At 38.5% G+C, this 57,671-nt stretch carries 54 protein-coding genes and 2 tRNA genes (2 of these 56 running past the window's edge); 33 read left to right on the forward strand and 23 right to left on the reverse strand.

What is annotated here, in order from left to right:
* The 3 genes in view from OQ267_RS18940 to OQ267_RS18950 are tightly spaced (at most 29 nt apart) and all read left to right on the forward strand, a layout consistent with a single transcriptional unit that may run on beyond the window.
* Positions 1-879, forward strand: the 3' portion of a protein-coding gene (locus OQ267_RS18940) for a N(4)-(beta-N-acetylglucosaminyl)-L-asparaginase (RefSeq protein ID WP_265837492.1). It extends 156 nt beyond the left edge of the window; only the last 879 of its 1,035 coding nucleotides appear in the window; its start codon lies off the left edge, out of view; its stop codon occupies positions 877-879.
* A 29-nt stretch (positions 880-908) separates the two neighbouring features.
* Positions 909-1,784 carry a YegJ family protein gene (locus OQ267_RS18945; protein WP_265837494.1) on the forward strand — a complete coding sequence of 292 codons (876 nt, stop codon included), beginning with the start codon at positions 909-911 and terminating at the stop codon, positions 1,782-1,784.
* Between the two features lie 10 nt (positions 1,785-1,794).
* On the forward strand, positions 1,795-2,541 hold the full coding sequence (locus OQ267_RS18950; protein ID WP_265837496.1) for a copper homeostasis protein CutC: 747 nt from the start codon (positions 1,795-1,797) through the stop codon (positions 2,539-2,541).
* A 26-nt stretch (positions 2,542-2,567) separates the two neighbouring features.
* On the opposite strand, the gene OQ267_RS18955 is transcribed toward OQ267_RS18950, so the two are convergent.
* From OQ267_RS18955 to OQ267_RS18965, 3 genes are all read right to left on the reverse strand, one after another.
* Positions 2,568-2,975 carry a DUF983 domain-containing protein gene (locus OQ267_RS18955; RefSeq protein ID WP_265837498.1) on the reverse strand — a complete coding sequence of 136 codons (408 nt, stop codon included), beginning with the start codon at positions 2,973-2,975 and terminating at the stop codon, positions 2,568-2,570.
* A gap of 90 nt (positions 2,976-3,065) precedes the next feature.
* The gene (locus OQ267_RS18960; protein ID WP_265837499.1) at positions 3,066-3,650 is read right to left on the reverse strand and encodes a Crp/Fnr family transcriptional regulator; all 585 of its coding nucleotides are present in this window, start codon (positions 3,648-3,650) and stop codon (positions 3,066-3,068) included.
* Between the two features lie 23 nt (positions 3,651-3,673).
* Positions 3,674-4,660: a D-alanine--D-alanine ligase gene (locus OQ267_RS18965; RefSeq protein ID WP_265837501.1), complete on the reverse strand. Its 987-nt coding sequence runs from the start codon at positions 4,658-4,660 to the stop codon at positions 3,674-3,676.
* 198 nt (positions 4,661-4,858) lie between these two features.
* On the opposite strand from OQ267_RS18965, the gene OQ267_RS18970 reads away from it, so the two are divergent.
* The 5 genes from OQ267_RS18970 (at position 4,859) to OQ267_RS18990 (ending at position 8,289) form a co-directional block, all read left to right on the forward strand.
* Positions 4,859-5,629, forward strand: a complete 771-nt coding sequence (locus OQ267_RS18970) for a PASTA domain-containing protein (protein ID WP_265837503.1) — start codon at positions 4,859-4,861, stop codon at positions 5,627-5,629.
* A gap of 17 nt (positions 5,630-5,646) precedes the next feature.
* Complete coding sequence (mltG, locus tag OQ267_RS18975) at positions 5,647-6,702, forward strand: endolytic transglycosylase MltG (protein WP_088301588.1); 1,056 nt, start codon at positions 5,647-5,649, stop codon at positions 6,700-6,702.
* Positions 6,702-7,115: an acyl-CoA thioesterase gene (locus OQ267_RS18980; RefSeq protein ID WP_088301587.1), complete on the forward strand. Its 414-nt coding sequence runs from the start codon at positions 6,702-6,704 to the stop codon at positions 7,113-7,115. The genes mltG and OQ267_RS18980 overlap by 1 nt, the downstream gene beginning before the upstream one ends.
* Positions 7,116-7,119: 4 nt before the next feature.
* A complete protein-coding gene (locus OQ267_RS18985) occupies positions 7,120-8,109 on the forward strand; it encodes a YihY/virulence factor BrkB family protein (RefSeq protein ID WP_088301586.1) in 990 nt (329 codons plus the stop codon).
* A 95-nt stretch (positions 8,110-8,204) separates the two neighbouring features.
* A tRNA-Ser gene (locus OQ267_RS18990) sits at positions 8,205-8,289 on the forward strand.
* Positions 8,290-8,581: 292 nt separating this feature from the next.
* On the opposite strand, the gene OQ267_RS18995 is transcribed toward OQ267_RS18990, so the two are convergent.
* Both OQ267_RS18995 and OQ267_RS19000 read right to left on the reverse strand, forming a co-directional pair.
* Complete coding sequence (locus OQ267_RS18995) at positions 8,582-8,749, reverse strand: hypothetical protein (protein WP_172406511.1); 168 nt, start codon at positions 8,747-8,749, stop codon at positions 8,582-8,584.
* A gap of 320 nt (positions 8,750-9,069) precedes the next feature.
* Positions 9,070-9,693 carry a hypothetical protein gene (locus OQ267_RS19000; protein ID WP_265817977.1) on the reverse strand — a complete coding sequence of 208 codons (624 nt, stop codon included), beginning with the start codon at positions 9,691-9,693 and terminating at the stop codon, positions 9,070-9,072.
* A gap of 526 nt (positions 9,694-10,219) precedes the next feature.
* Between OQ267_RS19000 and OQ267_RS19005 the strand changes: the two genes are divergently transcribed.
* Positions 10,220-12,097 (forward strand): patatin-like phospholipase family protein, encoded by a 1,878-nt coding sequence (locus tag OQ267_RS19005; protein WP_265837506.1) that lies wholly within the window; start codon positions 10,220-10,222, stop codon positions 12,095-12,097.
* Between the two features lie 147 nt (positions 12,098-12,244).
* Here OQ267_RS19005 and OQ267_RS19010 read toward each other — a convergent pair whose 3' ends face one another.
* Both OQ267_RS19010 and OQ267_RS19015 read right to left on the reverse strand, forming a co-directional pair.
* Positions 12,245-13,024, reverse strand: a complete 780-nt coding sequence (locus OQ267_RS19010; RefSeq protein ID WP_265837508.1) for an NIPSNAP family protein — start codon at positions 13,022-13,024, stop codon at positions 12,245-12,247.
* A gap of 205 nt (positions 13,025-13,229) precedes the next feature.
* The gene (locus tag OQ267_RS19015) at positions 13,230-14,069 is read right to left on the reverse strand and encodes a PRC-barrel domain-containing protein (RefSeq protein WP_265837509.1); all 840 of its coding nucleotides are present in this window, start codon (positions 14,067-14,069) and stop codon (positions 13,230-13,232) included.
* A 423-nt stretch (positions 14,070-14,492) separates the two neighbouring features.
* Between OQ267_RS19015 and OQ267_RS19020 the strand changes: the two genes are divergently transcribed.
* The 5 genes from OQ267_RS19020 (at position 14,493) to araA (ending at position 19,786) form a co-directional block, all read left to right on the forward strand.
* Positions 14,493-15,062: a Crp/Fnr family transcriptional regulator gene (locus OQ267_RS19020; protein WP_265837510.1), complete on the forward strand. Its 570-nt coding sequence runs from the start codon at positions 14,493-14,495 to the stop codon at positions 15,060-15,062.
* A gap of 62 nt (positions 15,063-15,124) precedes the next feature.
* Entirely contained in the window at positions 15,125-15,505 is a 381-nt protein-coding gene (locus OQ267_RS19025; protein WP_265837512.1) for a DUF4260 domain-containing protein, read from the forward strand.
* Positions 15,506-15,718: 213 nt separating this feature from the next.
* On the forward strand, positions 15,719-17,419 hold the full coding sequence (locus OQ267_RS19030) for a ribulokinase (protein ID WP_088301581.1): 1,701 nt from the start codon (positions 15,719-15,721) through the stop codon (positions 17,417-17,419).
* A complete protein-coding gene (locus OQ267_RS19035; RefSeq protein WP_088301580.1) occupies positions 17,416-18,117 on the forward strand; it encodes an L-ribulose-5-phosphate 4-epimerase in 702 nt (233 codons plus the stop codon). Before OQ267_RS19030 ends, OQ267_RS19035 begins: the two co-directional genes overlap by 4 nt.
* A 178-nt stretch (positions 18,118-18,295) precedes the next feature.
* The gene (gene araA, locus OQ267_RS19040; RefSeq protein ID WP_265837514.1) at positions 18,296-19,786 is read left to right on the forward strand and encodes an L-arabinose isomerase; all 1,491 of its coding nucleotides are present in this window, start codon (positions 18,296-18,298) and stop codon (positions 19,784-19,786) included.
* 83 nt (positions 19,787-19,869) lie between these two features.
* Here araA and OQ267_RS19045 read toward each other — a convergent pair whose 3' ends face one another.
* From OQ267_RS19045 to fucP, 3 genes are all read right to left on the reverse strand, one after another.
* On the reverse strand, positions 19,870-20,886 hold the full coding sequence (locus OQ267_RS19045) for a zinc-binding alcohol dehydrogenase family protein (protein WP_265837516.1): 1,017 nt from the start codon (positions 20,884-20,886) through the stop codon (positions 19,870-19,872).
* Positions 20,887-21,075: 189 nt separating this feature from the next.
* On the reverse strand, positions 21,076-21,864 hold the full coding sequence (locus OQ267_RS19050; protein WP_088301577.1) for an SDR family oxidoreductase: 789 nt from the start codon (positions 21,862-21,864) through the stop codon (positions 21,076-21,078).
* Positions 21,865-22,102: 238 nt separating this feature from the next.
* A complete protein-coding gene (gene fucP, locus OQ267_RS19055; RefSeq protein ID WP_265837518.1) occupies positions 22,103-23,395 on the reverse strand; it encodes an L-fucose:H+ symporter permease in 1,293 nt (430 codons plus the stop codon).
* Between the two features lie 779 nt (positions 23,396-24,174).
* On the opposite strand from fucP, the gene OQ267_RS19060 reads away from it, so the two are divergent.
* The 5 genes from OQ267_RS19060 to OQ267_RS19080 all read left to right on the forward strand — a co-directional run bounded on the left by OQ267_RS19060 (position 24,175) and on the right by OQ267_RS19080 (position 28,372).
* Positions 24,175-24,939 (forward strand): SDR family NAD(P)-dependent oxidoreductase, encoded by a 765-nt coding sequence (locus OQ267_RS19060; protein ID WP_265837520.1) that lies wholly within the window; start codon positions 24,175-24,177, stop codon positions 24,937-24,939.
* 107 nt (positions 24,940-25,046) lie between these two features.
* Positions 25,047-25,901, forward strand: a complete 855-nt coding sequence (locus tag OQ267_RS19065; protein ID WP_265837521.1) for a fumarylacetoacetate hydrolase family protein — start codon at positions 25,047-25,049, stop codon at positions 25,899-25,901.
* Complete coding sequence (locus OQ267_RS19070) at positions 25,901-26,230, forward strand: L-rhamnose mutarotase (RefSeq protein WP_265837522.1); 330 nt, start codon at positions 25,901-25,903, stop codon at positions 26,228-26,230. Before OQ267_RS19065 ends, OQ267_RS19070 begins: the two co-directional genes overlap by 1 nt.
* A 3-nt stretch (positions 26,231-26,233) precedes the next feature.
* A complete protein-coding gene (locus tag OQ267_RS19075; protein ID WP_265837524.1) occupies positions 26,234-27,055 on the forward strand; it encodes an amidohydrolase family protein in 822 nt (273 codons plus the stop codon).
* 147 nt (positions 27,056-27,202) lie between these two features.
* Positions 27,203-28,372, forward strand: a complete 1,170-nt coding sequence (locus OQ267_RS19080) for an alpha-hydroxy acid oxidase (protein ID WP_265837526.1) — start codon at positions 27,203-27,205, stop codon at positions 28,370-28,372.
* 160 nt (positions 28,373-28,532) lie between these two features.
* Here the strand turns inward: OQ267_RS19080 and OQ267_RS19085 are convergent, their stop codons facing one another.
* Positions 28,533-29,684, reverse strand: coding sequence for an aldose epimerase family protein (locus OQ267_RS19085; RefSeq protein WP_265837528.1), 1,152 nt, complete (start codon positions 29,682-29,684; stop codon positions 28,533-28,535).
* Between the two features lie 133 nt (positions 29,685-29,817).
* Between OQ267_RS19085 and OQ267_RS19090 the strand changes: the two genes are divergently transcribed.
* The 12 genes from OQ267_RS19090 to OQ267_RS19145 all read left to right on the forward strand — a co-directional run bounded on the left by OQ267_RS19090 (position 29,818) and on the right by OQ267_RS19145 (position 42,681).
* Positions 29,818-30,489, forward strand: coding sequence for an HAD family hydrolase (locus OQ267_RS19090; protein ID WP_265837530.1), 672 nt, complete (start codon positions 29,818-29,820; stop codon positions 30,487-30,489).
* Complete coding sequence (locus tag OQ267_RS19095; RefSeq protein ID WP_265837532.1) at positions 30,490-31,188, forward strand: NUDIX hydrolase; 699 nt, start codon at positions 30,490-30,492, stop codon at positions 31,186-31,188. It abuts the gene before it with no gap.
* 153 nt (positions 31,189-31,341) lie between these two features.
* Positions 31,342-31,414: transfer RNA gene (locus OQ267_RS19100), tRNA-Lys, on the forward strand.
* A 248-nt stretch (positions 31,415-31,662) separates the two neighbouring features.
* Positions 31,663-32,985 (forward strand): site-specific integrase, encoded by a 1,323-nt coding sequence (locus OQ267_RS19105; RefSeq protein WP_265837533.1) that lies wholly within the window; start codon positions 31,663-31,665, stop codon positions 32,983-32,985.
* Positions 32,986-33,675: 690 nt separating this feature from the next.
* Positions 33,676-35,481, forward strand: a complete 1,806-nt coding sequence (locus OQ267_RS19110) for an O-antigen ligase family protein (protein WP_265837534.1) — start codon at positions 33,676-33,678, stop codon at positions 35,479-35,481.
* 443 nt (positions 35,482-35,924) lie between these two features.
* Positions 35,925-36,710, forward strand: a complete 786-nt coding sequence (locus OQ267_RS19115) for a hypothetical protein (RefSeq protein ID WP_265837536.1) — start codon at positions 35,925-35,927, stop codon at positions 36,708-36,710.
* A 9-nt stretch (positions 36,711-36,719) separates the two neighbouring features.
* Entirely contained in the window at positions 36,720-37,241 is a 522-nt protein-coding gene (locus OQ267_RS19120; RefSeq protein ID WP_265837537.1) for a hypothetical protein, read from the forward strand.
* Positions 37,238-37,762, forward strand: a complete 525-nt coding sequence (locus tag OQ267_RS19125) for a hypothetical protein (RefSeq protein ID WP_265837539.1) — start codon at positions 37,238-37,240, stop codon at positions 37,760-37,762. Before OQ267_RS19120 ends, OQ267_RS19125 begins: the two co-directional genes overlap by 4 nt.
* 138 nt (positions 37,763-37,900) lie before the next feature.
* A complete protein-coding gene (locus OQ267_RS19130) occupies positions 37,901-38,074 on the forward strand; it encodes a hypothetical protein (RefSeq protein ID WP_265837541.1) in 174 nt (57 codons plus the stop codon).
* The gene (locus OQ267_RS19135; RefSeq protein WP_265837542.1) at positions 38,047-38,619 is read left to right on the forward strand and encodes a hypothetical protein; all 573 of its coding nucleotides are present in this window, start codon (positions 38,047-38,049) and stop codon (positions 38,617-38,619) included. The genes OQ267_RS19130 and OQ267_RS19135 overlap by 28 nt, the downstream gene beginning before the upstream one ends.
* A gap of 634 nt (positions 38,620-39,253) precedes the next feature.
* Positions 39,254-40,648 carry a hypothetical protein gene (locus OQ267_RS19140; protein WP_265837544.1) on the forward strand — a complete coding sequence of 465 codons (1,395 nt, stop codon included), beginning with the start codon at positions 39,254-39,256 and terminating at the stop codon, positions 40,646-40,648.
* 707 nt (positions 40,649-41,355) lie between these two features.
* The gene (locus tag OQ267_RS19145) at positions 41,356-42,681 is read left to right on the forward strand and encodes a hypothetical protein (protein ID WP_265837545.1); all 1,326 of its coding nucleotides are present in this window, start codon (positions 41,356-41,358) and stop codon (positions 42,679-42,681) included.
* A 633-nt stretch (positions 42,682-43,314) separates the two neighbouring features.
* On the opposite strand, the gene OQ267_RS19150 is transcribed toward OQ267_RS19145, so the two are convergent.
* The gene (locus OQ267_RS19150; protein ID WP_265837547.1) at positions 43,315-43,728 is read right to left on the reverse strand and encodes a helix-turn-helix domain-containing protein; all 414 of its coding nucleotides are present in this window, start codon (positions 43,726-43,728) and stop codon (positions 43,315-43,317) included.
* Between the two features lie 274 nt (positions 43,729-44,002).
* Here OQ267_RS19150 and OQ267_RS19155 point away from each other — a divergent pair, with 274 nt between their 5' ends.
* Positions 44,003-45,490, forward strand: coding sequence for a HEPN domain-containing protein (locus tag OQ267_RS19155; protein ID WP_265837548.1), 1,488 nt, complete (start codon positions 44,003-44,005; stop codon positions 45,488-45,490).
* Positions 45,483-48,896 carry a DEAD/DEAH box helicase gene (locus OQ267_RS19160; protein ID WP_265837550.1) on the forward strand — a complete coding sequence of 1,138 codons (3,414 nt, stop codon included), beginning with the start codon at positions 45,483-45,485 and terminating at the stop codon, positions 48,894-48,896. The genes OQ267_RS19155 and OQ267_RS19160 overlap by 8 nt, the downstream gene beginning before the upstream one ends.
* A gap of 85 nt (positions 48,897-48,981) precedes the next feature.
* Here OQ267_RS19160 and OQ267_RS19165 read toward each other — a convergent pair whose 3' ends face one another.
* The 11 genes from OQ267_RS19165 to OQ267_RS19215 all read right to left on the reverse strand — a co-directional run.
* Positions 48,982-49,404 (reverse strand): hypothetical protein, encoded by a 423-nt coding sequence (locus OQ267_RS19165; protein ID WP_265837551.1) that lies wholly within the window; start codon positions 49,402-49,404, stop codon positions 48,982-48,984.
* 45 nt (positions 49,405-49,449) lie between these two features.
* A complete protein-coding gene (locus OQ267_RS19170) occupies positions 49,450-50,472 on the reverse strand; it encodes a relaxase/mobilization nuclease domain-containing protein (RefSeq protein WP_265837553.1) in 1,023 nt (340 codons plus the stop codon).
* Positions 50,453-50,866: a plasmid mobilization protein gene (locus OQ267_RS19175; protein WP_265837555.1), complete on the reverse strand. Its 414-nt coding sequence runs from the start codon at positions 50,864-50,866 to the stop codon at positions 50,453-50,455. Before OQ267_RS19175 ends, OQ267_RS19170 begins: the two co-directional genes overlap by 20 nt.
* Before the next feature lie 283 nt (positions 50,867-51,149).
* Positions 51,150-51,398 (reverse strand): hypothetical protein, encoded by a 249-nt coding sequence (locus tag OQ267_RS19180; RefSeq protein WP_265837594.1) that lies wholly within the window; start codon positions 51,396-51,398, stop codon positions 51,150-51,152.
* Positions 51,399-51,451: 53 nt separating this feature from the next.
* Positions 51,452-51,715 carry a helix-turn-helix domain-containing protein gene (locus OQ267_RS19185; protein ID WP_265837557.1) on the reverse strand — a complete coding sequence of 88 codons (264 nt, stop codon included), beginning with the start codon at positions 51,713-51,715 and terminating at the stop codon, positions 51,452-51,454.
* 18 nt (positions 51,716-51,733) lie between these two features.
* Positions 51,734-52,006 (reverse strand): helix-turn-helix transcriptional regulator, encoded by a 273-nt coding sequence (locus tag OQ267_RS19190; RefSeq protein WP_265837559.1) that lies wholly within the window; start codon positions 52,004-52,006, stop codon positions 51,734-51,736.
* Positions 52,007-52,180: 174 nt separating this feature from the next.
* Positions 52,181-52,939, reverse strand: coding sequence for a hypothetical protein (locus tag OQ267_RS19195; RefSeq protein ID WP_265837561.1), 759 nt, complete (start codon positions 52,937-52,939; stop codon positions 52,181-52,183).
* Between the two features lie 125 nt (positions 52,940-53,064).
* Entirely contained in the window at positions 53,065-54,342 is a 1,278-nt protein-coding gene (locus OQ267_RS19200; protein ID WP_265837563.1) for an SMODS domain-containing nucleotidyltransferase, read from the reverse strand.
* Between the two features lie 27 nt (positions 54,343-54,369).
* On the reverse strand, positions 54,370-54,930 hold the full coding sequence (locus OQ267_RS19205; RefSeq protein WP_265837564.1) for an SLATT domain-containing protein: 561 nt from the start codon (positions 54,928-54,930) through the stop codon (positions 54,370-54,372).
* Positions 54,931-55,035: 105 nt separating this feature from the next.
* Positions 55,036-57,045: a hypothetical protein gene (locus OQ267_RS19210; RefSeq protein WP_265837565.1), complete on the reverse strand. Its 2,010-nt coding sequence runs from the start codon at positions 57,043-57,045 to the stop codon at positions 55,036-55,038.
* A 133-nt stretch (positions 57,046-57,178) separates the two neighbouring features.
* On the reverse strand, positions 57,179-57,671 hold the 3' portion of the coding sequence (locus OQ267_RS19215) for an abortive infection system antitoxin AbiGi family protein (RefSeq protein WP_265837567.1). The gene runs 260 nt beyond the window's last position; the window shows 493 of its 753 coding nt (coding positions 261-753); the start codon falls outside the window, past its right edge; its stop codon occupies positions 57,179-57,181.

Below are 57,671 nucleotides of genomic sequence, written 5' to 3' on the forward strand. Positions count from 1 at the left end.
AACGCTGATGCCTGGAAAGTATTGTCAAATGGAGGAAGATCTCTGGATGCGGTTGAGCAAGGCGTTTGGGTTCCGGAAGCCGATGAAAAAAACCAAACCGTTGGTTATGGTGGTTTGCCCGACAGGGATGGCAAGGTTACATTGGATGCCTGTATCATGGATGAATTGGGGAACTGTGGTGCTGTGCTGGCTTTAGAGCACATCAAGCATCCTATTTCTGTTGCCCGTAAGGTAATGGAAAAAACGCCGCACGTGATGCTGGCTGGCGATGGTGCCCTGCAGTTTGCACTTGAACAAGGCTTCAAGAAAGAAAACCTGCTCACGCCATCCAGTGAAAAAGCCTGGAAAGAATGGTTAAAAACTGCTAAATATGAGCCGGTAATGAATATTGAGAACAAGTTCTATGATAAAGCTGCACCTCAAAAATTACCTGGAAACCAATATAATCACGATACCATTGGTATGCTGGCTATTGATGCAAAAGGAAACATTTCGGGGGCATGTACCACCAGCGGTATGGCTTATAAACTGCATGGCAGAATTGGAGACAGTCCGATTATCGGTGCAGGTTTATTTGTAGATAATGAGGTAGGTGGAGCAACATCAACAGGTGTTGGAGAAGAGGTTATCCGGAATGTAGGTTCCTTTTTAGTGGTTGAACTCATGCGTCAGGGTTATACTCCGGAAGCGGCCTGTAAAGAAGCCGTGATGCGCATCATTAAAAAGAAACCCGAAACAGCTAAAAATATTCAGGTAGGTTTCTTAGCGATCAATAAAAAAGGTGAATATGGAGCTTATGCCATTCAGAAAGGATTCAGCTACGCCGTATGTAATACTGAAAAACAAGATTTATTAATTAAGGGCAAGAGTTATTATTAATACCATAAACCATTAAAATACCTATCAGAATGGGGTTCCTATCTAAAATTTTCGGCAAAAAAAACGTGGCAGAACGAAAAGGTGAGCCTGGCATGGTTTATATTCCTGATGCTGATGAAGGCATGAAATGGGCCATTGAAAAAGCGAACCTTACACTTTGGTATTTTGAAGAGAGTCTGAATCAGCCAAAAAGTGATCAATCCAGTTTTTCCATTAAAGTGCAGATTCTGGATGGCGAAATAAGCGAGCATATCTGGCTTACTGATCCCAGTTTCGATGAATCGGGTAATTTGTTTGGCGTGGTAGGTAATGTACCTGTTGATGTGAAAACTGTAAAGGCTGACCAGAAAATAGGCGTTGATCGAAATTATATTTCAGACTGGATGATTATCGAACAGGGCAGGCTGATTGGTGGTTATACCATCCGGGCCATCAGAGATTCTATCCCAGATGTGGATAAAGCACAGTTTGACGAAAGCATTGGTTTGTATATAGATGAAGGTGTTGACCATTTCAGAACTGATTTTAATACCCCGGAAGGCGCTATTCTTTCGCTCGAAAAAGCTTATAACGATCAGAATCTGGATGCCGCACTTGCCTGTAAAGATTTTTACGAAGAAGCTAAAATGATGCTGTCCAAATTATCTATGGAAACTGATAAAGAAATGATTGCCAATACCGCCGAGGTACTGGAGCTTTCGTTCATCAATCATATTCAGGAGCATGGCTTCCCGAATTTCTCAGATTTGCAACATGCATTTCCAATAAGAGAAAAAATTGATGATACCCATTATACCATTACAGAGGTTTGCTGGTTTCCGGATGGAGGTGTATCAGTTGAAAAATTAAATACCTATAAATCTGCTTCCGGATGGAAGGTTCTTGGTCCGGTAAATGAAGCATAATCTTAAAAACATGCCTGGTACTTTAGAAGTTTGTGCAAACTCTTATGCCTCTGCCCTGGCTGCACAGTTAGGTGGTGCCAAACGGGTAGAGCTTTGCGATAATTTAGCTGAAGGTGGTACTACACCAAGTTATGGACAGATTAAACTGGCAAAACAGCAACTAAATATTGCCATATGGCCAATTATCCGTCCGCGGGGTGGTGATTTTCTGTATACCGAAACAGAGTTTAATTTGATGAAGGAGGATATCCTAATCTTTAAATCATTAAACTGTGAGGGGATCGTAATCGGAATACTAAAAGAAGATGGCAGTATAGACCTATCCAGGTGCCGGGAGTTAATTGAACTGGCCAAACCGATGCAGGTAGCCTTTCACAGGGCTTTTGATATGTGTAATGATATGGAGAAGGCCCTGGAAGATCTGATTGAAATGGGCATTGTGAGGGTACTATCGTCCGGAGGTGCCGCATCTGCTTTTTCCGGTATGGATCAATTGGCCAGATTGGTTAAACAGGCAAATGGAAGGATTACCATCATGCCTGGTGCGGGTATTCATGCTGCCAATATTCAGGAGCTTTATGCCAGAACAGGTGCTACCGAATTTCATGCTTCAGCCAAAGTATGGGTAAAAAGTAAGATGGCATACCTTAATACAACAGCTAAAATGGGCAGTATTGAAGATGAATATCAATATGAATTAACGGCTGAAGAAAAAGTAAGAGAACTGGTTACACAACTTGAAAATTTAAATCCATAAGTAAATTCAATATAACCAGACTTGGTTTATACCTTTTGGATTAAATCACCGCTTCCGGGAACGTAATGCAAACCGGGAGTCAGGTAGTGAAGTAAAATCACCCTCGAATACCGGTAATTAATCGGTGAACAAAGCAATACCCCAAAAAGGATCAATCCCACGTAATACCACAGGTTTTCATAAATTAGGGGAAGGCCTAATACATAAGACGCTACGCCAATGGTAATAATTTCAGCAACATTCATCGCATAACTCACAAACATCGCCACATAAAAAAAGCCTGGTTCACGTTCAAATTTGAGATTGCAATGCGGGCAATAAATATTGGTTTTCTGTAGTTTGTACGAATAAGCACTGCCTGTGAAGATATCTCCTTTGCGGCAACGTGGACACTTACATTGTATAAAAGCCTGGAAACTTGTTAAATCAGCCATATTGTATTTATTAATTATACAAATTTAAAGCTAATATCGGCCCCGATTTATGATCTGCATCATATTCATAAAGCGACCTGATAAAAAATGTTACTCTAATCGTATGATCTTCCCGCGAGACAATGAAATTAATCCTTTTTTAGATAGCAGTTTAACACCTCTGATGACAGTTTCTACCCTTAGTCCGGTCATGTCTGCAAGTTCCTGCCTTGTAACCTTTAGCGGTGCGCCAACAACTACATCAGGTAGCAGGTAATTAATAATAGTCAACAATCGATGCTCTGCTTTTTCATTGGCCAGTTCTTCCAACATCATCGATTTATAGAATAAACGCCTGCTCAGTGTTTTAATTAGTGACATGCCGAAATCCGGTTCATTTTCAATTAAAGCAAAAAAATCCTGCCTGTTCACCTGGATGATCCGTGAAACCTTATTCACAATTGTAAAAGCCAGATAAGGCTTGTCAATCAGCAATGCAGGTTCTCCAAAATACTGACCGGCCTTAAATACACCCTGAATAAATTCCTTTCCATCATCGCTGATGGTCACCATCCGCACTTCGCCCGATTGAATGAAATAGACGTAGCGCGGTTGCATGCCGGGTTCATAAATGATGGCATCCTTCTGGAAGGTTTTTGTGGTAAAGCCTTTGTCTGTAAGCTTCTGGATTTCCATCAGATCATTCTTTTAAGATTAACCTAACCAATGGTTTCTTTTAACAGGCTGGTATAAAATTCTTTCAGGGATATACCCATTGCTGCAACCTGCTGTGGAATGAAACTGGTAGCCGTTTGTCCGGGAATGGTATTGATCTCAATAAAATAGAACTTACCGGTTTCATGTTCCAGGAAATAATCTATCCGAACCACTCCCCTGCAATTCAGTTTTTTATATATCGCTTTAATGATGCGGTGAACCCTCGAATATTCCTCTTCATTCATGTTTCCTGGGGTAATTTCTTCAGCAGCACCAGGCGTGTATTTGGCCTCGAAATCAAAAAACTCATTGGCCGGTATCACTTCGGTAGTAGGCAATACGGTTACCTCACCTTTGGCGCTGTATACCCCGATTGAAAATTCCCTGCCACTCACAAATTCTTCAATTAATACCTGGGGATCTTCTTTAAAGGCCTTTTCTACCGCATCTTCAAGATCTTCCGTACGTTTTACCTTACTCATCCCAATGCTGCTGCCTCCACTGTTTGGTTTTACAAAGTACGGTAATTTTAAATCCTGCCTGATTTGGCCAAGATCGTAATGACTGCCTTTAAAAATCTGAACAGATTTAGCGGTATACAAATCATCGATATCATGAACAACTGCTTTGGTATATCCTTTGTTCATGGTGATGGCAGACGTTAAAGCATCGCAGGTGGTATAAGGAATATGAAGCATATCAAAATAACCCTGTAATTTTCCATCCTCACCTGGTGAGCCATGAATGGCGATGAAAACACCATCAAATTTAATCTTCCTCCCTTCTATGCTAAGCGAAAAGTCATTCCGGTCAATTTCAATTTTAACAGAATCGGCCGGCTCATAAAACCAGCCATGGTCATTAAGCATAATTTTATAAACATCATATAAATCAGCATCAATATGATGCGAAATAGTGGCTGCACTTTTTACAGAAACAACCCATTCGCCTGTGGTACCGCCTGTTAACAAGGCAATCGTTTTTTTCATGAGAAAATTCTTAAGTATAAATTGAATTTGATTCTAAATATATCCCCAAAAATATAAATATCTTTGTGCAAAGTTTAATAATTGATGAATTGAATCAAGGATTAATGGTGTGATTATTGCTTTCAAAACGCCGGAAAGATTCATTCACTCTTTAATGATTACATTTGATTTTTACGCAAACACCAGAATTTAATATTCATGTCCAAATTTATAGCATATTTAAAAACCAAATCCTTCAGGACTAACATTATAGCTGCACTTTTAACCGTTGTGGGCCTCTTGCTCGTTGCTTTTTTCAGTTTGCGGTACTATACCAAACATGGCCAGGGCTTGAATGTTCCGCTGGTTAAAGGTCTATCTTTTGAACAGGCCGTACGTAAACTGGAAGATGCCGGGTTAAAATATGAGGTCGATTCTGTATTTATTATGGATCAGCCGGCCGGGATTGTGATTGACCAGGATCCTGATCCGAATACTTTTGTAAAAGACAACCGGACCATTTATTTAACCATCAATGCTGGCAAGATTCCAAACACCAAGTTTCCGGATATTGCCTTTAAAACCTTAAGGGAGGCACAAGCCGTTATTGAAAGTTCAAGACTTAAATTAGGTGATACCACCTATAAACCCGACGTGAGCCGGGATGTGGTATTGGAAGCAACTTTTGGCGGACAACCTATACAGCCTGGCGATATTGTTCCTGTTGGCTCCAGAATTAACCTGGTGCTGGGCGACGGCCGTGGTAATGAAGAGGTTGATATTCCACAACTAACAGGTTTAACCGTTGATGAAGCTAAGTTTAGTTTAAAAGGTTCTAACCTAACTTTAGGAAATATTCTTTATGAAGGCGACATTACCGACAGTGCTAACGCGGTTATTATCAAACAAGACCCAATACCGGTAGACTCTTTAACGAAAGTGGCCATCGGCACAAAAATTAATGTTACGCTATCCAATAAGCAACCATAAACACGCTTTATAAAAAAATGACTGAAATAGAAAAAAAGAAGATGAGTACCGGAAAAAAAATCATACTAGCCGTCGTTGCAGCCATCGTGCTGGTTGCTGCCTATTTTGCACTCAATTTTTACAAGATATACTTCTCTCCCAACATTACTGAGAATCAAAAATATTTATACATCAAAACCGGAAGCAATTATGACCAGCTGGTCGCTGAAATGCAAAAGAAGGACATCTTAAAGAGCGTTTCTTCTTTTACCGCTGCCGCAGAGAAAATGAACCTGGCTGCCAATTTAAAACCTGGCCGCTATCGCCTTAAAAAAGGCATGACCAACCGGACTTTAGTGAACCTGATTAAAGCGGGCAACCAGGAGCCGGTGAAACTGAAGTTTCAGAACATCAGGAAGAAAGAAAATTTCGCCGCTTATCTTGCCAGTAATTTAGAGGCAGATTCACTAAGTTTTATCAATGTTTTGGATTCTACAGATCTGATTACCAAATATGGCTTTAACCAGGACAATATTTATACGATGTTTATTCCGAACACCTATGAAATGTACTGGAATATAGCTCCGGTTGATTTTTTTGAGCGGATGCACAAGGAGTATGAAAAATTCTGGACACCTGAACGCAAGCAAAAGGCAGCAAGCCTGAACCTTACGCCCACTCAGGTTTATATCTTGGCATCTATTGTTGATGCCGAAGCGCTATACGACAAGGAAATGCCAATCATCGCTGGTCTTTATTTAAACCGGTTGAACAAAGGTATTTTGCTTCAGGCAGACCCAACTGTGATTTTTGCCAATAACGACTTTACCGTAAAAAGGGTAACCGGAAAGCTATTGCAGGTACAATCTTTATATAATACCTATAAGTATGCTGGTTTACCCCCGGGACCGATAATGATGCCCAGTATTAATGCCATTGATGCAGTATTGAACCGGGAACAGAACAATTACATTTACATGTGTGCAAAAGAAGACTTTTCAGGATACCATAATTTTGCGGAAACAAAGGCACAGCATGAAATCAACGCCAAAAAATACCGTGAGGCATTAAACAAAAAAAATATCTACAGGTAATGTTTGTACATGAAACAAAGGTGAAGGTCCGATATGCAGAGACCGATCAGATGGGTGTGGTTCACCACGGTAATTACGCCCTGTATTATGAAATTGCCCGTACGGAATGTTTCGAGGCTTCTTCAGGCATTACTTATGAGTCTATGGAAGCTGATGGCGTGATGCTTCCTTTACTGGAACTACAATCAAAATTCCTGAAACCTGCATTCTATAATCAGGTTTTAACCGTCAAATGCCTGGTAAAAGAATTGCCAACTGTACGTTTACATGTGGAATATGAAATTTACAATGAAGCTGAACAACTGATCAACATTGGCAAAACGACATTGGTGTTTGTAGATAAAGAAACGAGAAGGCCTTGTCATCCGCCAAAGAATTTTATGGATGGGATTCAACCTCATTTTACAACATAATTAAATGGAATGGTTACACCGGCAGTTATTACATTTAAACATCTACGCGAAGTTTATCGAGTGGACGAAGAACTGTGTTCTGCCTGGTTTCAGTCCCTTACCCTTATATACGGTAGCCACTTTCTTTTTTAAAGAGATAGGTAAAGATACGCTGGTGAATAAATCATCGTCACTTGCCTATAGTTTTATGCTGGCTATTTTCCCAGGTATTATTTTCCTGTTTACACTGATCCCATTTATTCCGATTAAAGGTTTCCAGGATCAGTTATTAAGTCTGATTGAGCTTGTTTTGCCGCATAATGCATATGAAGCCTTTGAATCTACGCTGAATGATATTGTTAAAAACCAGAATACGGGTTTACTCTCCTTTGGTTTTTTATCGGCTATCTTTTTTGCCACGAACGGCGTAAAAAACCTGATGAAGGCTTTTAATAAATCGTCACTGATTATCGAAACCCGGGGCTGGATTAAACAGCGGTTGATTGCGCTGGCACTAACCGTATTTATCTGCCTGTCTATTATCGCCTGTATCACAGCCATGGCTTTAAGTGAAGTACTTTTAAAGTACATTAAAGATGAGCTTCATTTAAAGGCTAGCCTGGCGGTTTATGCCATTCAGTTTACACGCTGGGCTTTACTGGCAGGTTTATATTTTATCACCATTTCGATTTTATACCGTTACGGCCCTTCTCATGCAAAAAAATGGAGATTGTTTAGTGCCGGTTCATGGCTGGCTACTATTTTAGCTTTTATTACCATCTGGGGATTTTCATTTTACATTAATCACTTCGGCTCTTATAACAAGGTTTATGGCTCCATTGGTACTTTAATTGTAGTGATGATCTGGCTATACCTCAATTCTTTTATTCTATTGATCGGGTTTGAGCTGAATGCCAGTGTTGATGTGAGTAAGCGCAGTGTTAAAATTATTCGCCCCACCTTTAATCTCTTTAAAAAAAGTGATCCCATTGATGAAAATTTCCAGAAAAAATAATTTTTTCTTCCTCTGTTTTAAGCAATTATCAATTTAATATAAAAAAAACAACATCATAGTTTGCAGATTTAGCTGGAGTTCGTACTTTTGCCTCCGGAAAGCTGGCAGAGTGGTCGAATGCGGCAGTCTTGAAAACTGTTGACTGTCATAGGTCCGGGGGTTCGAATCCCTCGCTTTCCGCCGGGAGGGTCTTTTATCAAAGACCCTCTTTTTTTTGTCTTGATTTTCCAAAATCTTCATCCCTCCCACTGGATCTAAAGAATTTCAAAAACGTCTGAACATACTTAAAAAACTAAAATGCAGTATACCTGCTATTTAAAAGCCTTATTAAATTAATCTCGAATCATTACATCAGTATTTACCTTAAAAAAGATATAAATATAATGGTCGCTTTTGAGAACGGGCTGCACATAAAAAAGCCGTTTCAAAATTAATTTTGAAACGGCTTTACTTTAAAAATTGATGCTATGCATTATTTTTTAACAGCAGCTTTTTTTGCTTTGTGGTGTTTTTTGGCAGATACTTTTTTAACCTGAGTTTTTTCGGTTTTAGCTTTAACAGGTTCCTTGGTTTGTGCATTTACTGCATTAAATGTAAATGTAGCTACCAGGGCGATCATTAAAATTTTAATTGCTTTCATGTTGATTTTTATTTATGGGTTTATAAATCTTGTTGATTGTTTAATAAAGTTCAACATATCAAATGAAGAATTAATGAATATTTATGAAGGGTATTTCTAATTTTTAAAGGCACAAAATAGTTATCAGAGAGATATTGAGAGCTGAATTATTAAAACGATTTTATTGGCCATCGGGGCAACCTGGTATTGGTAAGTTCTCAATCAAAAACTGGTCAGAAAATCTCAAGATGAAATATCTGAATCAATCCAAAACTATGAAAGCCTTTGGATGATCAGAATTACAGAAAGAGAAACGCTTCTTTAGCGAAATTTCAAATAGGTTAATGCAACCTTACTTTAACGATTTCTCCATTTTCTTTAACCTCTACAAACTCTTCAATCCTGTCCTGATGGTCAACTGTATATTTTTTTTGCTGATAATAATTGGTCTGTCCGCCATAACTGTTGTAACCCGAACCTGTATATTCATTGTAATAGCCGTTGGAGGTCCAGTCTAAAAATCCCTGTAAAAAGTATTTACCTGGTTTCATTTCCGGAAAAGTAAATTTACCATCGCTGTTCGTAATGGCTTCCAGCCTGTACATGTAAGCCGCTGTCGAGAGGTAAACATAACGCCTCTTTCTAAAATTCTCTTTGTCTTTCCTCAGTTGGTACCAGGCTTCAAAATAAGGGGTAACCGGTAATAATACGACCTTAATCTGATTGGCCAGAATTCTTGCACCGGCTCTGAAGCCCATATTGTTTTTTGCCTTTGTAAAAGCCACACCTTTTATGGTAGCAGTTCCTTTAGCCAGCATTTTTTTTGCCTGCAGGGAGTCAAAAACAACTTCAGGGTAGAAGATTTGCTTTTTATCTTTTTCTTCAGGCTCTTTATACTGTGCCAGAGAATGATAGGCAACACCACCAATGATTGCAATGGTTAAAACAAAACTTTTTAAATTCATAGGATTAATATTTATACATTTTGTAATCTTTATTTATAGGTTTTAAAGATGATGAAAACAAGCTTCAGCTTACGATCTCATAGCATCACCCGAGGTCTGATCTGTTAACATTCCGGATAGACAATCATTTTAAATGCAATTTAGATGGTACGATGAATTGGAGACAAAGCTAGATGAAGAAATCTCGTAAATAAATACCAATATTTGTTGTTTTTTTTCTACTTATTTTCTGGTATATAATGATATCAATAAAGCATATCTATGATCACTTGTACTCTATTCAAATGTCAATGGGCAATACATGCATCGACAATGTAAGCCTGCCTTATTCCGTTAATTTAAAGAACGGTTAAACAATCAGATAACCTGGCATTAGGTTACAGTAAAATTATAGCGGCACATGGGATATAAAATGTAAGCTATCGATGCAGCAAAAGAAACAACTTATTTTTTTATCTTAGGTCTAAGAATATCCATGTATTCTCAGTTATTTAAAAAATTTACGCTTACTCAATTTCTTATTAAAATGACGAATGACACGCTCATCACATTAAATCCATTCCAAAATATAGCCATGGCCTTTTCAGGCGGCGGATTCCGCGCTGCATCTTACGGCCTGGGTACTTTAAGCTACCTGAATCACCTCGAAAGCAATGGAAAATCATTGACAGAAAGAATCAGCTTCATTTCTTCAGCCTCCGGCGGAACAATTGCCTCCATGCTTTATGCTGCGGGTGTGCATCAGGATCAGCCATTTATCGATTTTTACAGGAAGCTTTATCATGATCTTAACGGCGAGGCCATAGTAGAACTTGCTTTGACTACCCTAAATGATGATAGCCGATGGCAGGCTGGTGCTGACTTCAAACAGCGAAACCTGATCAATTCTTTTGCAAAGGCCTATGATGAGATCTTTTTCAAACAACAAACCCTATCTGTTTTTTTTGAAAAAAGCTATAGGAAAAAGATGGAAGTTTGCTTCAATAGTACTGAATTTTACCGGGGGCTTAGTTTTCGTTTTCAGACGGATGGAACAGACAATCCACATCAGGTCATTGGAAATAATTACCTCTGGTTTGATCATAAGCAGCTGGAAACCTTTAAAAAGATCAAATTAGGTGACGTGCTGGCCGCTTCTTCCTGTTTTCCAATTGGCTTTGAACCCATTGTTTACCCGTCTGATTTCAGTTATGCTGATTCTCCGGAAAAAACATTAAATGCAGAAGCATTAAGATCAGCACTTTATTATGAAAATTATAATGAAAAAAGCTTCCCGCTGTCGTTTGTACCGGAAGGTGGACTAACTGCTCAAGAGGAAAAGGATAGTCATATCAACACTGTAGCATTGATGGATGGCGGAATCACGGATAACCAGGGACTTTCCAGCCTGATGCTGGCTGATAAAAAAAGACGTAACAGGGTAAAACCTGACCCATTCGACCTGATCATCGTTACCGATGTAGCCAGTTATTTTATGGACAGTTATGAGTCTCCGGCGATCGAACAAAAGCAGGGCTGGAGAAAAAACAGCCTGAATTACTATCTCACCAAATTTAAAAAGACGGCAAAAAACATTAACCGTTATCCCCTGCTGTTTGGCTTTACCTGTATCATTTTGGCCGCAATGGGATGGATTTTCAAACATTCAGAAATAAACTTACTGTTGATCATTTTAGCCAGTGCTACCGCTACTCTTACTGTTCTAAGTAGTATGATGGTATATTCATCTACAGGTAAAAAGCTGATCAATAGCCTCATTACTTTTGATTTAAGGGAATTGCTTTACATTAAACTCGGCCTTCAAAAGTTTTTCTCCGCCATTATTACCGATAAACTGGCTGGTTACCTGCAGTTCACCCGATTGAATGTACTTGAGCAAATGATCAAAGCCAGGTTAACTTCCGCAGTGACGATGGTATCAGACGTTAACTTAAAGCAGGTCAGGCGGCTGATTTACCAGATATTTTTCGAGGATTCGAGATGGGATAACAGGCGGGTGCCCAATTTTATTTACGAGTTAAGTACTTATAATATAGCCGCCAGGCACAACCGGTTTAACAACCAGAAGCGTTTAAAATGGCTGCCTACACCGGCTGATAAACAGCTCCTGCTGGAAGGTCTCGAAAAAATTAATCCCATAGCCGAAATCGCCCGTTCAGCTGATACCACCCTCTGGTTTGATGCCATTCAGGTGAAAGGTGAAGTGCTTAAAAAAATTGTCAGCACCGGGCAGTTTACCACCTGTGCAAATCTGCTCGAATATGTGATTTCGCTGGAAAGGAAAAATGTTGCCGTAGACCCTGCCCATCAGGCTGAACTTACACACTTAAAAAGCCTGCTGGAACGTGATTTTATTCATTTTAAAGAAAATCCGTATTTTCTTTTTGATCAACTTAAAGATTGAAGCACTTAACGACTTGCAATCAGCTAACTAAATTGTTCAAAAAAAGAATAGCCATTTGATATTAAAATTTATCTCCCTGATCGGTTTAAGTCAAATCCGGATGCTGTATCGCATTTTCCAGATTTTAGAAAATAAGTAGGTTATAAATTAGATATCGGAGTAATCTGTTGGATAAAGAAAGGTTGTTACATTTTTTGAGACATTGTTCTGATACTGTGGTAATCCGCTGATCTTTTTGTACTCCGGTCCGAATGCAGTCCAGTGATTATAGCGACCAGCCTTGTTGTTAAAGGTTGTCATATACATCAGGTTGGGCATTTTGCTTCCAGAGATGACCTGACCGTAGAATACCGCATTGAAATTAAGTTTATTAAAAATACTGATCTCCAATTCATTGAACATGGCAATTTTATTGAGTGAAAGTTTCTCGGTACTGGCTTCATAACTTCTGAGTTCGTACACCCTTTCTGCTTTGGGCGATGTTAATTTCGGTACCGCAGGAGAAGGCATACCTTCAAAAGCTTTTAAAATAATTGATTCCATACGCAAAAAAGGCGCCTGATTGAATGCTGCATTTAAATAGTCATTTCCTGCGCTGAGGTAAGTCTGGTCTTTTTGCAATGCCTGCTCCATTTTCAGGTAATTTTCAATTTTCCTGAACGGGATCAATACGTAAATCAGTAGCTCAGCAGAATCCTTTTGAATGGGTTTGAATACGCCGACACCTGAAATTCCTTGCCGGTGTAATGCAGGCAAATAAGCATTTTCCAGATAATGGTCGACTGTTTTTTCCTGTGCCGCATCTTTGAGATGATAAATCTTAATCTGATAATAATATGCAGGTTTAGCGGCAAAGGACAAATTGTACATAAATACAATAGCGGCACTGAAAATCAGCTTTATAAGTGAAGACTTAAATATTGTCATGATGAGAAATAATTTGAGATTAACGATATGAAGTCAGCAACAGAGGATTAATTTTAGATAAAGCTTTGAAAGTGGTAAAGTCGTAATTTAATGTATAATATGGATAAAAAAGCTTATCTAGTTAATTTATATGTAATACCTGTTATCATAATTTTGGTCATTATTTAATGGCAACTGTTTTTCTCAGCTGCCATTAAATCTAAGCCTATAAATTACCTTGTGAATCGTTATGTACTCTTATTGCCTCGCCAATCATCGTAACAAATCGGTCGCCTAACTGATCCATTGTGCGCCAGCGTAAACCCTGCTCACCTGGTTCCGCATATATTAAACCAATCTTCTTTTCCTTATCAAAGATTCGATAGGTGCCATTTTCCTGGGGCTCAATGCCAAAAGTTCCATCTTGAGTATCGATTGAAAACTCCTGAAGTGTAGTAGCTGAATGTATTTCATTGTCCACCTCCGAAATATTTGTCGTTTCAATTGTATCAGTAATTTCAGGAATAGTCTCTGCTTCTGGTGTAGGTTGCGTAAATAGTTCATTCATATTGGTATTTTCCGTAGCATTATGCATAGCGGTAACATTGCCTCTATCGAAATGATGATGCCGATAAAACTCAGCATGGACTGTCTCAACTGGTTCTTCTTCCATATCTAATACAGGCGAACCTGCTATTACTGATCTGATTTGCATTTCGGTATCTCTGGTTACCTCACCGATAATATAACGCGGCATAGCAATAAATTGGCTTTCCACCATTTCTGGTAAAATCACTTCTTTTTTATTATCTGCGAGGTTTGCGTAGCCAATGGGAATCAGTATTGCTTTTTCATCATCACCAGAAATTGACTGGTCAAGATCAATGATGATATATCGGATAGCATTTTGCACAGGGTCAAATAACATGTCTCTAACTTTACCAACCTGCCTATCATTTTCATCCTTTACCGACCAACCTGTAATATCCGTTTCACCATCAATCAACTTATAATCGCCCTTAGATAATTCCTCGAGGTTAACATATTCAATAATTCCTGAATTCATAATTTATTTATTTTGCGGGAATTCACTTTCCCTCTTCTCTCAAACAACAGCGTAAGGAAATGGTTTTGTTTGTGAAAGCTGAGGAATTTTGAAAAACGTCTGTTCGCACTAGTTTAATCATCATAAAATTACAGATAGATGAGTGCATTAAGTTTCTTAAGTTCTCTCCTAAGATAAAAAGAGCTACTATATTTTAAATATTTCAAAACCTATTTATCGTTAAGCGTAAAGAAAATAACAGATGATCAACCAACGCGTGTAAACATTGAACCGCCAAAGAATTATTATAAAAAGACTTAGCATACCCTTTATAAGGAAACTGGTTTTAGGAATTTCCATTTTTGGCATGTAACATATTTTACCTGATTAGCTGTTTAGTATCAGCCCATATTGTCGATCTTTATCATCACTTAAATGAAATAAATGAACGAACTTGAAAGTTATATCAATCACCATTTCGGCATTAGTGCTGATGAATGCCAAAAAGTGAGCGAATTATTTAAACCGGAAGTAGTGGAAAAGGGAAGCTATTTTTTACAAACCGGGAAGTCCTGCAATAAACTTAGTTTTATAGAAAGCGGCATTTTAAGGGTTTTTGTGAACCTATTAGACAAAGAAGTTACCCAGTGGATAGGCACAGCTGGATATTTTATGACCGATCTCCGGGGTTTCATGTTTCGCGAAACATCCCGCTTTGATATCCAGGCTTTAACAGAAACGCATTTATACACAATTGATTATGAAACATACCTTACTATCGGAAGACTGGTGCCCAAATGGCATGAATTTGAAAAACTGTTCATGGGTAAATGTTTTGTAATGATGGAGAATCGTATTTTAGACCTTATCTCCATGACTGCCGAGAAGCGTTATCAAAAATTCTTTAGTGAAAATCGTGAGCTTTTTAACCAGGTTCCGCTTCAATATCTGGCGTCCATGCTAGGCATGACACCTGAAACCTTTAGCCGTATACGCAGAAAAATGGTTTCTTGATTTTTGTCAAGCGCAGTGCCGAAGTTTCAGTTGTACATTTAAGGGAATCAAAAATCATTGTCATGAATCACGAAAAAGCGATGGCTGTCGTTATCAAAATTGAAGAAGCAGCTATAACCGCGGTTGCTATTTATTTCTTAACCAAATATCATCTGGGATTATCTGTTTGGCTCTGGGTATTGCTCTTTTTTGCACCTGACCTTTCAATGCTGGGTTATCTGGTAAATTCCCGCATAGGTGCTTTCACGTATAACTTGTTCCATCACCGTGCTGTAGCAATAGGATTGCTGGCGACAGGCTTTCTGATGCACATGGATATTCTAATTTCAATAGGCTTACTATTAGCCGCACATTCATCTTTTGACCGCATGTTGGGTTACGGACTAAAGTTTACAGATAATTTCAAACATACCAGTTCAGGCTGGATAGGAAAAGGGCAATAAAATTTTTCGGTCTAAATCAGCCATTTTTTAAAAGATTAATAGATGTAAGTAAACCATTTAATGGATGAAGATGTACTTGTTCCCTAAAATCCGGGTCGTTTTCAATAGTGTTATTTCCACCTGTTGAATGTTTACTTATATTTTTTTTAACAAATTTTCATAAAATTTTATAATCCGGATAAATAAACGTTAATTAGACGATTATTTATTGTTATGAGCACAGCAAACTATGTAATTGGGGTTGATTACGGGACCGATTCTGTTCGGTCTGTTTTAGTAGATACCGCTAATGGAAAAGAGATTTCGGCTTCCGTTTTTCTTTACCCACGATGGCAAAAAGGTTTATATTGTAAGCCGTCCATCAATCAATTCAGACAACATCCTTTAGATTATATTGAAGGCTTAACCCACACCATTAAAGATTGTTTGGCAAAAGCAGGAGGAGCTGAAATTGCACATTTAGTGAAAGGAATTTCCATTGATACAACTGGATCTAGCCCGGTTGCTGTTGATGCATCAGGAACTCCCTTAGCCTTAACACCGGGTTTTGAAGAAAATCCAAATGCCATGTTTGTGCTTTGGAAAGATCATACCGCAGTTAAAGAAGCGGCTGAAATTAATGATCACGCTAAAAATTTTCCGGTCAACTATCTAAAATATGTTGGTGGAATTTATTCATCAGAATGGTTTTGGTCTAAGTTACTGCGGATTTTCAGAATAGATGCTGCCGTTAAAAACAGTACCGAATCATGGGTAGAGCATTGTGATTGGATTCCTTTCTTACTAACCGGAGGGAATGACATCGCCACCATGAAACGCAGCCGCTGCGCTGCCGGACATAAAGCTTTATGGGCAGAAGAGTTTGATGGTCTACCTCCGGAAAGTTTTTTCAGCAGCCTGGATCCGCTTTTAGCTGACTTTAGAGAAAAACTTTTTGCGGATACTTATACCTCCGATGTTTCTGCAGGAACTTTGAGCCATGAATGGGCAGATAAGCTTGGCTTAAAAACGGATGTAGTCATCGGCGTTGGTGCTTTCGATGCACATATGGGTGCCGTAGGCGGTCAGATTGAACCTTATTACCTGAGTAAAGTGATGGGTACCAGTACCTGTGATATTTTGGTAGCACCAAATCAGGATTTAGATGGTAAATTGATTAGCGGAATCTGCGGACAGGTGAACGGTTCGGTAATTCCGGGTATGGCGGGTTTAGAAGCTGGTCAATCTGCTTTTGGCGATGTTTATGCCTGGTTTAAAAACTTAATCAGCTGGCCTTTAAATCATTTACTTACCGAATCTAATATAATTGATGAAGCTACGGCAATCGCTTTGAAAGATGAACTGGAAAGCAAAATCATTGCTAACCTGAGCAAACAGGCTGATGCGCTGGATGATGATGATTATGCTGAGTTAGCCATCGACTGGTTAAATGGAAGAAGAACACCAGATGCCAATCAGGAGCTTAAAGGTGCCATCACAGGGCTTGGTTTAGGTACCGATGCCCCCCGGTTTTTCCGTGCTTTGGCCGCTGCCACTTGTTTTGGTGCAAAAGCCATTGTAGATCGCTTTAAAGAACAAGGCGTTCCGGTGAAAGGAATTATTGGCATTGGCGGAGTAGCCAAAAAATCATCTTACATTATGCAAATGATGGCTGATGTTTTAGAAATGCCAATCAGAATCCACCGTTTTGAGCACACCTGCGCCTTAGGTGCAGCCATGTTCGCCGCAGTTGCTGCTGGTATCTACCCCAATATCGAAGCCGCAATGGCCGCTATGGGAACAGGATTTGAAAAAGAATATACCCCAGATATTAAAAAGCAGAAATTGTATCGCCAACACTATCAGGCTTACTTAGGCCTGGGTAGATACCTGGAAAAATATAATAAAAAGGATGTTAAACCTTATTTGTCATGAGCAACTATCAAGATATAAAAGAACAGGCTTATCTGGCTAATATGCAATTGCCAAAATTGGGTCTGGTGTTATTTACTTTTGGAAATGTGAGCGCAGCCGACCGTGCTAAAGGCGTTTTTGCCATCAAACCTAGTGGTGTTCCTTACGAGGATTTGTCAGCTGATAAGATGGTGATCGTGGATTTCGATGGGAATACCGTTGAAGGAAATTTACGTCCCTCATCAGATACTAAAACGCATGCTGTTTTATACAAGCATTGGGAAGATATTGGCGGCGTGGTACATACCCACTCTACTTACGGAACTGCCTGGGCACAGGCACAAAAGGCCATTCCGATTTATGGAACCACACATGCTGATCACTTAACTGTTGATATTCCTTGTGCACCGCCGATGGATGATGCCATGATTAAAGGCAATTATGAATACGAAACCGGCTTCCAGATTATGAACCATTTTGAAAGTTTAGGATTAAGTCACAAAGAGGTCGAAATGATCCTGGTAGGCAACCACGCGCCATTTACCTGGGGAAAAAATGCAGAGAAAGCTGTTTACAACAGCGCAGTACTGGAGGCCGTGGCACAAATGGCGATGTTAACACAGCAGATCAATCCACAGGCGCCGAAGTTAAAGGATTCATTAATTGAAAAACATTACGAGCGTAAGCATGGTGCGGGCGCTTATTACGGACAGGTTTGAGGGAGTTTGGAGTCTTGAGTCACCTCGTATTCGTTATTACGGGGAGGCACAACAGCCTGCCCCGACTTCAGGGTAAACAATATTTTGATAAACATTAATTGAATACTTAGTCTGAAGTTTTCAATCGATTAATCATATAACTAACAATAAAACTATTAGCATTTAAATAAAATAAATAATGATTGATTTAAAAAAATTACAAGTTTGGTTTATCACTGGTACACAACATTTGTACGGTGAAGAAACCTTAAAACAAGTAGCTGAGCATGCACAACAGGTAGCCGATTCATTAAACCAAAATGGAAATATCTCGGTTTCGGTAGTGTACAAACCCATTGTGAAAACTACTGAAGAAATTTTCGAAACACTGCAACAAGCCAATATTGATGAGAACTGTATTGGTGTAATGACCTGGATGCACACCTTTTCACCGGCTAAAATGTGGATCAGAGGCTTGAATGTTCTGCAAAAACCCTTGCTTCACTTGCATACCCAATTTAACCGCGATATTCCATGGAATACCATTGATATGGATTTCATGAACCTGAACCAAAGTGCACACGGAGACCGTGAATTTGGCTTCATGGTTTCGCGCATGCGTAAAGACCGTAAGGTAGTGGTAGGTCACTGGCAAGATGAAGAAGTAGCAAAACAAATTGATACCTGGTGCCGTGCTGCTGCCGGATGGAACGATTGGCAAGGTGCAAAGTTTGTTCGCTTTGGTGACAACATGCGTTTTGTAGCTGTAACTGATGGTGATAAAGTAGAGGCCGAAATGAAATTTGGTTTTTCAGTAAACACTTATGGCATAGGCGATTTAGTAGCTGTAATTAATGAAATAGGTGAAGATTCGATTCAGGCTTTGTTGACAGAATATGAAGAAACTTATGACATGGCTGACGACCTGAAGGCTGGTGGTGCCAGACATCAATCGGTTTATGATGCTGCAAAGATTGAGTTAGGTTTAAGAAAGTTCCTGGAAGATGGTGGTTTCAAGGGCTTCTCTGATACTTTCGAAGATTTACATGGTATGATTCAGCTTCCGGGAATTGCCGCTCAGCGTTTAATGGCCGATGGTTATGGATTTGCTGGTGAAGGCGACTGGAAAACAGCAGCTTTGGTCCGTGCCTGTAAAGTAATGGGTGCCGGACTAGCTGGTGGTAATGCTTTTATGGAGGATTATACATACCATTTTGACCCGGCTAACTCGATGGTGTTAGGCTCGCACATGCTCGAGGTTGATGCCAGTTTAGCTTCAGGCAAGGCAAGTTTAGAGGTTCATCCCTTAGGTATTGGTGGCAAAGCTGATCCGGCCCGTTTGGTTTTTAATGTTTCAGGTGGTGATGCTTTAAATGCATCTTTAATTGACATGGGCAATCGCTTCCGCTTGTTAGTGAACGAAGTAAAAGCAGTTGAAGCTGAAAATGATTTACCTAATTTGCCGGTAGCTCGTGTACTTTGGAAACCACTTCCTGATATGAAAACAGGTTGTGCTGCCTGGATTTATGCCGGTGGTGCACACCATACGGCTTATAGCCAGAATCTGACTACTGAACATTTATTAGACTTCGCCAATATTGCAGGTTTAGAATATGTAAATATTGGTGCAGATACTAAAATCAACCATTTCAGAAATGAATTGCACTGGAACGAGGTATTCTATAAATAGTTCTTTAAACTACTAAATATGAAAGCCGATAATTAAAAATTATCGGCTTTTTTCCATTTGCAAAGTGCAGAAATAAAAGAAATCTACTCGATACTTACCATCGCTTTAATCACCCCGTTTTTCGGATCCAGCCAACTTTTAAACTGCTCCTTAACTTCGCTAAAAGTAACCTGGTGGGTAATATAATTGGTCGGATTTATTAATCCAGCCTTCATAGATTTAATTACGTGTTCAAAATCTTCGATTGTGGCATTTCTGCTGCTCATTAGAGTGGATTCGCGTTTGTGAAATTCGGGGTGGTTGAATATGAGATCACCTTTCTGCAAGCCGATTAACACAAATCTTGCACCATGCGCCATGTAATTGATCGCATTGTTAATAGCCTTTTGATTTCCTGTTGCATCGATTACCACTGTAGGCATATCGCCATTGGTAATATTGCTAAGCCGCTGAACCACGTCGGCATCCAGTGCATTAATGACGTGCGCAACCCCTAATTTTTCTTTACAAAAAGCTAACCGGTCTTCATTAATATCCAAAGCGATCACGTTTGCACCGGCAATTCTCGCAAATTCCATTGTACCTAATCCAATGGGTCCGGCCCCTATTACCAATACAAACTCACCTTTTTGAACATCAGCCCGCCTAACACCATGTGCTCCGATAGCCAAAGGTTCTACTAAGGCCAGCTCATCATAACTCAAACCTTCGCCATGCAAAAGCGTTCGGGATGGTACCTGCAAATACTCTCGCATCCCACCATCTACATGCACACCGCAAACCTGCATTTTTACACAGCAGTTGGGTTTGTCCATCCGGCAGGCAATGCATTCGCCACAATTAAAATAAGGAATAAAAGTAACCTTCTCTCCTATTGTAAATCCTTCAGCACCATCTACTTCTACTAACTCCCCGGATAGTTCGTGACCTAAAACTCTTGGGTAATTGAAGAAGGGTTGAGTACCTTCAAAAGCATGCAAATCAGTTCCACAGATTCCGATTCGTTTGATTTTTATAATGGCATGGTCTTTCCTTAATTCAGGTTTTTCAGTTTCTGAATATTCAAAAGTGCCAGGTGTAGTGCAAGTAAGGGTTTTCATATACTTCAATGATTGAATAAATGAGTGAATTTTGAATGAATGAATTTTGAATGAGAAAATGATTGAATTAGTTAATTTTGAATGCAAGAATAATTGAGTTTTTGAATGAAAGAATGTGTAAAGCGATTTTATAGCCATTCATTCTATTATTCTATTATTCTCTAATTCTATCATTCTCTAATTATTTTTCTATGCGTTTGCCAAAGCCCTGTCTAAATGCACATAACCACCATCCACATGAATAATCTGTCCGGTGGTGTGACTGGATTTATCCGACATCAAAAACACTGTCATGTTGGCGATCTCTTCAGCCGTTGTCATCCTGTTTTCCAAAGGAATTTTAGAGGTGATCTCATCAAGCTTTGACTGCGCATCTGCCAAGGTCTCGATCCAGGTTTCGTAAGCCGGTGTCCAGCATTCGGCCACCACCACTGCATTAACACGGATTCCGTACTTTAATAATTCAACCGCCCATTCGCGGGTTAACGCATTTCTGCCACCGTTTGCTGCCGCATAGGCTGAAGTGTTTCCTTGTCCGGTTTCGGCCGTTTTAGATGTTATGTTGACTATCGCACCTTTACTTTTGATCAATTCAGGCAAAGCATGATGTGCCATCAGGTAATAATGAACCACATTCTTGTGCAATGAGGCCATAAAATCTTCATAATTTCCACTTTCTAAACCAACACCATCGTTAACGCCGGCGTTATTTACCAAACCATCAATTCTTCCGAATTTTTCAACAATTGAGCGAATCACATTTTTGCAGTCTTCCGGCCTGGATAGTTCCGCTACAAACTGCGCGGCCTGACCGCCATTCTGCACAATTGCATCCACTACTTGCTGATTATCCGCTGCTTTCCTGCCAACAATAACCGCAATTGCATTTTCTTTTGCAAAAACTTCTGCAATGCTCCGTCCAATGCCTTTTGCGGCACCAGTAATGATGATGACTTTTTCTTTTAAGTTTAAATTCATATTCTTTAATTAGAAATAATAGCAATGGTGAATGTAAATGCCATTTGCAATTCTTTTATTCAGAAATCCGTTCCAATTGCTTGAAATGTTTTCTTCTAAATTTTAGTAGTGTTTTGTTTTAAATTCCTCATTTTTTATTTTCCATGCCGATGCCGCTTTCGTTTTATATGGCAGTTAAAGTTAAAATACGAGATCATTAAGTTATTTGACCATCTCATTAATATAAAACTGGAATAGGTTAGCGATGCGCAATTTTATAGCCTCTTAATCCGAAAAACAGCACCACAACGAAACAAACCAATGGGATAATATAACCCACCTGAATATGATCTCCATACATATCAATTAATGTTCCCATTCCGAATGGTAAAATTGCACCACCTACAATGGACATGATGAGCCACGAAGAACCTGGTTTAGTATCATCCCCGATTCCTTCAATCCCTAAAGCAAAGATAGTGGGGAACATAATAGACATAAAAAAACCTAGTCCGCCAAGTGCATAAACCACGATTACACCACTTCCTGTAATGGCCAGTAAACACAATAAAACAGAAATAACAGCATAAATCGATAAAAGCTGATGAGAAGCAATAAATTGTAAAAGTGCAGTTCCTGCAAACCTGCCTGCGGTAAAGAGAAAACCGTAAATAGCCAGGTAAGATGCTGCTGTCTTTTCGTCAAAGCCACCACCTTGCTGAGCCATCCTGATAAAAAAACTCGTTACACATACCTGCGCGCCTACATAAAAAAACTGCGCAACCACTGCCCACCTGAGGTGCTGATGTCGCAATGCCCCGAAAAAGCTTCCTTTGGCTTCGCCATCAATACTTTTAGTTTTAATTTCAGGGAGGTGAATAAAATAAAATATCACAGCAATAACCAGTAAAATAACACCCAATGTGATGTAAGGCGTTTTAACAGAAGCAGCTTCTTCCAGAAAATAGTGGTTTCTGCTCACTTCTGACATTGCTGCGAGTTCTTCTTTCGTGTGCGATTTTCCTGACAGAATAAATAATCCGCCAATCATTGGAGCCACCATTGCGGCCAGGCCATTAAATGATGCAGCCAAATTTAACCTGCTCGTAGCCTTAGCCGGGTCGCCTAAAACTGCTGCATAAGGATTGGCTGATGTTTCAAGCATCGTTAATCCACAGCCAATGATAAAAAGAGCGACCAAAAATGTCACATAAGAAAGATTATTAGCAGCAGGAACAAATAAAAGTGCACCAAATGCAAAAGCAAGTAAGCCTGAAATCATAGTGGCTTTATACCCCCATTTTTTTAAGATGATTCCGGCCGGAATCGCCATTAAAAAATAGGCAAAGAAAACGGATGTGTCTATCAGCGTAGATTGCCTATTATTTAAGTTACATGCCTTTTTTAAATGCGGTATTAATATGGAATCCAGGTTGTGGGCCATTCCCCAAAGGAAAAATAAACTTACTACAAGTATAAATGGCAATACGTATTTCTTACCTGATGAGGGATCTCCTGTTGTTATAATTTCTGGTGCGGTGTTGTGGTTCATTATATTTGGTTTTATTTATTATGGTAATGTTGGCCTGAAAAAAGAACCAAATGGCCTCTTCTATGCTCATTGAAGATAAGCCATTGCGCCCATCAGTTCATCTGTTCTCAAAGCCAATGCAAGCTATAGATCATTATACGTTATCCAGTTGGCTTCAATCAATAGGTTTTAAATTTTGAAATTAGTAAAAAACATTTAGAATATACTATAATCGGCTCGATCCCCTTGAGGTTGCTGATTATGAGACCATAAAAGATAAAATGGTTTTAAAGTCATATACTGGATTAGCTTCTTTAAATCATTTGTGGATTATCAATCCGGTTTTTACGACATAAATTACCATTTAGAATGAAGTATCTAAGATAGATGGGTTCATCAAAAATATGGGCATTCATCATACCGTGATCTTTATAATTTATAAGTAATAAGCAATTTTCTCGTTTAAGTTGGCGTTAACAGTAAAATCCGTTGAACAGAAATACACACGGAATATTGGTTAATAAGAATCAAATATGGGGAAACGTAGCCATAAAAACGTGTAAAATTGGTTCAGAGAAAACTGTTTTTCAACTCATCACTAAGGCCTAAACATCTTGATGGATATTTAGATCAGCAGATGAAATTTTTATCAGCATTATTTATTTTATTTGTATTTCATTCTAATCAAAACAAATGCAGTATCAGATACCATAAAAATCAATGAAATTGAATATCATATTAACATTGGAATTAATTTTAATCCATATATTTCGACTCTCAATTATATATAAATAATAAGGATGTTTTCATTAACGAATAAAAAAGCAATAGTCACTGGCGGCGGAAGTGGTATCGGGAAAGCTATTGCGACCATTTTAGCACAGCAGGGTGCTGAAGTCCATATTTTAGAATTGGGCATCGGGCAGGCAGAAGCAACATTAGCAGAAATAAGCAATCAGGGCGGTAAAGCTTTTAGTTATGCCTGCGATGTGGCTAACCATCAAAATGTTAAAGCCATTTTTGATCAGATCGGGGAAATCAATATCCTGGTGAACAATGCCGGTATTGCACATATTGGCAAGGCAGATACCACAGAAGAAGCAGATTTTGACCGGGTAATGCGGGTAAATGTAAAAGGTGTTTACAATTGTTTGTATGCAGCAATTCCTCAACTGCGTGCTGCTGGCGGTGGAGTCATTATTAATATGGCCTCTATTGCATCGTTAGTGGGTTTACCTGATCGTTTTGCATACAGCACAGCAAAAGGTGCGGTAAAAGCCATGACGATGAGTGTGGCGAAAGATTATATTGGTGAAAACATCAGGTGTAATTCCATTTCGCCGGCCCGCGTACATACGCCATTCGTTGATGGATTTTTAAAAAATAACTATCCTGATGATATAGCGGAAATGTTTCAGAAATTATCTAAAACACAGCCCATTGGCAGAATGGCCAGACCCGAAGAAGTAGGTGCCCTAGCCCTTTATTTATGCAGTGATGAGGCTTCATTTATTACGGGCTGCGACTACCCTATTGATGGGGGTTTTACTACTTTGAATAATTAGGCGGAAGCAGAAAGCGAAAAGCTTAAAGCAGAAAGCGGAATGCGGAAAGTTTTTGATAATTAATAATCTACATCTTGTATTTGACATTTAATACTAAATAAAACAACATGAAATTAATACGTTTTGGAGCGGCAGGCGCAGAAAAACCCGGAGTTATTATAGATGATAAATACTATGATGTTTCTGGTTTGGTACAGGATTACAATGAAGCGTTCTTTGGCGGCAATGGCCTGGAAAAATTAAAGCAGGATCTTACATCAGCAAGCTTAACTGAAATAGATAAAGGTGTACGCCTCGGACCAGCTTTAGCACGTCCGTCTAAAATAGTTTGCGTAGGTTTAAATTATAAGGACCATGCAGCCGAAACCAATGCTGCCATTCCGACAGAACCCATTTTATTCTTTAAAGCCACATCGGCAATTGTTGGCCCTAATGATGACCTGATCCTTCCTAAAAACAGCAGGAAAACGGATTGGGAAGTTGAACTGGCAATTGTTATTGGCAAGAAAGCCAGTTATGTTTCAGAAGAGGATGCCTTAAACCACGTAGCGGGTTATGCCTTACACAATGATTACAGCGAACGTGAATTCCAGATTGAGCGCAACGGACAATGGGTAAAAGGCAAAAGCTGTGATACCTTTGCTCCTATCGGTCCCTTTATTGCTACGCCGGATGAAATTGAAGATGTGCACAAGCTTCGCCTGTGGCTAACCGTAAACGGAAAAACATTGCAGGATGGTAATACCGCTAATTTTATATTCAATGTGCCTTTTATCGTTTCATACATCAGCCAGTTTATGACACTTTTGCCTGGTGATGTAATCTCTACCGGTACACCTGCCGGCGTTGGATTAGGACAAAAACCAGAACCCTGGTATTTAAAAGCAGGAGATGTGGTGGAGTTGGGAATTGATGGTTTAGGCAGCAGTAAACAAGAAGTTAAAGCTTACACAGAAAAATAATGCAAAGATATTGCTTCACTCTTGATCTGATTGACAACCCATCTTTGATTGCTGAATATAAAAAATATCATGAAGCAATTTGGCCGGAGATACAGGAAAGCATCACATCGGCCAGCGTGCTTGATATGGAAATTTACTTAAGCGGAAACAGGCTGTTTATGATAATGGAAGTAAATGAAGATTTCTCTTTTGAGCAAAAAGCAAAAGCCGACCTTGAGAACCCCAGAGTACAGGAATGGGAAACCCTGATGTGGAAATACCAGCAGTCCCTTCCCGGCGCTCAGCCGGGAGAAAAATGGCGGTTGATGGATAAAATTTTCAAGCTATAACCCATGATAGATACCCACGTACACTTTTGGAACTTCGACCCTGATAGAGACAGCTGGATAACGGAAGACATGCGGGCGATCCGGAATGATTTCGCTCCTGAAAACTTAAGCCGGATATATCAAGATCTTCAGATTACAGGTTGCATAGCCGTTCAGGCCAATCAGTCTGAAGGAGAAAATGAATTTCTGCTGAACCTGGCTGATGATCATGATATGATCAAAGGTATTGTTGGATGGATCGATTTTAAAAATCCAAATTTAGAAAGCAGACTTGATTATTATAAAAACTTTAAAAAGATTAAGGGCTGGCGACATGTTCTTCAGGCTGAAACAGCCGCATTCATTCTTGATCCTATTTTTATCAATGGGATTAAACAGTTGAAAAAATTTGGTTACACTTATGATTTATTGTGCTACCATAACCAGCTGAAAAGCATTATACAAGTGGTTGATCAAATTCCTGATCAACCATTTGTTCTTGACCACTGCGGAAAACCGGATGTTAAAACACAGGATTTAAAAACCTGGAGCGAAAACATTAAACTGCTGGCTGAAAATCCAAGTGTTACCTGTAAAGTATCAGGACTGTTAGCAGAAGCAGATTGGAAAAACTGGAAAGAAGCAGAACTTTTTAATTGCTTTGATGTGGTATTTGAAAATTTTGGTGTAGAGCGGGTGATGTATGGCAGCGACTGGCCGGTTGTGTTGGTAAGTCGCCCTTATGAGGATTGGTTTAACCTTATTAATAAATACGCTTTAAGGTTTAGCGAAAAAGAAAGGAAATTAATTTTCGGAAATACTGCGAAAGCTTTTTATAAGCTTTAAAGCATAACTATCAAGCCTTTTTAAGGTTTCGCATCAGGTAAATGCTCAAATAAACCAAATATAACAGATAGTGCAGGATGGAGAAATTAATATATAGTATTAGTTTTCAATTTTAAAAGGCATCTGACAGAAACAATAGCTTAAATAATGAGTAAAAAAATTACCTTTCCTTATAATTCTCAATATCCCTCTGTTGCCGACTTAAGACGCAAAGCGAAAAGCAGAATCCCTAAGTTCGCATTTGATTATTTAGAAGGTGGTTGTAATGAAGGATTGAACTTAGCCCGTAACGAGAACGACTTTGATAATATTTACCTTAAACCAAATTATTTACGAGTTGGTGGAGATATTGATATGTCAGTAGAACTCTTCGGGCGTAAGTACAGTGCTCCGTTTGGCATCTCTCCGATAGGATTACAAGGTTTAATGTGGCCAAACGCACCGGAAATTTTAGCTAGGGCAGCTGCCAAACACGATATCCCTTACACTTTAAGTACTGTTTCTACCAGCAGCATCGAGCGCATTGCCGAGGTATCTGAAGGGAAGGCATGGTTTCAGCTTTATCATCCTACAGAGAACAGGCTGAGAGATGATATATTAAATCGTTTGAAGGCGGTTGAGTGCCCGGTTTTGGTCGTACTGGTTGATGTTCCGGCATTTGGTTTAAGGTACAAGGAAATCAAAAGCGGACTTTCCATTCCACCTAAAATGTCGATCAATAACATCCTGCAGGCTTTTGCCCGTCCGTTATGGGGTATTAAAACACTTCAGCATGGCATTCCATCTTTTGCTACATTAAAGCCATACATGGAAAAAGGTATGGATATGTCGCAATTAGGACAATTCATGAACAGGACTTTTACCGGCAAAGTAGATATCGAAAAGGTTTCTGCCATCCGCGAAATCTGGAAAGGGCCATTGGTATTGAAGGGTATTACAACCGATGAAGATATGCAGGCTGCTATACAGATTGGGGTAGACGGTGTAATGGTATCAAATCACGGTGGAAGGCAAATTGATGCAGGTGAATCATCCATCAATTCATTAATGAAGTTAGCGGCAAATCCGGCTTATAAATCAAAACTCAAAATCATGATGGATGGTGGTATTCGTTCAGGAGTCGATTTAGCCAGGGCGCATGCTGTTGGATCTGAATTCAATTTTATGGGTCGTCCGTTTATGTATGGCGTTGGTGCCCTGGGTGATGAAGGTGGTGAACATACCATTAACATGTTCAAAACGCATCTCTACCAGATCATGCAGCAATTAACCATTGAGAAGATATCGCAATTCCCTGACAGGCTGCTGAAAGTATAAATGAAGTCCGATGTCAGGAGACCAAATATCCCAAGTGTTGCGAATGATAAAATACATGCTGCTGTTTCCTTTCTTTCCGAGTTTCTGCGGCTAAGCCAAAAAAATTGTAAATCAACGGCAAAAGAAAAAGCGCTCCTGCAGTTGCAGGAGCGCTTTTTTATTATTTTGAAAACTTATACGTCGTACTCGTTTTATACGTCTCTCCGGGTTTCAATTCTGTAGAAGCAAAGTTCGGATGATTTGGTGCATCAGGAAAATGCTGTGTTTCCAAACAAATTGCTGAGCGGTGCGGATAAGATTTACCCCCCTTACCATCTTGATCAGCTCCTGTTAAAAAGTTCCCGCTGTAAAACTGTAAGCCAGGCTCAGTGGTATATACTTCCATTTTAATTCCTGTTGAAGTACTTTTCACCGTAGCCACAGGTGTTTTCGCATCATGTTTATTCAGTGCGAAGTTATGGTCGTAGCCTTTTCCAAACTTCAGTTGCTCATTGCTTTCTTCAATAGATTTCCCAATGGTTTTAGCTTTGGTAAAATCAAATGCAGTTCCGGTTACAGCTAATAATTTACCTGTCGGAATTAAAGTAGAATCAACTGGGGTAATCGAATCTGCCGCGATGGTAAGTTCATGATCCAGGATACTTTTATTTCCCTCACCGTTCAGATTGAAATAAGCATGATTGGTCAGGTTTACCACTGTAGCCTTATCAGTAGTGGCTGTATAATCAATCTGTAAAGCATTATCATCTGTTAAAGTATACAGCACCTTTACATCCAGCTTACCTGGATATCCGGCTTCGCCATCTTTAGCGGTATAGGTTAATTCTAACTTTTGCCCATCTACCTGTTTTGCATCCCATACTTTCGAATAAAAACCATCGGTTCCACCGTGTAAGGTATTTCGCCCGTCGTTCAGCTGTAACGTATATTGTTCTCCATTTAAGGTAAATTTGCCTTTGCCAATCCGGTTGCCGTATCTGCCGATTAAAGCTCCGAAAAACGGCTCTCCTTTTTTGCGGTAAGCACCAATACTGTCGTAGCCCAACACCACATCTGTTAATTTATCATCCTTATTAGGCACTAAAAGTGAAACAATCCGCCCACCATAATTGGTAATGGTAACGGTGGCACCCTTTGCATTTTTCAAGGTGTAAAGACTTACCTTTTTACCGTCAATGGTGGTATTGTATTTTAAGGAATCTGTTTGCGCAATGGTTTCTGTAGCTTTATCAGCCTTTGGATTACAGGAAGAAAGCGCCACAGCTAAACAAAATGTTGCCAATGGTACCGCGCTAAGCATTATTTTTTTCATAAAGATCTATTTTGGTTAGGGCTAAATTAAGAAAATATATTATCCTTGCCATGACGATTATAATTATAATTGTAAGATTATTGATGTGCCTCTTGATACATCTGCAAAATAAATCATATAATTTAACGGCGATATGCAAGATTTTCATTTTAAGCCCAACGCTTTTCTTTTCGACTTAAACGGCACTATGATCAATGATATGGAATACCACACCAAGGCCTGGCATGCCGTGATGAATGAAGATCTGGGTGCCAATCTGGATTACGATGTCGTTAAAAAAGAGATGTATGGAAAAAACCATGAGGTTTTAGCGCGTGTTTTCGGTAAAAATAAATTTAGTGATGAGGAGGTGAAAAAACTTTCCTTCGATAAAGAAAAACGATATCAGGAAGGATATCTCCCCCATTTAGCCTTAATTGACGGATTAGCTGATTTTCTGGATAGGGCCAGAGACAAAAACATCAAAATGGCGATTGGTTCTGCAGCCATTCCTTTCAATATCGACTTTGTGGTGGATGGATTGAATATCCGTCATTATCTTTCCGCGATCGTCAGTGCCGATGATGTCGCAGTTAGCAAGCCTGACCCGGAAACTTTTCTGAAAGCTGCTGCAGCACTTCAGATTCAACCTAAAGATTGCCTGGTTTTTGAAGATGCACCGAAAGGTGTAGAATCGGCCCTGCTCGCAGGAATGAAATGCATCGTGTTAACGACTACGCATACCCTAGCAGAATTTGAAGATTATTCCAATATCCTTACTTTTATCAGTAATTACAACGACCCTAAATTAAATACGCTTTTTTAAATGGCAAAATATATCAATCAAAAACCTGTATTGGTGGCGGTAGATTGCATCATCTTCGGCTATGATGGTGAACAGCTTAAGCTGCTGGTGATTAAAAGAGCCATCGAACCGGTTAAAGATCAATGGAGCTTAATGGGTGGTTTTATCGGTGAAGCAGAAGATTTAAATGGCGCAGCCAAGCGAATCTTACTGGAATTGACCGGCTTACATGATGTTTACCTGGAACAGCTTCATGCCTATGGCCGCCCCGACCGTGACCCTATTGAGCGTACCGTTTCAGTGGTTTATTTTGCTTTAATTGACATCAATAAGTACAGTACCCAAATCAACGATCAGTACCATGCAGAATGGTTTAATGTGACAGAAGTACCGCAATTAATCTTCGATCATAACACAATGGTACAGGCGGCTATGGATAAAATCCGTTATCAGGCAGCCCTGCACCCCATCCTTTTTGAACTTTTGCCCAAAAAATTCACCATCCCACAATTGCAGGCTTTGTATGAACAGGTATATGATGCCCCGATTGACAATCGGAACTTCATCCGGAAAATTACCGCCAGTGGTTTATTGATCAAGCAGACTGAGAAAGATAAATCAAACTCCAGACGCGGCGCATTTTATTTTAAACTGGATAAAAACAAACATAAGGCGCAATTTCAGTCTTTTTTAAATTTTATTCCGAAGACTGTGAAATAATTTTTGGGTGCTCTGATTTGCTATAAAATTAGAAATCAACCATTTATAGTTATGATTTTTTATCATAAATGTATAACTAAAAATTAATTTCAAAAAACACTTGCGCGATTAATTATTATCTCTATATTTGCACCTCCTTAAACAAAAGGAAATGATTCCGTAGCTCAGCTGGTAGAGCATTACACTTTTAATGTAGTGGTCCTGGGTTCGAATCCCAGCGGGATCACAAGAAACAATACCAAAGAGAACTAAGACCCTGCAAATCAAATGATTGCAGGGTTTTTGCCTTTACGGGTTATACCAAAATATGCACGATATCGCGTATAAAATGTGCGTCATTCGGTGCGTCGTTCTTTATAATACTAAACTCCCCTAATTTGAAATAACCAACTGATATTCAACTACTTTAAGTATTGAACATCTTGTAGGATCTAAGTTGCAAAGCTAAATTTGTTTCACCTTAATGTTATTGTTATGAAAACTAATTTTAGTGTGCTTTTCTTTTTGAAGAAGCCAAAAAACTACACAAAAGGGGCCGTTTACTTTATCTTTTTAAGAGTTACGGTGGACGGGATTCGTGCGGAAATGTCAACAAGCAGAAATTGCGAACCAGAGCGATGGAATGCAAAAGCCGGAAAAGTCATCGGCACGAAGGAGGATGTTAAAACTTTAAATGCCTATTTGGAAAATATGAAATCAGAAGTTTATGCAGCCCATAGCCAGTTAAGCATGGATGGAGCCGAAATAACTGCCGATGCCGTTAAATGCAAATTCTTAGGAAAAGAAGAAAAAGCACACACTATATTGGAGGCCATTAAAACCCACAATGATAAAATGAAAGCATTGGTGGAGAAAGAAGAATATGCACCTGGAACACTTAGACGATTTGAAGTATTGGAAAGGCATGTAGAAGAGTTCATTGTCGCCAAATACAACAGAATCGATTTTAATGTAAAACGTATAGACCATGAGTTTATCGACAGTTTTGACTTCTTTCTGCATACGGTAAAGAAAAACGATACCAATACCGCAAACAAGCATATTAAAAATCTCAAAAAAATAGTTAGCATTTGTCGGAAATATAAATGGATCAATACTGACCCCTTCTTTGGCCATACGCTAAAATCCAAGCCAGTTCACAGGGAATTTTTAACGGCTGATGAATTGGAAAATATTACCCAAAAACAGTTTAATACTGACAGGTTATCGCAGGTACGGGACTTCTTTCTGTTCAGTTGCTATACAGGGCTTTCCTATGCGGATGTTCAAAAGCTAAGACTTTCAGACATAAGTATTGGTGTTGACGGGGAAAGATGGATATTTACCTACCGAAAAAAAACTGATACGAGAGCGGCAATACCGTTACTGCCAATAGCCGCAAGCATTCTGGATAAATACAAAAATCACCCCTATTGCCTTAGCAACAACAGAGCTTTGCCAGTTTCCAGTAATCAAAAGATGAACGAATATTTGGTTGAAATTGCGGCACTTTCAGGAGTTAACAAAATATTAGGCAATCGTGTAGCGAAACGGACTTTCGGCACTACTGTAACTTTATTGAACGGTGTCCCGATCGAAAGTGTATCTAAAATGCTTGGACACACTAATATACGAACCACACAACTGTATGCTAAAGTATTGGATACCAAAGTAAGTGAAGATATGGCTCCGTTAATGGGGAAATTTGTCGCCCAACATATCAAAGCTAATGAAGTAACAGAATTGAAAATAAGTGCTGATATTGCATCAATCCGGGAAAAATACACGTTAACACACCACATGGAAGAAGCATCGTAGTACAGGCTAAAACAACTATTTATATACTAACCACGCATTGCTATTGAAATGCGTGGTTTTTTTATTTCCTCTGCAATGGTACCGATCATATATTAAAAGACCAATGTAAAATGGCAGGAAACTCAGGTGCACTACGTCGTAAATGTCCATAGCGAGAACAGTGGGCTAGCCTATGAGCGAAGGGGTTTCGCAGGCCGCATCGTGCGTGAGGATTAAATATCGTACTTACAAGGTTACAGAAGATTAGATGAGATATATGAATTAAAAATAATTATGTGGAATATAATATTTAGTATTTATGCTCAATATGAATGTATTATTAGTTATATTTGTAGTCGTTTATAATATGTAATAAAATTTATTTTAATTATAATGTTATTTAGTGAAAAAACTACAAGATTTATGTGTTTAAATTTATAATACCTTTATTTTAAATCAATTAGACAATTAATAGAGCCAATAAGTATAGTTAAAGCCAATCTAATACTTTCAAAACTCAATTTTATATGATACATGTAATTAATTAATTTCATATTAGACCGAGAAAAAAAATACATCTTCATATAAAGACTATTACTACATAACTATAGTATTATTTACTTAAATGATCAATAAAAATTATATAATTTGCTCTTATCAAAAGGGAGCTATGTATATGCGAAATAAAATTAAGCTGTCCCACTTACTAACATGAGTTTTATTAATGATTACGTTTGCGGACGTAAAGAAAGAACATTCCTTCGCCTATATCATGTTAATTATTTTCAACTACTTATTTTTCTAATTTTCGTATCTTCATTTTATATACACAGTTCAAAAAATAGCTTCTGGAACCAGCAATATCATCCATTAATTTTTCAGGGAATTATTTTTTCTGGGGCTTTTTTTGCGTTGATAAAAGGTATCTCTCCTGTATATAAAATTGATATCTCAAAAATTGATATTATTGTTTTGGCATTTTTATGCTACAGCATACTTTCTGGCGTGATAACCCGCTCAGGTCTCGCATACGACAGCACAACATTTAGCTACCTTGCGTACTTAGTCTTGTTTCTATTGATTCGAATGCACGGATATTTAAATAACATAAACGATATTGTTTTAAATGTTATGATGATCGTGTTCGGAATAAACGTATTTGTTTCGTTATTACAAATTGGGAAATTTATAGAAATAGACGATCCTAGTTTCCTAGTTACCGGACTTTTCGCAAATCCAGGGCCTTTCGGATGTTACATTGCTGCTATGATACCCTTACTTATTTATGTCTATAGAGATAATAAAAATAATCGTAGGGCATTTGCAATAGTTCTACTGATTTGTGCAGTTTTATTGCAGGTTGCTAGCGGATCGAGAACAGCAATACTTACTTCCATTGTTGCTTCAGGCGGCATGCTTTTAATTCCTTATCTGAATAAATTAAAAAAATCAAAAGCTATTGTTATCGCAGTATTTTCTTTTCTATGCCTATTCATTATATTAATTTTTCTGCACCGATTTAATAGTATGTCTGTAGATGGAAGGATTCTCATTTGGAAAGTAGGTTATAATATGTTTAAAGAAGCTCCAGTTTTTGGTAATGGAATTGGTTTTGTAAATTCAAATTATAATTTATTTCAATCAACTTACTTTTCTAATGGATTTGGAAGCCCTTTGGAGAAAGCCCTAGCCGGAACAACTTATAGTCTCTTTAATGAGTATTTCGAAATATTGATCGAGTTAGGGGTTATTGGACTAATAATATTTGCCACCTTGATATTCTTTATTACTAAAGCAAAAAGTGGAACTAATACCCAGATGACTGAGATTAAAACTTCTTTATTATCAATACTGATATGCTCTTTCTTTTCGTATCCCTTTTCCTTAGCAAGTATAAGTTCAATGTTTTATATTTTAATTGCTCTGCTAGTTAACACGCAAGTATTTAAATCACTATTTCATATTAATTTGAAGGGAAGTAAACGTGTTGCTCTTCAGGTTGTTATGGTAGGATTTATTTTGTTAATCGTAACTGTAGGAATTGCTATAAGAGAATGGAAATTTTCTATCGATCGCTTTGATTACGATGAATACGGCTCCATAAAAAAGCTCGATGAAAATTATTTAATATTAAGTAACAATGGTGCTTTTTTATTCAATTATGGAGCCGAAATGTGCAAGCGTGGATACTTTAAAGAGGCTATAGATATACTTGAGAACGGAAAAAAGAAAATGAACAATGTCTTTATATACAACCAGCTTGGACAGGCATACACCCATGTTGGATCGTACCGTGAAGCGGAAGCCAATTATATATGTTCGATGAATATGGTCCCCCATATGCTTTCTTCGAAATACGCTTTATTCAAGCTCTATAGTCAAACTGGTAAGTATTCTAAACGTAATCAGATTGCATTAGACATAAGTCGCTCAGCTATTAAAATCCCAACAGCAGAAGCAATCTTAATTAAAAAAGAAATCGAACAATTTTTAATCTTAAAACCTATAAAAAAATGAAAAAAACGCTTAAACTGACCATTCTTCTGGTCTTGGGTACCTTAGGTATCGCAACATTTAATGGATGTAAAAAGGACAGGGAACAAACCGAACAGAATATTACGACAAATCAAGATCTCCTATCTGTTGCCAAGAAATGGTATAATAACCAGCTCACTCTTTCCCGGCCTTCTCAAGAAGGCGATTTGAATATCTCAGCTCTCCAGCCAGACTGGGCAGCTGCAAAGATAAAAACTAATTCCGGCAAACAGGAGGTTATTGGGGTTCCAATGGCACAATCAAATAATGAATATATAGAGCTGAATGTTGTGGTGTCAAATGGGGAAGCGCAAGGAATATTTAAAAGGTATAGAAGAGTAGGTTATAAACAATCTAAGCTATTACTCTACTCTAGTTCAGGGCGTTTGATGAACTCTGGCGCATATGATGCAAGACGACATGTAATGAGGCAGCCTAAACTTAAACTGGAACTCTTACAAAGCCTTACACCAATGACCAAGACAATGAGCGGTGATGGAGGTATAGATTTAGAGGAAGTAACAATTCATGGTACCGCTCCCGGAAATGGCGGAGACCCAGGAGGCTACAACCCAGTGAATCCATCCTTTCCAACGTTCCCGGTTGGAGGAGGTTCTGGCGGTTCTGGTTCGGGTGGTTCAGGAAACGCTGGTGGCGGAGCTGGAGGCTCAGGTAGTAACGGTGATGATGACGAAGCTGGTGGTGGCGGTGGTGGCGGTGGACCAATCGAGTGGGAACAACCGGGGATAATGCCAGGAGATCTGTCTTGTAGATCATTCAAATTTCAGCAGGTAGGAACTTCAAACTCTCAATCAGCTATCGTAACTGGCCTGCCTTCGCCTACGTTTTCGGTGGCTGGCGGTGGTAACAGCTCACGCTCGTTTCCTTTAGGGGATATTATCGTCGATGCACCGCTAACACTCGCTAATGGTACGACAATATCAGCTGGAACCGCGGCAGCAGCAGCGGCAGAGGCAGCTAATGATGCAGTCAAGATTCTTGGCACAATATACGGTCTGGGGAATAAATGGAGGACCGCGACAGATGCAACTTATGAACGTGACTTTATTACAACTATGGAAACATTCCTAAAAGTCGCTGTACCAGGTGCTAGGGTTCAAAAACGTGGCACTGATGGTAGAACAGGCGTATCTCCATCAAAAGCCGAATATGATGGATATTTAGACTGGCTATTTGGCACAGGTTGTTAACTTAGTAGAATGAAACATTTAGAATTAATAAATAGTCTATATCCTTACTTTCCAAAGGATATAGACTACTATAGCGATAAATACCAAGTTAGCGAAGAATATCAGTTTTTAGCTAAAGTATGTGATTCTGCTGACGCAGATAAACAGGCCTATCTCGATCTATTAGAAGAATTGAATGGAATCGCCCATACGGTAGACTTTACCCAGCTGTTTGCGAGGGATAGATGTTTTCGTTTACTAACTGATGTATCACAAGACTTTTCCCTGTTAACAAGCGTATCTATAATTGCCCCGTATTTTATTTTCCAAACCTTTTACAACACAGGTGGGCGTAGGGAATCTTTCGATGTCTCTCAGGTTCCGAATTTATTAATGGAAAAAGTATCGATTACGATTCAAAATTTTTTTCCTTCCTATTTGCTTTTACCAAATGAACTTAGAGATATTCCTGTTAAGGAAATATCATTGCCAAGAACCCCTTTGGGAGAAGTTACCATTGCACAAGCGATTTTTACTGATGCGAGCATATGAAAGAAAAATTTTGGTTGTTGATTTTAGCGTTGTTTCTCACAAAACATTCCTCTGCGCAATCCAGTAATAGGCTGATTGATAATCTGATGAGTGCGACGAAGCTTAAAATAGGCAATGAATTTGAACGTGTTGGACTTAGCAGTTCTATAGACCTAACCAAGCTGGAAAAAATCGATTCAATCCCAATGTCTGGAATTTTAAAGCTTTTCGATTACAGTTATGCTTATACCAGCTTAGTGAAAGAAGAAATACCCATTGATATTATTCTAGTTGGTACGGCAAACAGAAGGATCAAAAGCTTGATTTACATACTTTCGCCAGTTCGAATAGAAACATTACTTAGTAAGATAGGCAAGTTTACGACTAAAATAGATCTGCCATCAATAGGCTCAGGAACGACAGTACTGTATTCTTGGGAATTTCCTTCATATAGTACGTTGCTCTACGCCGGTATTGATGGTTCTTCTCAAAATATTATAGTTATATATTCAGGAAAAATTGAGAGTATATTTAGGAACTGATATGCTAAAAATTATAGGTAATGGATCATATCTCTGGATAGATTATCTATAACACAATTTATTTTAAATTCTTATAATTTATTACAAATTAAGTTTAGAAAAACAAACTTAAATCAACAAAATTCTTTATGGTTGGCTATGGAACAAAAAGAAGACATAAGATCTTTGATTATTTTGAAAAATTTAGATAGCCAATTATTGCAACGTATGATCACAACTATTGGCTTGGCTCGTGCAACCAATATATATATGGCTTTTGAACTATTATCAAATAACCAGACTTTATGGATGCAGAATTTGTATTTATTTTAGTAAAAAGACGAAAACAAAAGACCATGGAACAAAAATTAGCACCCCTACAAGAAGCCAGCATGATCCACTCAATGAAGACCAATGATGCAACTAGGCGCCGAAGCAATATTTCCCTAATCATTTCTTTTCTTGCACTTTTATATTCTGTTTTTAAGGATAAGCCTATTAACAGCTTGTTCAACTCGGGAATTGTCACTGCATCAAAACGAGGTTATTACTTCAGTTATTTAGCCTCCCATCCCTTGGAATTCGTAGGGTATTTATTTTTGGTATTCTTTTCAGTCGTCAGCTTTATAATTATCTATGCAATGCTCTTTGAGGATTTACCGCTATCAAACGCTATATTTCAGATTTGGCCCTTCGTTGCCATGTTGATGGTAACAAGCTTTGCTTTTGCATTTCTTAAGGTTCCTTCTCCGCTAACCGTCTTCTTTATTATTGTGATAAGCTATGTGCTTGCTATCTCCTATTTCGTCAATATTTTTTTTAGGATGATTAAACATGACAAGTACGAGCATCTTAAAGAAAAAAGAGTAAGGAGTTAACAGTTTGGTGCTTTTGGGGTGACTGTAATTATTTAGAGACAGTAAAACAATCCCAGGAAAGGCAATTTCCCGACCACTCCTTTAAAACTGATTCTAATTGCTGAAAAAGTAATCACGTTATAGCCGAAGGGGCTGTAAAATTGGGAGTTTCTAAGAAGTGAAGCATTAAATTCAATATCAAGAGTTAGTGTTAGCATTTTTCAATTTCATCAATGTTTCTGCGAATTTAGCTGCAAAGTTCGCTCTATGAATTACGGTAACCGTTTCAGCTTTGTACTGCGCTTTTACTGTAATGTTATAGAAACCGCGTAGAGGAAATGACTATTCATCACCTATTATGAGGGTCTTCAATCTATCGAAAGTTAATGGTTAGAGTTTCACCTTAATTTACAAATTTCCGCTAAATAAACGTTTCAAAAGGCAATATGGCAATGTCTTTAAGCAAAAAAAACATTTCATGCTTATACGCTTTAGGATACCACTCAAAAGCTAAAATTATCATTTCCAAATAATATAATTTTCAATCATCTGCTTTGCAATGGGAAGTGGCTTAGGTTGGAATCTTGTCTATAACTTTTCGAAAATTTAGCCTCTTGGATCTTTATATTTGATTATTAACGCAAATGCTCAAAGAATGGAAAAATACGGATTGCCTTCTACGGAAGATTTTGGATTGACGCTTGCCAGAGTTGCAGACTATGCTTTCTCATACTGTGAAAATTTCGTTCCCGAACAAAAGGAAAAACCTAGCGATAAGTGGACGGCATCAGAAATGACGGAGTTTATGGCTGAATGTCGCGTTGGGTTTAAACTAGCCCAAAAGCAGATTATCGAACAGGTACTCTACTATCAACAAAAGCTTAAGGAAAATAAGGATTTAATAAAGGCATCCAGATCTAACCACGACAAGAAAAAGACGCAGGAGTACCTGTCAGTGATTAAATTGATAGAAAGAAGACTGAATAACCTATCTCATATAGCAGACGGCATTGTCATTGAGTTATTGGGCCATCAAGTACATATTGCTAAGCGTTTGCACATTGGCGAAAAGTCGAACAAACAACTGGAGCATTCCAACCTTTCCCACGCAATCAAAGTAACAGACCAACTTAATGAAAACCCAGGAACATTTGCTCTGCTCTCAGACCTTACCAGCTATGTACAGATTGGAGATTTGCTTGTGAGTGATGAGGAAAAAGGCCTCTATATTTCTGAGTTAAAAGAAGGAAAATCTAATAAAAGGATAAGAGAGTTTATTGATACCACACTTCAGAACGGATTTCCCTGTGCGGGGTTCCAGAGTGATTTCAGTGAAAAGGATATGGAACAGATGAAACGAATGCTTCGACAGGATGTGCGGATGCAACAGGCGGTTGAAGTTATTAATACAGACAGAGGAACAGACCCGGTAACTGGGGCGGAAATTATAATTAAAACGCCAGCCATTGATCTGGTCTATTATGATGGTATTTTTCTTGCCATGCTGGAGGAACTCAAAAGCAAGGATTGGAGCTATAGGCTTCTGGAAGACTGTGTTCACATTGGTGTTTATCAGGGCAAGACAGCCCACGTCATGGCTCGGGCAACTATTCCGACAATTTTAAAAAAACAGACCGAACATTCAATTTTCATAGACTTGATGAATATTACCGAAGACCTTTCAGAAACACTTTTTGCAAAGCCATTTCCAAAGGAGTTTGTAATTAAAATTATGATCGGCCAAGTGAAAGTGATGATTGGAATTAATCTTGATAAACTGATTGAAGTGTTCAATGCGAATGGCCTTAAAACGCGCTGGCTGAGTACCAAGGAAACAGGCAAGCTAAAGGTGAAGGGCAATAAAATCCAGTATGTAACTTCAAAAAATAGGGCGATTGGAATTGTACTTTCCTCAGGCATTGAAGCTGTAATGTCCGGGGGGATTATAAGTAAAATTGCATTTGACCACATTTTACCATCAAATCTAGCCGCCTCTATCTCTAGCTCGTATACGCCTAGCCACGTTGTAAGAGAAAAAGATGATACTTAAAATAATATGATAAGTCGCTATAGCCCATGTCGATGGAAGCAAAAATTATTTTTAATGATGGCGATATTATTTCATCATTTGTTTATGATAAATTGCTAAAAGACGAAGTAAAGCCTGGAATTTTTCATCAATAATAAAATTCATTACGTTAAGACTTATCCATAAGGATTTGACTAAGACGGAATCTTTATAGATAATAATTATTTTTTTCCTACTCTTTGATCTATTCGAGACAAAGTGAACTAAATCAAACATAGACCCGATATTTTTTTATTATCTATCCCGACAATTAAGCTATATCAAACCATCAAATGAATAGAATACGCGGCACCAAGTAGATACCTTATTACAGATTTTTAAATTTGACAAAAAATGGCATAACACTACAAACGGTAAAAAAGCAGATTTTTCTACAAGTATATTAAGAAAATTGAACTCAAAAATAAAACATTTTTATTTCGAGGCGAGCGGCAAACCACGTTGGCTAGAATCTATGGTATTCCACTTTTAGAATTGAAGAGTGATTTGTTTACAATATTTGTTCTTGGAGGAAAGGACGATATTTTGAATCTCCCCTAGGTCATAAGGTATTCCGCTAAGAGAACTGCCTAATAACCGATTATTTATAGTGTTTCGTATTTTATATACGCTTTTTACAGGGAAATATTTTGCTATCTAAATACTTATATTTACTGTATTTGAAGAATATGGATAGAAAATTAATTGATATTGTTAATACTATGAGTTGGGTGCTTTCAAATGAGAAAGCTTACCAAATCAATGCAGTTTGTGCAAAATATAAGTTATCCCCTGAAGAAGAATATCAATCTCCTTCAGGTAAGGAAAAGTATTTTAAAAATCTCCTTCTAGGACATTCTGAATCTTTCTTATTAGAGCTGGCGAACAAATTAGTCAATGACTATAAGGATGACAGTCTTGGTTTTGTCCTAAATGAGTTTCATAATGGTAAATTTTACAAGCTCTCCAAGGTGAGTAGAAATGAGTTGCTCAGGGAGTTATTTAAAGTACCAGACCTCCAGGGGCTGAGGACGAACGATGAGTTTTTAGATGCCTGTGACTTGCTTCAATTTATACCTTTAAATACAGAAGATTTCTTCGCCTCATTCATACCCGGAGAGGTAAAGGCACCCAATAAAGAATTGACTGAGGAACTGCGCAAAATCAATCTTCAGAATAAACTCGATTCCAGATTCTTTCTTTTCCTAGAGCAAGTTGTTCACCCTTACACTAGAACCAACATAAAAAGCGCTCCGCTGGTTCAACTCATTAATACCTACTTATCCAAAGATGGACTTCTACTAATTCCTGCAGGCGATATTTCCGGGGAGGTTTATTACCAAGTCGTGGATAAACAGGGAATAAATGAACCTTTTAAAAATTTGATTTTTGCAGCTGGAAGCTATAAGCCAGTAATTGTGCTTGATGATGCTATAAGCAATCGCATCAGGATTGTAAAGAATGCGGAATATTGTCTAGTTTATGATAGGACTATAAAGCCCAATGCTGGTCTTTCTTGGGTAGAATTGGTAGACTGGTGGTCGGCATTGAGTGGCAACCTACCATCTCGGGAACAGGCGATATCTTTGAAAGACAGATTGTATGGGGCATTAGCATCCGTTCCTGAACAAATCCTTTTTGAGTCCTACTTTTCTCTCGCAAAAGAATTTGATAGAAAGTTTCCCGCTTTAATTCCCCAGGTGTATCTCCATTACGATCCTTATTCCGTTAAACAACATGGGGTGAGTTACCTCTTGCGCCAAAGAATGGACTTTCTATTGCTTATAGGCAATGCAAGAATCGTAATCGAGGTTGACGGAAAGCAGCACTATGCTGAATTAGATGCCGCATCACCTCGAAAATATGCTGAAATGGTATCTTTAGATAGAGAACTTAAGCTTTTAGGTTATGAAGTTTACCGATTTGGAGGATTTGAACTAACTCTTAAAGACAAAGATGTCATAGCTGATTTTTTTAGGAAGTTATTCATCAAGCACCAAGTAAAAGCCAAATGATCTAACTTTATACAAGGATCGGGCAATATTACAGAGACAATGTTATTGTAATATTTAAAAAGTTCGTTACTTAATAAGTTACTAAGAGAGGTTTAAAATTATTCAAAGTAAATCTGATTATACAGAATGGAGCCCAATCAAAACACAAAACAATACTAAACGGAGATGTATTCTAAGGATATGTTCAATACAAAAAAGATTACAACATTATCGTAGATGATCTGTCCAAACCTAACCTTAATTATAATAATCAACAGTTCTCCATTGTCGCGGGTATTAATCAGCCCAGTGATACTATTCAAGGAACTATTAGATATAAAGCAGAAAATAAATTATTTAATTTAAAAGTGCTAATTAGTAAGACTCAAAAATTTAAGGGTGTATATTAGCTATGCTGAGGAACTTTGGATGAATGGTAAGCCAGGAAAAAAAAATCCTAAAAATTTAGTATTTAAACGAGATTAGGTGAATCTTTTATGTAAAGGAAATAGCTAAGAAAGCGGTAAAGAGCTTACATAAGTCTCCCCAGCGCAACGAATATATTAGTGAGACTTTTTCTAAATAATATGAGAAATAAGAAAGGACATTGCAAATCGCAGTGGCCTCTTAAACTAAAATATTCTTATCTAATTCTTATTTATTCTCTTGTGCTTTTAATAGGCGTTCATATAGTGCTTCTTTTTCAGCATGGAGTTTTTTAAGTTCTTCTACTGTTTCCATTAATTTATCTAATGGGTTGAATGTACATTTGTAATTTTCTACGTATGCAACTGAATCATCCTGAAAAGTATTGGCGATTATATTTACAGCTCTTTCTTCGTCGAAATTCCTTATAGCCTCCTCCGGTACCTTCAATATCTTTGCAATTTCTGCCAACAGCGTATCTTCAATCTTTTCTTTAGATTCCAGAACTGAAATCTTTTTCTGACTCCAGTCCTCGCCAAGTGAAGCTGCAAGCCCTTCCTGTTTAATCCCCATCATTTCGCGGAAACGCTTCACATTTCTGCCTTCATGCACCTTGTTTGGACGATCAGCTGTTGTACCCATAGATATTATAATTTGCTTTAAAAGTAAAAAATATTCTTTTAAGTTTTAAATCCATTTGATTATAAATGAAACTTAAGTTAATGATCAATATGCTATTGATTACTAAATATCAAAGATAATCATATCTTTTGAAACATTAAAACAAGCATCTCCAAGAGCATCTTATCCCAGTTTAAGGAATAAAAAAAACGCTAAATTAACTAAAAAATACCCTGAAATATTAATTTAGACGCTAGTTAGTAAGGTTATTTGGCTTAAACTAAAAGAGCCTAACATGACAACACTATTAACCGTTAGCGAAAAAACCTCATTCCGCTATTTACAAGAAAAGGACATCATCAGTCCACATTACCAGATCGCACGCTTTTTATGTAGCCAAGAGAATAGTTTAGTGCGCCTGAAATCAGGGGTAATCGAATTACTGAAAGCCGCCTTTACCAATGTTGAAAATGCTGACTATTTCTATCTCCATCAGCAGCTTATCAAGCTATTGGAACTCAGCTTCGTCATCCGAGAAAGCGATACAAGTACTACCTTAGACAGTATTCAGGTACCTCCGGAAACCGATAACCAAACAATTTATAATCCATTACCTACTAATAATAACCTATCAGAAATTTATCGATCTGCCACAAGATCTAATATAGAAGTTAGTGATTCGAACACTTCATTAGATGCATTCTTCAGGTTTAAAAGTTTATCAGAGTGGAAGGGTATTCTAGATTCGCTTCTGTATGCTGCAAACGGAAAAGTTTTGTTGACAGAAATCCTTCACATTCAAGCGTTCGAAGCTATACTGGTCAGGGAGCACCTCGACAAAATGATCGATGCGATGTGGTTAGTTTTTCTTGAACAATCCATGCCTTATGTACGCATCCATCACGCAGATGAGCCCATCTTCAAAGATGTGACGCTAAATACAGCAGCGCCTAACATTAATTCTCATTATTTAGCAAACTTTAAGGAACGGAATTTTCCGGCTGTTATCAGTTTCCTGGCTGAAGTTATTGCGCCCGAAAAAATATTCTGCCTTAACCACGAGCCCGGTGAGGATGGAACCGATCATGCAAACCTGATCCTCGTTATTCCGGACACACATGCACAGGCCTTCGTTGATATTGAAACAGTATTTGAATTTGCCCTGATGAAACATCACCGCATCAGTTGCAGCTTATTTAAAAGTTCGTTTTTCCATAAAATGATCACCGAAGGGCATATCTATTTCAGCATGTCCTGCAATCCGGATAGCCTGGTTTATGACGATTGTAGCAAGCCTATGCCTAAACTGAAAATAGATGAGAGGCCCGAGAAGATTGAGAAAACAAAACAGGACTTCTATACAGGAATGACGAAAGCTAAAACCTTTTTTACCGCCGCACTGCAATACAAATGCGAAAACAGAATCCTGTCTGCGTTTATGCTGCATCAGGCGGCAGAACTTAGCCTGAGGGCACTTAACAGGTCATTGACCACTCAGGATAAAACCACCCATAATATCTCTTCGCTATTGAAATTCAATCTAAGGCTAACAACCAGATTATTCTCTCTAATGGATGATGGTAGCGAAGAAGATGAAAGGCTGTTATTTATTTTAAACGGCGCTTACCTGGGCTACCGCTATCATGAGAAATATAACATCGAACCTACTGACTTAGAGACGCTATTTGGAAAGGTAGAAAAACTGCATGCAGGGGCAGAAGAAATTTTCCTGGACTGGATGGCAAAATATGAACTATTAATCAATACCGCCCAACATGACTAAGGACAATATTAGGGATCAACTGAGAAATGCCTCAGTGCCTTACAAACTCATATTAGATAAAGGTTCAAAATTACCTTCTCCATCAGATTTGAACATCATCCAAGATCCTGAAGATGATGAAATTCGCTATTGTAATTACCAGGCATTGAGCTTTGAAAACCAGACGCTCACCATCCGCTCAGGATGGAGGAAGTATTTCGAACAGTATATCCAAATAGCTGAAGATCATATTCTGGTATCCTGCAACTGTGGCAGCAAAGTCACTGGGCTTTGCAAGCATGCCGCAAGGTTATTTTTAAAGATGATCGAAACCAACGCTGATGGCTTCTTTGAACGCTTTAAGCAATATCCCTATACCGATGCAGCATTCTTTAATCAATATTTAACGCTTCAAACCCACTATCGAAATGATATTTCAGCAGTGCCTAAGCCAGAATACGGGCATATCTATAATTATGAAAACCAAGTTAATAGTAGTCAATTTTCATCCGATCCGCTATTTTTTCCTTCCCCTGTTAAACTTTTCGAGGAGGATTTGAGCATCACAGCTTATGCTATTGCCTTCCATTGTGATTTCCCGATTCCCTTTCTGATTGCTTGTAATGCAACCAGGGCTGCTGATAGCAGAGCCATTAAAGCCTTTGTAAACTTCTATGATCCTGAAATTGCGCCAAAACGATTAGCACCGATGGATCAGTTACTACATGCTTATAGCATGGAATTCAATAAATTGTTGGATTTTGAAACGGTCAATAAGAAATACAGAAATTCTTCAAAAGAGGAAGTAAAAGCGCTACGCTATACTGCCTTTAATTATTGGAAAAGAATCATTCCGCTTTTAAAGGATCATCAATACCTGTTTTATCGTTCATTCAGAAACAAATTTTACTATAATGGCAATGTTTCAAAAAGCTCAATGCAACGGCTTGCAGTATCCGATGAGCAGATCAGTTTCCACTTTACCTTAAGCCAGTATAGCGGACATTATAAATTAACCATGAATGCGAAACGGGAGAATCAGTATCTTGAAATTGGTGAATTGCTTCCTGAATACCAGCCGTTTTTCTTTTCATTAAGCGAAGCGTCGGATACGTTTTATCAGTTTTCTTCCCTTGAAGAAGCACAGGCTGTGGCTGAATTGATTAAAGCCGGAGGAACTTTTACCATCCTGGATGATGACCTGGAAAATTTCAATCAAAACATCCTATCTAAACTTACCAGCCAATACACCTTCACTTTTAACATAGATAATAAACCAACTCCAAGCTTTTTGAGCGTAAAGAGAAAGCATATACGGGTTAAAGATGAAGGAGAGTATGTCGCTTTTATCCCTGAAATACAATATGATGAAGGCCATGTCTTTCCTGTACAATCCGGCGGTTCTGCACTACTGCAAACCGGTAGCAAAGAAGTTCAAATATTGAACCGCGATAAAAATGAAGAAGCAGCATTCAGGGATTTTTTTATTACCCTTCATCCCGCTTTTATAAAGCAGCAGGACTTACCTTGCTTTTACCTGCCAAAAGAAACCCTGAAATCTGAAGTCTGGTTTGCTAAAACAGCCTATAACCTGATGGGTACCGGAATACAGTTTACAGGAATGGAAACCCTAACCGATATTGATTATGACATGCTGACGGGAGAGATGAAAATTGACATCAGGGAAGAAAACGGTTGGTTTGATATTGATGTTACCATGCGTTATGGAGAATATGAATTATGCTCCGAAGAAATCCATAAAGCGTTAAAGAAGCGCTCCAATATCTTTATACTTGAAAACGGAAAAACAATCTATCTGCCTGATGCATTCTTTGAAAAACTGACCACAGTTTTTAGAAGTGGTATGCTCACCCGTAAAGGGGTCAAACTGGCTGGTCAGCATTACATGCTTTTGGATCAGCTCTATGATCCTTCTGAAAGACCGGATCTTGCTAATATGGTTGTAGCAAGGGATCGGCTATTTAGCCAGCAAGACAAAATACCACTCATTGAAGTTCCTGATCATGTAAATGCTATACTGCGGCCCTATCAATTGATTGGTTTTAGCTGGCTCTGCCATCTGCATACTTTAAAATGGGGAGGCCTGTTAGCTGATGATATGGGGCTTGGCAAGACCTTGCAGGTATTGACACTCTTGCAGCACTTCAAAAATAAAGGGCTTTCCACGGCTCCACATTTACTGCTTGCCCCAACTTCCCTGCTTTACAACTGGGAGCAGGAAGCCGAAAAATTCTGTCCACGTTTATCTATCCTGGTATTTCACGGGACACAGCGTGAAAAGAATGCAACAGCACTTCAGAAGTATGATCTGATTATTACCTCCTATGGTACGGCAGCTGTGGATGTTCTTTTTTTGCAAGCCATCAGTTTTGACTACCTCATTTTAGACGAAGCGCAGGCCATCAAAAATCCATTTTCAAAAAAGTTTAAAATGGTAGTAGGATTTAATACCCGAAACAGGCTTGCCCTTACCGGAACGCCTGTTGAGAACAGTTCGGCTGATCTTTATGCGTTGATGAATTTCATCAACCCTGGCTTTTTCGGCAGTCTAAGGATGTTCAAAGAAAACCTTGGCGCCAAAGGCGATGAACAGGATTTCGAGCGCGCTGGTACTTTGCTAAAAATGACCAGGCCATTTATTTTGCGAAGGACTAAAAAACAGGTTGCCACTGATTTGCCGCCTAAAACAGAAATGATCATCTGGTGTGAGATGGAGGCTAAACAGCGAAAAATTTATGACCATTACCGCAGGCAATTCAAGGCTGAATTAAGTGATAAAATAGATTCCGATGGACTGGAAAACTCTAAGCTTCATGTATTAAAGGGATTAATTACCCTTCGCCAGATCTGTAATTCACCCAGAATTGTCAAAGATGCACCTGCTTTTGATGAGCAACCTTGCAAAATCATTGAACTCATGGAGCACATAACGGAAAAAACTGCCGGACATAAGTTACTCGTTTTTTCCGCTTTTACCGGAATGCTGGGGCTGATTCGCTCATGCCTGGATCAGCAGGGCATTGCATATGCCTACCTGGATGGCAGAACTAAGCTGAACCAGAGAAAGTCCGCTGTAATCAACTTTCAGGAAAATGAGGCTTGCAGGGTGTTCCTGATCAGTTTAAAAGCCGGAGGCACCGGATTGAACCTGACTGCTGCCGATTACGTTTACCTGGTAGATCCATGGTGGAATCCCGCCGTAGAAAACCAGGCCATCGACCGCTGTTACCGTATCGGGCAGGACAAACATGTAATGGCTTACCGTATGATCTGTAAGGATACCCTTGAAGAAAAGATTTTGGAGATACAGGACAGGAAAAGAAAACTTGCTGGTGAACTAATCCCGACAGATGAAGGCATAATGAAGTCGCTTGGAAAAGATGACCTGCTCAAACTGTTTGAATAAAGGTAACACACCAACCCATCTGAAAGCGAAAGGGTTTGAAATAATCGCCCCCTTTGATTTGCCATTCAGCTTGGTGGATGGCAAATTATTTTAAATGATCATTTAAAAGCAGATAGGTCAGCCCCATAAAAACCAAAATGAGTATGAGCAGGATTATCCTGGTTAGTACCGCTTTTACATATTCCACGCTTCTGATCTGCTCGGGGAATAGAGTAAAACGATACGCTTTTGTCAGTGGCTTTGGCCATTTTTCCATCGTCTGATTGATGAGCGCAAGGCCGTTTTTTAGGACTGTATTGACTTTCGATAAGTCCGGTTCGGGAGCCTGGATAACGACGTTACCGAACTTGGTTTCAAAGGCCGTGATTAGGCCTTGAGTCTGTTCTTCTTTTGCTAAAAGTGCATCCTGCTTAACGGATAGCTCCTTTTCCAGTACTTCAGTCTTTTTGATCAGGCTTTCTATCACTTCGTCCATGACTGTTTTTTCTGGTGTTTGCTGGTTATTCATTTTATTACTCCTTTCTTTGAAAATATTGATAATTAATTCTAATTGTTACCTGCTATTGATCCGTGCCTGTTGTTTTCTTCTTCGATTACGGCCGTTGATGGCCTCATCATCGATGTCATCTGATATGTCAACCCCTTCACTGAGCAAATGTTTAAAAACCTCACCGAGGAAATTGGCCTGATGCCCATCTGGCAAGTAACCCTTCTCTGGCTCCTGTGGCGAATATTGATCCTGCTGTTTTGCCTCGTTTTCTGATTGCCTGATCGCTTCCCTGATTTCGTCGGCCAGACTTTTAGGCTGGGCTGATTTTCCTTTCATCTGCTGTTCCTCTTGGGACTGCGCCTGATCCAAACTAAACTTGTTGATATTGCCGTAACTTAGGCTCCTGTCAATTTCTGATCCCTTAAACTGGTATTCCGCTTTGCTGAAACTGATGCCCTGCACTTCCTGGGTACCACTCTTGTATTTGTACAGCATTTTAATTCCTTGCATTAACAGTTTCTTTTGTAGTTCATCCATATTTTTGACCGTGGGCAGTATGGCCTTGATCTGGTCATGCAGCTGGTATTTTATTCTGTCTGCACCTTTAAGCCGTTGACGGTTTACCTTGTCTTTTCCTTCAGCTATGTAGAAACCGTACTTTAGCGTCAGCGCTTTACTGGCCTTAACATTATTCCAGCGCTGGTTTTTATCACTGATTGTTTTGCCCTCATTATTCACCCGGTTGTAAATAATATGCAGGTGATCGTGGTTAGTATCATGGTGCCTGACCATCAGCACCTGGGTGCCGGAAATCTTCATCTTCGCCAGGTATTCTTTGGCAATACTTACCATGAGCTCATCGGTGAGTATTGCGGCATCTTCAGGGCTCCAGTTGAGTGCAATATGTCCGACAGCTAGCCCAAGGCCTGGCCGCATCTTCCGCTGCATATTGAAGTCTGCAATAGTGTGGGTAACCTCGCCCTTACGCACGCCCTCGGCATACAGGATCACCGCATCCTTTTTTAATACACAATAGTTCACGCAGCCTTTAAAGCTTTTACCTGATTTAGGAATCTTGCCCATCATGGCGGTTCAGGTATTTAAGGGTTTGATCAATTTGAGAAAGCAGGTATCCGCACTTGATGGCAATACTGATAATGCCAGTGGTATTGGCCTGTTTGGTCAGTTGGTTCAGGTTATTGGCCATCCCTGCCAGCAGGTGCAGGATGCGCCTGTCCTCGGCGTTCATCCTGGCTGCTACTTTGGCTTTTAAAGCTGCCGATCTAAACCAGTCACTGATCCGCATCCCGGCATCACGCGCTTTGGATTCGATCAAAAAACGCTCAGCAGCGGTCAGCCTTACACGGATACCACTGGCCCTTTTGATTTTCTTCTGTGGTGCGCCACCCTTACTTTTAGCAGGTTTACCTTGGTTGTTTACCTGGTCTTTCAGAACTGACTTCGATGATGTAATGGTCATAATTTTTCGCTCATTAAATGACTTAACTGCTTTTATTTTACGCTTTGCTACTTCATGCGACCATCGGGAGCTTGAAGCAAGTTTTGCCCCTTTGCCGCAGGCTTAGGGGAGTATTTGTGTAACAAATACATAAACTTGCTCCCTACAAAGCGCATGAGTTTGACGTGCTAAAAGCTTCGGCAGACCTTAGCTGTTTCTATGCCCGGATGGCTCCTGTAAGGAGCGTCAGGGCGCAAACTTCGCCGGGATTTCCCGGCACCTTTTTCTGGTCGGTTGACCCAGCTTAATCAGGTGGCCAGTAGACCAGGCTGCCCCTGATCGGATGGTAGGATGGCTGGTAGCGGATGTACCCAAATGCATCTAGTTCTTTGATGCATTTATGGTATGTGGCAATCGATGCGATCCGGCTATAGGCCATCAGCTTTTTGCGGGTAACGGCAAAAGGGTTGGTAAAGCCTTCATGCTGCCAGCAGACAAAAAGTGCAGTAATCAGGCTGACATGGGTGGCCAGCACCCGGCTGTCTGCACCCATGCGTCTCACTAGTTTGCTGTAGTCAGCCGTCTTGTTATGGATGCCTGTTTCTGTCATTGGTTTCCTCCCTCTAATAGCTTGGTAATGTCTTCGAGTTTGTAATACATCATGCCCCCAATCTTTGTAAATCGTAGCGTACCGTTAATGCGCAGGTTTTGCAGTGTTCCCGGTGAGATGTTAAGCAGCTTTCGCACTTCGGCGCTTTTCAGCCATTGCTTACTCTGCCTGTCTTCCGGTTTAATAAGCTGCCTGATCTCGGCAAGCATTTCGGTCTTTAGTTGTTTTAAATCTTCCTTAGTGATGATCTCCACGTGCATAATAATTCCCTCCTTAAATTAATCTGTAATGTCTTGTTGCATGATTTTAAGCACTTCGCTTTTTTTGAAATACACACGCCTGTGCAGGCGTAAAAAGGGCAGCCCCTTTTTCATCCAGTCCGTCAGCGTGACCAGCGATACTCCAAGCTCGGTGGCTAGTTCCTGTTTGGACAACAAGCGTTCTTCCTGTTCCTGCTTGGAACTGCCGCCTGTTTTAAAATGCTCTTGTAGTTCTGCCCGCAATGCATCCCGGATGCACTGGCTAAGGGCTTGTTCATTGATAATCTCCATAGCCTTTGTTTTGGGACAAAAGAATGCTACGGGAATGAATATTATTGACCACGCAAATCTGCGTGGTTAAATTGGAGGGGGATTTGATAAGCTTTAGGCAACAATTAAGCGGCTGAATGATAAAATGTTACCAATCTTGGCAAAGCGAAACAAAATGTAGCCATGCCTTTATAGTCAACTGCGCTTTTTAGCGATAACGATCGTTAGAAGTTTATCTTTTTGGTCAATCTCTTTGTATTTATTGCCTAGGTTTCTCTTATCGGTTGGGAAATAGCGGTGTATGGTATGAAAATTAATCTCCTTATGATCCTCACGAAAGAACTTACAGATCATCCTTCGCCAGATAATCTGATCTGCAGGGTATAAGAGTTCCAACTTATCGGGCAGTTTAATATCCTGCAACTGGTGTATAATATCATAGAGGGTATGCGCTCTACCTGCCCTGATATTGATATAACCTTCCTTTTCCAATGTAGTGGCTTTATTCAGTTCGGATTTTAGCCTTGCAATCTCTGATTGCTGCTTCCTGATTTCTGCATGCTGATCAGCAATAATTTCAGGTAATGTCTTTTGGGTATGCCACTGGTCAATGGAGCGAAGATACTTTTGAAAGTTTGTGAGCTTATCCAATAGTTCCATATCAAGTGCATGGCTTGAATTAAAGGGGTTTTTATGCTCAATGAAATTGATGCGTCTAAGGACGATCTGCCACACAAAAGTGAAAAACTCTTCCTCGCCTTCCGGTTCCTTTCCTAAATAATAGGTTAGGTGATACCCGTAATAAGCAGGATATTCCTGCTCTGGCAGTGTAAATAGTTTTCTAATGAAAAGATTATCCTCGTAGCCATTTTTGAGCCCGATGATCGTACCTACATCATAGCGGTGCGGATTAAGGTCATAAGCTTCGTGTGCTTTAAAATATTTGTTGGGCATGGATTAGTTATCTTACATAAACGATAAAAATTGCTTTAACCAAATTTAAGAATTACTAAGCTATAGGAGTAATCATATACGATTTCGCTGACGCTTTTTAATTTAGCCAATATTTAAGACAATTTTTATAAAGAAATAGGAACATTGATTCTCGCTCTAGCAACGCAGATACCATCTTTTACAATATAGCATTCAACATAGTGTGGTCCATTAAAAGTGCTTGTTTCTTTTCGCTCCTCGTGCCCCAAATCTTTTATTATCTGACCTCTGATCATATTTTTGTCTATTGCCATTTGACCTAGGTTCTTTATCTTCCAATAAACTTCATACGGCCTCGGCACGTCACAATGGGAGATAAAAAATAGTAATGATTTTTTATTTCTAATAACTTTAAGACTCCGTAACAACTCCGTTCTGTAGCCATCCTGAGAAACTTTACAGTCTATTCTGAGACTATAAATAATATCCAGTTGAAATCTCTCTTCCACGAATTCTTCGTTATTAATGACATTTTCTGCTTTTTCCAGTAGTATATTAGTGTATGGAAATGCCTTCCCAAAAAGAGCGCGATATTTTTGACTTTGTTTATTTGCATCTTCAAGATCGTAAGCCGCAGTAGCGATCTCTAATGATTTCTTAACTTTTCTATTGATATTAATCTTTTTATATACCTTTTGTTTAGCACCAGGAGAATACCAATACCTACGATCAGCACTAAAATTCGAAAGATAATTAAAAAAGTCTTTAATTATTTCTGGGAAATGGTCGAATCCCTCATCATAAAATTGAATATTTTCCTTTAAGAAATCATAACACCAAGTATCGATAAGTAATCCTCCCAGTTTCAGACCAAATTTATTTTTCCATGCTCTTATAAACCTGCATAGCCTAATTAAAGTATGCTCTGAAAGAGTGTTGAGTTCTTCCATTGCGAGATTCTCTTGTAGAGGTTTGGTTACTTTCCAGCTGCCACCATCATTGGAATCTGGATAAGTGAAGGTGTCGTCTGACTCTAAAAATGCTGGACACAATTCAATTTTAAATCCAGTAAACTGGATAACAACAACTTGTCCATCACCACGAATATCAGTTTGGCTATAAGTTAGGCCAATAATATTTCTAATTTTCTGCAAAAGCGCGCTTTGACCATTAGTTTCATAGGCATTGTAAGTATAATACAGATCATCTGGAAGAGCAAATATAATGTCAAGATCACTGACACCCTTAATTGCTGTATCTCTACCAAAACTTCCTATAATGTAAGAATGTTCAATATCACTATCAATGTTATATAATTCCTTATTAAGGATTTTAACTATTCTCTTGATCTTTTGGAAGATGCTATCTTCATTATCAACTAAAAGATTATTTAAACATGATTCAAAAGCTTCATTTATCGGCATTTAGATTAATTATTTAGAGTGTTAATTTTAAATTGTTGTTCTTCTTAGTGATATTGGTAATAATTTATCGATTTCTGCATCTGAGAATGTAAATTCCTCGTTTTCCTGTAGTGCTTTAGAGGCAATCTTATAAGCCTTATTTATGGTTTTAGGTGCGCCTCTGTAGGTGTTAATAAGTTCAATGCTTAATAAATCACGGTTAGCTTGAAGTTCATCTATCGGACGATTACCGATTTTGATGTCAACTAGTAGTGAAAGGTAGCTTTCTCTAATGGCCAATATTTCCAATGCAGACTGTTTATGCTTCTCTGCAATTGCAAGGAGATCAAAGTCTTTAGCATATAATGTCAAAAATAAAAGCACACTTGAAAAAACTGCTGCTATGATTTCAAAAGTTATGCCCGAACCGAAAAGAACACTAAGAATACTTGTCGTGGTAAGGGCTGAAAGAATGACCTCGATTAATTTAAGACAGTCACTTCTGGATTTAAGTATATCAGCGCACTTTTCGTGGGTTTTATGCGTATATATCACCCTTCCGTAGATTTCTCTTATCTGAGATTCTAAAATTCTGTATTCATCGGTCATATTTGATATTTTCTCAAATATAACTTTATATACAACGATAAGGAAGAAAAACAAAACAACTTATCTAACCTGAAAAGCAAAAGATAATGTTATTAAGTACGCGAATTAATTTGCTCCCCGTGATTCTTCTGCAATTTTTGCTTTATAAACATTTAGTGTTTTTATACACTCTGCAATCTTTGGAATCAGTTGATTTTTAATAAGGTCTAACGAAAGCGGTCTTTTAGAATCATCAAAATCATTAAGATTTTGTTGTAAGGCTTCTAAGAATGGAATTTCGTCAGTTAATCTGTCTGCATAAGATGGATCTAAATATCTGATTTGAAAAAGTGAACTCAACTCCATAATTTCATTTGGTTTCCATTGAGCGATCGCTCCATTTATAATTTCAATTTTCACCTTATCGAATAATAAAGGATCGGGAGTTCTAATATGAGTAGACGTTGGGAGAAGCTCTTTAACAAAACCAGAAAGATTATTTACAAAAAGATCTTCCATCCTCTGCACTTCCTTGATTGAATCAGATGCTTCCTTTATTATTAGTTGCTCTTTTATAAAAACAACTAGAGATTTTAGGTTTTCTTCCTGAAAATTTCCGGTAATCATATCTAATTGAGTATTGGCAAGAATGGACGTTTTTAATTTCTCGAGAGTTTTTATTATTCCTATTTTAAGTTTCTCTTTTATAACATCTTTAGACTCATCTAGGATTTCGTTGAACCGTAATAAATAGACACCAGCATTTAGATATGAAAGCAAATCCAGAAATTCCCCATTTTCAGCATGAGATAGAAGTTCCTTTAGAGCTGGTTTGAATTCGTGATCTTCAAAATTCCAATAACCATTATGTAAAAATTTAGAGAGTAATTCATCAGCAGGATTTACTACTCCATCTTTGATTTTGTATATTTCTTCAAGCTCAGTCAGAAATGATGCTTCTTCAATAGCTTTTCCTGCAGTAATTAGGTTAAAAACTTGTTCAAAATACAGATACTGTTCTTCTAACCTTGTATAATAGGTTTTTACAAATTTGTCTCGATAGGTGAAGTGACTGTCAGGCTGATTTTCCTCTTCATCATCACCCATAGCCCAAATTAAATTTCCAAGCTGATCATTCGTTAAGGGGTTATATGGAGCATCAAGGTTTTTTTTGTCCTTAAAAGAAATACTCCCTGGTTTTTTAAATTCTATTGAAATAGCTAGGGTAAATAGCCAAATGTCTTTAAATTGTTTTTGGATTAAAGCATCGCTAATATTCTTTGTTTTACTGAGCAATTTAAAAACATAATGAAAATGCTCAATTGCAAATTTTAAGGTGCGAATATTTGCAAATAATACGCTTAGTTTCTTCTCCTCCTCTTCATCTTCTTGTACTGGATTTAAGCTGGCTATTATATAATTCTTGTTTTGATTCAGATAGTTTTTAAAATCTATGTCATCGTAGCTAGTGGTAATACTGTCAAAAATCGAAGATAAATCATTTGTAAAATGTATTGTTTTTTCAATTGTTTTCTCTTTGAACTTGATACCGCCATCTATTAATCCCTCATTCGCAATGATCAGAACTTTGTTGCCCTTGTTTTCCACAAGTTCATTTACCATACCAAGAAAGTCCTCTGTATTAATTTTGTCGCTTAGTCTCTCCAAATCATCGAAGCAAATTAATAGCCCTTCCTTTGGAAGAAGCCTAAATAAATCTTCACCCGATCCTACGAATAATTTATTAACATCAACAAATTTTTTAAGCCAAGTGAAGGATTCCAATGCGTTATGGGCGCCCTTCGCTAACGTTGCTACAGAAAGGGGATTATTTTTACCTACCTTGTCTAGGTATGCAAACAGTACTTTATTTGCAATGCTATTTTTATCGGTTACTCCATACAATGAGACAATAATTGATTTGATACCTGTATCTGCTTCTATTTTTGGAAAAAGTATGTTTTTAATGTAATATGTTTTACCACTTCCCCAATCCCCAGTAAGTAACAGTGCGCCAGTTGTTTTCATTGCTAAGTGATTGGATACTGCTTCGTGAATATGCTTCATGCTATCATTTATCATAACGTTATTTGAATGTGCTGGAGAACCAAATATATTTCTGAGCCAATTAAACATCAAAAAATTGTTTTTCTATAAAGGTAGCCAAACGCAATCATTTATTGTCATACCCAATCTTCTACTAAAGATAAATTTATAAAACACTTTAGTCTTCAGCCGCACTAATACCAACCCATGTTAGCGGCTATTTTTATACATCTTTTTCTATCTGTTCGTATGTCAATATTCTGCTTGAAAGTCTGTCAACTATTTCGTCTGGAAAACCAACTTTTGCAATTCTTAAATGAGCTATTAACGGGTTAATGTCGGTGTCCTTTTCAACAATTAAATATTTTATGTCATCAGGTTGAAAATGTAGTTTGATATGACTAACTCTTTGATTAAATTTTGATTTTTGTTGTGAGGTTCCTATTTGGTCAATGGGAACGAATGATAAAATATTGTTGGAAATAGGCGGAACAAATCTCCATTCCCGCTCGTTAGCAAATACATAATCTGAAATTGTCTTTTTACCTGGTCTTATTAGGTCGCCTTTATAGTTTTTTATGTATCGAAGTGTATTGATTGTATTATTATAAGCTGTTTCATATCTTCCTGAAATATCGTCGGTATTATTTACGAGTTTGAAAAAGTCTTCTATGCCTGTCATAAAATTTTCTGTGAAGAGACTTTTGTCACTTGCA

The organism is Pedobacter sp. MR22-3, from assembly GCF_026240075.1.
Classification (GTDB): Bacteria; Bacteroidota; Bacteroidia; order Sphingobacteriales; family Sphingobacteriaceae; genus Pedobacter.

Coding starts and splice junctions, on each gene's coding strand:
- OQ267_RS18945 (WP_265837494.1), top strand. CDS start 909: ATGGGGTTCCTATCTAAAATTTTCGGCAAAAAAAACGTGGCAGAACGA.
- OQ267_RS18950 (WP_265837496.1), top strand. CDS start 1,795: ATGCCTGGTACTTTAGAAGTTTGTGCAAACTCTTATGCCTCTGCCCTG.
- OQ267_RS18955 (WP_265837498.1), bottom strand. CDS start 2,975: ATGGCTGATTTAACAAGTTTCCAGGCTTTTATACAATGTAAGTGTCCA.
- OQ267_RS18960 (WP_265837499.1), bottom strand. CDS start 3,650: ATGGAAATCCAGAAGCTTACAGACAAAGGCTTTACCACAAAAACCTTC.
- OQ267_RS18965 (WP_265837501.1), bottom strand. CDS start 4,660: ATGAAAAAAACGATTGCCTTGTTAACAGGCGGTACCACAGGCGAATGG.
- OQ267_RS18970 (WP_265837503.1), top strand. CDS start 4,859: ATGTCCAAATTTATAGCATATTTAAAAACCAAATCCTTCAGGACTAAC.
- mltG (WP_088301588.1), top strand. CDS start 5,647: ATGACTGAAATAGAAAAAAAGAAGATGAGTACCGGAAAAAAAATCATA.
- OQ267_RS18980 (WP_088301587.1), top strand. CDS start 6,702: ATGTTTGTACATGAAACAAAGGTGAAGGTCCGATATGCAGAGACCGAT.
- OQ267_RS18985 (WP_088301586.1), top strand. CDS start 7,120: ATGGAATGGTTACACCGGCAGTTATTACATTTAAACATCTACGCGAAG.
- OQ267_RS18995 (WP_172406511.1), bottom strand. CDS start 8,749: ATGAAAGCAATTAAAATTTTAATGATCGCCCTGGTAGCTACATTTACA.
- OQ267_RS19000 (WP_265817977.1), bottom strand. CDS start 9,693: ATGAATTTAAAAAGTTTTGTTTTAACCATTGCAATCATTGGTGGTGTT.
- OQ267_RS19005 (WP_265837506.1), top strand. CDS start 10,220: ATGACGAATGACACGCTCATCACATTAAATCCATTCCAAAATATAGCC.
- OQ267_RS19010 (WP_265837508.1), bottom strand. CDS start 13,024: ATGACAATATTTAAGTCTTCACTTATAAAGCTGATTTTCAGTGCCGCT.
- OQ267_RS19015 (WP_265837509.1), bottom strand. CDS start 14,069: ATGAATTCAGGAATTATTGAATATGTTAACCTCGAGGAATTATCTAAG.
- OQ267_RS19020 (WP_265837510.1), top strand. CDS start 14,493: ATGAACGAACTTGAAAGTTATATCAATCACCATTTCGGCATTAGTGCT.
- OQ267_RS19025 (WP_265837512.1), top strand. CDS start 15,125: ATGAATCACGAAAAAGCGATGGCTGTCGTTATCAAAATTGAAGAAGCA.
- OQ267_RS19030 (WP_088301581.1), top strand. CDS start 15,719: ATGAGCACAGCAAACTATGTAATTGGGGTTGATTACGGGACCGATTCT.
- OQ267_RS19035 (WP_088301580.1), top strand. CDS start 17,416: ATGAGCAACTATCAAGATATAAAAGAACAGGCTTATCTGGCTAATATG.
- araA (WP_265837514.1), top strand. CDS start 18,296: ATGATTGATTTAAAAAAATTACAAGTTTGGTTTATCACTGGTACACAA.
- OQ267_RS19045 (WP_265837516.1), bottom strand. CDS start 20,886: ATGAAAACCCTTACTTGCACTACACCTGGCACTTTTGAATATTCAGAA.
- OQ267_RS19050 (WP_088301577.1), bottom strand. CDS start 21,864: ATGAATTTAAACTTAAAAGAAAAAGTCATCATCATTACTGGTGCCGCA.
- fucP (WP_265837518.1), bottom strand. CDS start 23,395: ATGAACCACAACACCGCACCAGAAATTATAACAACAGGAGATCCCTCA.
- OQ267_RS19060 (WP_265837520.1), top strand. CDS start 24,175: ATGTTTTCATTAACGAATAAAAAAGCAATAGTCACTGGCGGCGGAAGT.
- OQ267_RS19065 (WP_265837521.1), top strand. CDS start 25,047: ATGAAATTAATACGTTTTGGAGCGGCAGGCGCAGAAAAACCCGGAGTT.
- OQ267_RS19070 (WP_265837522.1), top strand. CDS start 25,901: ATGCAAAGATATTGCTTCACTCTTGATCTGATTGACAACCCATCTTTG.
- OQ267_RS19075 (WP_265837524.1), top strand. CDS start 26,234: ATGATAGATACCCACGTACACTTTTGGAACTTCGACCCTGATAGAGAC.
- OQ267_RS19080 (WP_265837526.1), top strand. CDS start 27,203: ATGAGTAAAAAAATTACCTTTCCTTATAATTCTCAATATCCCTCTGTT.
- OQ267_RS19085 (WP_265837528.1), bottom strand. CDS start 29,684: ATGAAAAAAATAATGCTTAGCGCGGTACCATTGGCAACATTTTGTTTA.
- OQ267_RS19090 (WP_265837530.1), top strand. CDS start 29,818: ATGCAAGATTTTCATTTTAAGCCCAACGCTTTTCTTTTCGACTTAAAC.
- OQ267_RS19095 (WP_265837532.1), top strand. CDS start 30,490: ATGGCAAAATATATCAATCAAAAACCTGTATTGGTGGCGGTAGATTGC.
- OQ267_RS19105 (WP_265837533.1), top strand. CDS start 31,663: ATGAAAACTAATTTTAGTGTGCTTTTCTTTTTGAAGAAGCCAAAAAAC.
- OQ267_RS19110 (WP_265837534.1), top strand. CDS start 33,676: ATGAGTTTTATTAATGATTACGTTTGCGGACGTAAAGAAAGAACATTC.
- OQ267_RS19115 (WP_265837536.1), top strand. CDS start 35,925: ATGAGGCAGCCTAAACTTAAACTGGAACTCTTACAAAGCCTTACACCA.
- OQ267_RS19120 (WP_265837537.1), top strand. CDS start 36,720: ATGAAACATTTAGAATTAATAAATAGTCTATATCCTTACTTTCCAAAG.
- OQ267_RS19125 (WP_265837539.1), top strand. CDS start 37,238: ATGAAAGAAAAATTTTGGTTGTTGATTTTAGCGTTGTTTCTCACAAAA.
- OQ267_RS19130 (WP_265837541.1), top strand. CDS start 37,901: ATGGAACAAAAAGAAGACATAAGATCTTTGATTATTTTGAAAAATTTA.
- OQ267_RS19135 (WP_265837542.1), top strand. CDS start 38,047: ATGGATGCAGAATTTGTATTTATTTTAGTAAAAAGACGAAAACAAAAG.
- OQ267_RS19140 (WP_265837544.1), top strand. CDS start 39,254: ATGGAAAAATACGGATTGCCTTCTACGGAAGATTTTGGATTGACGCTT.
- OQ267_RS19145 (WP_265837545.1), top strand. CDS start 41,356: ATGGATAGAAAATTAATTGATATTGTTAATACTATGAGTTGGGTGCTT.
- OQ267_RS19150 (WP_265837547.1), bottom strand. CDS start 43,728: ATGGGTACAACAGCTGATCGTCCAAACAAGGTGCATGAAGGCAGAAAT.
- OQ267_RS19155 (WP_265837548.1), top strand. CDS start 44,003: ATGACAACACTATTAACCGTTAGCGAAAAAACCTCATTCCGCTATTTA.
- OQ267_RS19160 (WP_265837550.1), top strand. CDS start 45,483: ATGACTAAGGACAATATTAGGGATCAACTGAGAAATGCCTCAGTGCCT.
- OQ267_RS19165 (WP_265837551.1), bottom strand. CDS start 49,404: ATGAATAACCAGCAAACACCAGAAAAAACAGTCATGGACGAAGTGATA.
- OQ267_RS19170 (WP_265837553.1), bottom strand. CDS start 50,472: ATGATGGGCAAGATTCCTAAATCAGGTAAAAGCTTTAAAGGCTGCGTG.
- OQ267_RS19175 (WP_265837555.1), bottom strand. CDS start 50,866: ATGACCATTACATCATCGAAGTCAGTTCTGAAAGACCAGGTAAACAAC.
- OQ267_RS19180 (WP_265837594.1), bottom strand. CDS start 51,398: ATGGGTGCAGACAGCCGGGTGCTGGCCACCCATGTCAGCCTGATTACT.
- OQ267_RS19185 (WP_265837557.1), bottom strand. CDS start 51,715: ATGCACGTGGAGATCATCACTAAGGAAGATTTAAAACAACTAAAGACC.
- OQ267_RS19190 (WP_265837559.1), bottom strand. CDS start 52,006: ATGGAGATTATCAATGAACAAGCCCTTAGCCAGTGCATCCGGGATGCA.
- OQ267_RS19195 (WP_265837561.1), bottom strand. CDS start 52,939: ATGCCCAACAAATATTTTAAAGCACACGAAGCTTATGACCTTAATCCG.
- OQ267_RS19200 (WP_265837563.1), bottom strand. CDS start 54,342: ATGCCGATAAATGAAGCTTTTGAATCATGTTTAAATAATCTTTTAGTT.
- OQ267_RS19205 (WP_265837564.1), bottom strand. CDS start 54,930: ATGACCGATGAATACAGAATTTTAGAATCTCAGATAAGAGAAATCTAC.
- OQ267_RS19210 (WP_265837565.1), bottom strand. CDS start 57,045: ATGTTTAATTGGCTCAGAAATATATTTGGTTCTCCAGCACATTCAAAT.